At 39.4% G+C, this 57,671-nt stretch carries 48 protein-coding genes and 1 tRNA gene (2 of these 49 cut by a window edge); 15 read left to right on the top strand and 34 right to left on the bottom strand.

Annotation, left to right across the window (positions count from 1 at the left end; translation table 11 throughout):
- The 4 genes from DYH63_RS05775 to DYH63_RS21235 form a co-directional block, all read right to left on the bottom strand.
- Window positions 1-1,462 carry the 5' portion of a TolC family protein gene (locus tag DYH63_RS05775; RefSeq protein WP_116787910.1) on the bottom strand. Its footprint begins 8 nt before the window's first position, so the window shows 1,462 of its 1,470 coding nt (coding positions 1-1,462); its start codon is at window positions 1,460-1,462; its stop codon lies off the left edge, out of view.
- 2 nt (window positions 1,463-1,464) lie between these two features.
- On the bottom strand, window positions 1,465-4,578 hold the full coding sequence (locus DYH63_RS05780) for an efflux RND transporter permease subunit (RefSeq protein ID WP_116787911.1): 3,114 nt from the start codon (window positions 4,576-4,578) through the stop codon (window positions 1,465-1,467).
- 39 nt (window positions 4,579-4,617) lie between these two features.
- The gene (locus DYH63_RS05785; RefSeq protein ID WP_116787912.1) at window positions 4,618-5,724 is read right to left on the bottom strand and encodes an efflux RND transporter periplasmic adaptor subunit; all 1,107 of its coding nucleotides are present in this window, start codon (window positions 5,722-5,724) and stop codon (window positions 4,618-4,620) included.
- A gap of 166 nt (window positions 5,725-5,890) precedes the next feature.
- Window positions 5,891-6,052 carry a hypothetical protein gene (locus DYH63_RS21235; protein WP_162926939.1) on the bottom strand — a complete coding sequence of 54 codons (162 nt, stop codon included), beginning with the start codon at window positions 6,050-6,052 and terminating at the stop codon, window positions 5,891-5,893.
- Between the two features lie 477 nt (window positions 6,053-6,529).
- Between DYH63_RS21235 and DYH63_RS05795 the strand changes: the two genes are divergently transcribed.
- Window positions 6,530-7,105 (top strand): hypothetical protein, encoded by a 576-nt coding sequence (locus tag DYH63_RS05795; RefSeq protein WP_116787914.1) that lies wholly within the window; start codon window positions 6,530-6,532, stop codon window positions 7,103-7,105.
- Window positions 7,106-7,219: 114 nt separating this feature from the next.
- Window positions 7,220-9,229: a cation:proton antiporter gene (locus tag DYH63_RS05800; protein WP_240409065.1), complete on the top strand. Its 2,010-nt coding sequence runs from the start codon at window positions 7,220-7,222 to the stop codon at window positions 9,227-9,229.
- 234 nt (window positions 9,230-9,463) lie between these two features.
- Here the strand turns inward: DYH63_RS05800 and DYH63_RS05805 are convergent, their stop codons facing one another.
- From DYH63_RS05805 to DYH63_RS05825, 5 genes are all read right to left on the bottom strand, one after another.
- The gene (locus DYH63_RS05805; protein WP_116787916.1) at window positions 9,464-10,603 is read right to left on the bottom strand and encodes an efflux RND transporter periplasmic adaptor subunit; all 1,140 of its coding nucleotides are present in this window, start codon (window positions 10,601-10,603) and stop codon (window positions 9,464-9,466) included.
- 3 nt (window positions 10,604-10,606) lie between these two features.
- Window positions 10,607-14,986, bottom strand: coding sequence for a CusA/CzcA family heavy metal efflux RND transporter (locus DYH63_RS05810; protein ID WP_116790747.1), 4,380 nt, complete (start codon window positions 14,984-14,986; stop codon window positions 10,607-10,609).
- Window positions 14,987-15,068: 82 nt separating this feature from the next.
- Window positions 15,069-15,446, bottom strand: a complete 378-nt coding sequence (locus tag DYH63_RS05815) for a hypothetical protein (RefSeq protein WP_240409066.1) — start codon at window positions 15,444-15,446, stop codon at window positions 15,069-15,071.
- 293 nt (window positions 15,447-15,739) lie between these two features.
- The gene (locus tag DYH63_RS05820) at window positions 15,740-16,228 is read right to left on the bottom strand and encodes a hypothetical protein (RefSeq protein ID WP_116787918.1); all 489 of its coding nucleotides are present in this window, start codon (window positions 16,226-16,228) and stop codon (window positions 15,740-15,742) included.
- Entirely contained in the window at window positions 16,216-16,653 is a 438-nt protein-coding gene (locus tag DYH63_RS05825; RefSeq protein ID WP_116787919.1) for a DUF3990 domain-containing protein, read from the bottom strand. The genes DYH63_RS05820 and DYH63_RS05825 overlap by 13 nt, the downstream gene beginning before the upstream one ends.
- Before the next feature lie 407 nt (window positions 16,654-17,060).
- On the opposite strand from DYH63_RS05825, the gene DYH63_RS05830 reads away from it, so the two are divergent.
- From DYH63_RS05830 to DYH63_RS05840, 3 genes are all read left to right on the top strand, one after another.
- A complete protein-coding gene (locus DYH63_RS05830; RefSeq protein ID WP_116787920.1) occupies window positions 17,061-17,927 on the top strand; it encodes a helix-turn-helix domain-containing protein in 867 nt (288 codons plus the stop codon).
- A 131-nt stretch (window positions 17,928-18,058) separates the two neighbouring features.
- Window positions 18,059-19,192: an aldo/keto reductase gene (locus tag DYH63_RS05835; protein ID WP_240409067.1), complete on the top strand. Its 1,134-nt coding sequence runs from the start codon at window positions 18,059-18,061 to the stop codon at window positions 19,190-19,192.
- A 30-nt stretch (window positions 19,193-19,222) separates the two neighbouring features.
- Entirely contained in the window at window positions 19,223-19,816 is a 594-nt protein-coding gene (locus tag DYH63_RS05840) for an NAD(P)H-dependent oxidoreductase (RefSeq protein ID WP_116787921.1), read from the top strand.
- A gap of 869 nt (window positions 19,817-20,685) precedes the next feature.
- Here the strand turns inward: DYH63_RS05840 and DYH63_RS05845 are convergent.
- The 10 genes from DYH63_RS05845 to DYH63_RS05890 form a co-directional block, all read right to left on the bottom strand.
- A complete protein-coding gene (locus tag DYH63_RS05845) occupies window positions 20,686-21,453 on the bottom strand; it encodes a phosphatase PAP2 family protein (protein ID WP_439952033.1) in 768 nt (255 codons plus the stop codon).
- A gap of 113 nt (window positions 21,454-21,566) precedes the next feature.
- Window positions 21,567-22,460 carry a diacylglycerol/lipid kinase family protein gene (locus tag DYH63_RS05850; RefSeq protein ID WP_116787922.1) on the bottom strand — a complete coding sequence of 298 codons (894 nt, stop codon included), beginning with the start codon at window positions 22,458-22,460 and terminating at the stop codon, window positions 21,567-21,569.
- Window positions 22,460-24,364 (bottom strand): LTA synthase family protein, encoded by a 1,905-nt coding sequence (locus tag DYH63_RS05855; protein WP_369692823.1) that lies wholly within the window; start codon window positions 24,362-24,364, stop codon window positions 22,460-22,462. The genes DYH63_RS05850 and DYH63_RS05855 overlap by 1 nt, the downstream gene beginning before the upstream one ends.
- A 123-nt stretch (window positions 24,365-24,487) precedes the next feature.
- Window positions 24,488-26,920: a TonB-dependent receptor gene (locus DYH63_RS05860; protein ID WP_240409068.1), complete on the bottom strand. Its 2,433-nt coding sequence runs from the start codon at window positions 26,918-26,920 to the stop codon at window positions 24,488-24,490.
- A gap of 61 nt (window positions 26,921-26,981) precedes the next feature.
- Entirely contained in the window at window positions 26,982-28,274 is a 1,293-nt protein-coding gene (locus DYH63_RS05865) for a sensor histidine kinase (protein ID WP_240409069.1), read from the bottom strand.
- Window positions 28,243-28,920, bottom strand: a complete 678-nt coding sequence (locus DYH63_RS05870) for a response regulator transcription factor (protein WP_116787924.1) — start codon at window positions 28,918-28,920, stop codon at window positions 28,243-28,245. Before DYH63_RS05870 ends, DYH63_RS05865 begins: the two co-directional genes overlap by 32 nt.
- A 239-nt stretch (window positions 28,921-29,159) precedes the next feature.
- Window positions 29,160-30,350, bottom strand: coding sequence for a pyridoxal phosphate-dependent aminotransferase (locus DYH63_RS05875; RefSeq protein ID WP_116787925.1), 1,191 nt, complete (start codon window positions 30,348-30,350; stop codon window positions 29,160-29,162).
- A 153-nt stretch (window positions 30,351-30,503) separates the two neighbouring features.
- Window positions 30,504-31,340, bottom strand: coding sequence for an OmpA family protein (locus DYH63_RS05880; protein WP_116787926.1), 837 nt, complete (start codon window positions 31,338-31,340; stop codon window positions 30,504-30,506).
- An 80-nt stretch (window positions 31,341-31,420) separates the two neighbouring features.
- Window positions 31,421-32,410, bottom strand: a complete 990-nt coding sequence (locus DYH63_RS05885; protein ID WP_116787927.1) for a glycosyltransferase family 2 protein — start codon at window positions 32,408-32,410, stop codon at window positions 31,421-31,423.
- A complete protein-coding gene (locus DYH63_RS05890; RefSeq protein WP_116787928.1) occupies window positions 32,407-32,862 on the bottom strand; it encodes a type I restriction enzyme HsdR N-terminal domain-containing protein in 456 nt (151 codons plus the stop codon). Before DYH63_RS05890 ends, DYH63_RS05885 begins: the two co-directional genes overlap by 4 nt.
- A 46-nt stretch (window positions 32,863-32,908) precedes the next feature.
- On the opposite strand from DYH63_RS05890, the gene holA reads away from it, so the two are divergent.
- The 3 genes from holA (at window position 32,909) to DYH63_RS05905 (ending at window position 34,849) form a co-directional block, all read left to right on the top strand.
- Window positions 32,909-33,913: a DNA polymerase III subunit delta gene (gene holA / locus DYH63_RS05895; RefSeq protein ID WP_116787929.1), complete on the top strand. Its 1,005-nt coding sequence runs from the start codon at window positions 32,909-32,911 to the stop codon at window positions 33,911-33,913.
- Window positions 33,914-34,034: 121 nt separating this feature from the next.
- Complete coding sequence (locus DYH63_RS05900) at window positions 34,035-34,454, top strand: NUDIX domain-containing protein (RefSeq protein WP_116787930.1); 420 nt, start codon at window positions 34,035-34,037, stop codon at window positions 34,452-34,454.
- The gene (locus tag DYH63_RS05905) at window positions 34,451-34,849 is read left to right on the top strand and encodes an acyl-CoA thioesterase (RefSeq protein ID WP_116787931.1); all 399 of its coding nucleotides are present in this window, start codon (window positions 34,451-34,453) and stop codon (window positions 34,847-34,849) included. Before DYH63_RS05900 ends, DYH63_RS05905 begins: the two co-directional genes overlap by 4 nt.
- 175 nt (window positions 34,850-35,024) lie before the next feature.
- Here DYH63_RS05905 and DYH63_RS05910 read toward each other — a convergent pair whose 3' ends face one another.
- The 3 genes from DYH63_RS05910 to scpC all read right to left on the bottom strand — a co-directional run bounded on the left by DYH63_RS05910 (window position 35,025) and on the right by scpC (window position 38,465).
- Entirely contained in the window at window positions 35,025-35,957 is a 933-nt protein-coding gene (locus DYH63_RS05910; protein WP_116787932.1) for a transglutaminase-like domain-containing protein, read from the bottom strand.
- Window positions 35,958-35,975: 18 nt separating this feature from the next.
- On the bottom strand, window positions 35,976-36,821 hold the full coding sequence (locus DYH63_RS05915) for a substrate-binding domain-containing protein (RefSeq protein ID WP_116787933.1): 846 nt from the start codon (window positions 36,819-36,821) through the stop codon (window positions 35,976-35,978).
- A gap of 135 nt (window positions 36,822-36,956) precedes the next feature.
- Complete coding sequence (gene scpC / locus DYH63_RS05920) at window positions 36,957-38,465, bottom strand: succinyl-CoA:acetate CoA-transferase ScpC (RefSeq protein ID WP_116787934.1); 1,509 nt, start codon at window positions 38,463-38,465, stop codon at window positions 36,957-36,959.
- 151 nt (window positions 38,466-38,616) lie between these two features.
- Between scpC and DYH63_RS05925 the strand changes: the two genes are divergently transcribed.
- Window positions 38,617-39,420 carry a helix-turn-helix domain-containing protein gene (locus DYH63_RS05925; protein ID WP_116787935.1) on the top strand — a complete coding sequence of 268 codons (804 nt, stop codon included), beginning with the start codon at window positions 38,617-38,619 and terminating at the stop codon, window positions 39,418-39,420.
- A 289-nt stretch (window positions 39,421-39,709) separates the two neighbouring features.
- Here the strand turns inward: DYH63_RS05925 and DYH63_RS05930 are convergent, their stop codons facing one another.
- The 4 genes from DYH63_RS05930 to DYH63_RS05945 all read right to left on the bottom strand — a co-directional run bounded on the left by DYH63_RS05930 (window position 39,710) and on the right by DYH63_RS05945 (window position 43,983).
- A complete protein-coding gene (locus tag DYH63_RS05930) occupies window positions 39,710-40,381 on the bottom strand; it encodes a hypothetical protein (RefSeq protein ID WP_116787936.1) in 672 nt (223 codons plus the stop codon).
- A 237-nt stretch (window positions 40,382-40,618) separates the two neighbouring features.
- Complete coding sequence (gene smpB / locus DYH63_RS05935) at window positions 40,619-41,074, bottom strand: SsrA-binding protein SmpB (protein WP_116787937.1); 456 nt, start codon at window positions 41,072-41,074, stop codon at window positions 40,619-40,621.
- 158 nt (window positions 41,075-41,232) lie between these two features.
- On the bottom strand, window positions 41,233-43,602 hold the full coding sequence (locus tag DYH63_RS05940; RefSeq protein ID WP_116787938.1) for a glycosyltransferase: 2,370 nt from the start codon (window positions 43,600-43,602) through the stop codon (window positions 41,233-41,235).
- A gap of 117 nt (window positions 43,603-43,719) precedes the next feature.
- Window positions 43,720-43,983 (bottom strand): hypothetical protein, encoded by a 264-nt coding sequence (locus DYH63_RS05945; RefSeq protein WP_116787939.1) that lies wholly within the window; start codon window positions 43,981-43,983, stop codon window positions 43,720-43,722.
- 350 nt (window positions 43,984-44,333) lie between these two features.
- Between DYH63_RS05945 and DYH63_RS05950 the strand changes: the two genes are divergently transcribed.
- From DYH63_RS05950 to DYH63_RS05960, 3 genes are all read left to right on the top strand, one after another.
- On the top strand, window positions 44,334-46,523 hold the full coding sequence (locus DYH63_RS05950) for a glutamine synthetase III family protein (RefSeq protein WP_116787940.1): 2,190 nt from the start codon (window positions 44,334-44,336) through the stop codon (window positions 46,521-46,523).
- Window positions 46,524-46,646: 123 nt separating this feature from the next.
- On the top strand, window positions 46,647-47,432 hold the full coding sequence (locus DYH63_RS05955; RefSeq protein ID WP_116787941.1) for an OmpA family protein: 786 nt from the start codon (window positions 46,647-46,649) through the stop codon (window positions 47,430-47,432).
- Window positions 47,433-47,455: 23 nt separating this feature from the next.
- Complete coding sequence (locus DYH63_RS05960; RefSeq protein ID WP_162926940.1) at window positions 47,456-48,238, top strand: OmpA family protein; 783 nt, start codon at window positions 47,456-47,458, stop codon at window positions 48,236-48,238.
- Between the two features lie 6 nt (window positions 48,239-48,244).
- Here the strand turns inward: DYH63_RS05960 and ypfJ are convergent, their stop codons facing one another.
- The 5 genes from ypfJ to panB form a co-directional block, all read right to left on the bottom strand.
- Window positions 48,245-49,090 carry a KPN_02809 family neutral zinc metallopeptidase gene (ypfJ, locus tag DYH63_RS05965; protein WP_116787943.1) on the bottom strand — a complete coding sequence of 282 codons (846 nt, stop codon included), beginning with the start codon at window positions 49,088-49,090 and terminating at the stop codon, window positions 48,245-48,247.
- Window positions 49,091-49,166: 76 nt separating this feature from the next.
- Window positions 49,167-50,516, bottom strand: coding sequence for a hypothetical protein (locus DYH63_RS05970; protein ID WP_116787944.1), 1,350 nt, complete (start codon window positions 50,514-50,516; stop codon window positions 49,167-49,169).
- Between the two features lie 112 nt (window positions 50,517-50,628).
- The gene (locus DYH63_RS05975; RefSeq protein WP_116787945.1) at window positions 50,629-51,321 is read right to left on the bottom strand and encodes an RluA family pseudouridine synthase; all 693 of its coding nucleotides are present in this window, start codon (window positions 51,319-51,321) and stop codon (window positions 50,629-50,631) included.
- A 63-nt stretch (window positions 51,322-51,384) separates the two neighbouring features.
- Window positions 51,385-51,735, bottom strand: coding sequence for a four helix bundle protein (locus DYH63_RS05980; RefSeq protein ID WP_116787946.1), 351 nt, complete (start codon window positions 51,733-51,735; stop codon window positions 51,385-51,387).
- Window positions 51,736-51,833: 98 nt separating this feature from the next.
- Window positions 51,834-52,652: a 3-methyl-2-oxobutanoate hydroxymethyltransferase gene (gene panB, locus DYH63_RS05985; protein WP_116787947.1), complete on the bottom strand. Its 819-nt coding sequence runs from the start codon at window positions 52,650-52,652 to the stop codon at window positions 51,834-51,836.
- Window positions 52,653-52,778: 126 nt separating this feature from the next.
- Between panB and DYH63_RS05990 the strand changes: the two genes are divergently transcribed.
- The 3 genes from DYH63_RS05990 to DYH63_RS06000 all read left to right on the top strand — a co-directional run bounded on the left by DYH63_RS05990 (window position 52,779) and on the right by DYH63_RS06000 (window position 55,424).
- The gene (locus DYH63_RS05990; RefSeq protein WP_116787948.1) at window positions 52,779-53,210 is read left to right on the top strand and encodes a nuclear transport factor 2 family protein; all 432 of its coding nucleotides are present in this window, start codon (window positions 52,779-52,781) and stop codon (window positions 53,208-53,210) included.
- A gap of 65 nt (window positions 53,211-53,275) precedes the next feature.
- Window positions 53,276-54,370: a redox-regulated ATPase YchF gene (gene ychF / locus DYH63_RS05995; protein ID WP_116787949.1), complete on the top strand. Its 1,095-nt coding sequence runs from the start codon at window positions 53,276-53,278 to the stop codon at window positions 54,368-54,370.
- A 427-nt stretch (window positions 54,371-54,797) separates the two neighbouring features.
- On the top strand, window positions 54,798-55,424 hold the full coding sequence (locus DYH63_RS06000) for a porin family protein (protein WP_116787950.1): 627 nt from the start codon (window positions 54,798-54,800) through the stop codon (window positions 55,422-55,424).
- Between the two features lie 320 nt (window positions 55,425-55,744).
- Here the strand turns inward: DYH63_RS06000 and DYH63_RS06005 are convergent.
- The 3 genes from DYH63_RS06005 to DYH63_RS06015 form a co-directional block, all read right to left on the bottom strand.
- Window positions 55,745-55,825 (bottom strand) — tRNA-Tyr (locus DYH63_RS06005).
- A gap of 208 nt (window positions 55,826-56,033) precedes the next feature.
- Window positions 56,034-57,218 (bottom strand): TlpA disulfide reductase family protein, encoded by a 1,185-nt coding sequence (locus DYH63_RS06010; protein WP_116787951.1) that lies wholly within the window; start codon window positions 57,216-57,218, stop codon window positions 56,034-56,036.
- A gap of 52 nt (window positions 57,219-57,270) precedes the next feature.
- A protein-coding gene (locus DYH63_RS06015) for an MBL fold metallo-hydrolase (protein ID WP_116787952.1) crosses the window boundary here: on the bottom strand, window positions 57,271-57,671 show its 3' end. Its footprint extends 1,009 nt past the window's final position; the window shows 401 of its 1,410 coding nt (coding positions 1,010-1,410); its start codon lies beyond the right edge, outside the window — the gene reads right to left on this strand; it ends in the stop codon at window positions 57,271-57,273.

A 57,671-nucleotide genomic window follows, 5' to 3' on the forward strand; every position in this document is an offset into this window, starting at 1 on the left:
TTACACCTCCTAAAGCTTTGTACAACTGTACCTGTGCCCTTGCATTTGAGAGCTGTATATCCACATAATCGAGTTCCGCTTGTAGCTTGTTTTTCTGGGCGCTTATTATTTCGAGATAATTGGCATAACCGCTAAGATACAATTCATTGGCTACATCTACAGCTACTTCAAGGTGCTCAATTTCGTTGTTTTTGAAGTCAAGAACTTCTTCAAAAGCCGATGTACGGTACAGTAACGCGCTCAATTCATTAAAGGCAGTAGTGACCGAGTTTTGGTAATGGTAAAACGCTATCTGCTGCTGTTTTGTAGCCACGAGGAACTGCTGTTTTATCCGCCCTTTATTAAAAACCGGAGCTGTAATGCCTCCCAGAAGCTGCCAGGCCAATGAACCAGCATCAAACAAAGTAGGCAATGAAAAAGAGTTTACACCTGCATAACCGCCTAATGTGAGCTTCGGGAAAAATGCGGCGCGTGCCGATTTTGCATCGGCGTGTGTGGCAGAAAATTCAAAATAGGCTTCTCTTACATCGGGCCTTTTGTGGATAATGGTATCTACATTTACCTGCTGGTTCAGCACCTCTAAATGTCCCGATAAAAAGTCTGCACTTCGGTCCAATGTCCCCCCGTATTCACCTAAGAGAGTCAGTAGTGCTTTTTCTGTCTGGTTTATGTTAAGGTCTATTTGCCTGGCTTGGGCAAGTATGTTGCTATTCTGGGCTTCAAACTGTTGTACTGCAAGCTCCGTAGCCTTACCAACCGAACGTTGTGCGGAAACGATGTCAAGTGCATGCTGTTGGGTTTCCAGGTTTTGCTTATAGATAACGGCTTGCTTATCCAGTGCAATAAGCTTAAAATATAGATTGGCTACATCCGTCAGCAGTTTCGCCTGCAACAATTTCATCCCCGCTTCAGATGCCAAGTAGCGCTGCAAAGCGGCGCGTTTTTTATTACTGAGCCTTCCCCATAGATCGGCTTCCCACGATACCCTTCCGCCAAGAAAATAGTTTGGGGTTACATCAGTAGCAATCCGCTGGCTGGGTGAAATATTCTGCGAAAAGTTAGTATCGTAGTTCCCTACACCCTCCATGGTATATTTACCATAATGGCTACCTGATGCATCGGCAACAATATCAAGCGAGGGTAACAATGCCATTTTTGCTACTTTTAGGTGCGAATTGGCTATCAGTATACGTTCCTGCATAACCAGGTAGTCCGGGTTCTCGCTTAGCGCCTTTTGTAATAACGCCTCTAATTTAGGGTCTTTGAAATAGCCGGTAACCGTAACCGGTATATAATCCGGTTTATCCGCTACCTCATCAAAACGTGGTATATCCAGTTTTTCAGGCAAAGGTTTTACTTCCTGCTGTTGAGCAATTTTAGGTACAGAACAACCTGTAAATAATGCTATTAGCAGTATTAATGGGAAGTATTTAACAGTATATATATAGGGTGATTTTGTCATGGTTATTTTTTAAAGGTATTTTCCAATTTTGCAAAAACAATGTAAAGTCCGGGTATGATAATCAGCCCGAAGACAGTACCGATGAACATACCCCCGGCAGCCGCAGTACCGATAGAACGGTTACCTACAGCTCCGGCTCCCGATGCAATACAAAGCGGTATAAGCCCTGCAATAAAAGCAAAAGAAGTCATAAGTATAGGCCTGAAGCGCAGCTTAGCCCCTTCAATAGCCGATTCGGCTATACCAAAACCTTCTTTAGCACGGGCAATGGCAAATTCTACAATTAGTATGGCATTTTTTGCCAACAGGCCAATGAGCATTACCAGTGCCACCTGTGCATAAATATTATTATCGAGGCCTACAGCAATCAGGGCCAGGTATGAACCAAATATACCTACCGGAAGGCACAATAATACAGGGAATGGCAGGAGCAGGCTTTCATACTGGGCAGCCAGCAAGAGGTATACGAACAATACACACAAGCCAAAAATATAGGTAGTCTGGTTGCCCGAAAGGATTTCCTCACGTGTCATTCCGCTCCATTCCACACTAAAACCCCTTGGCAGTTTTTCTGCAGCGATACGCTCTACTGTGGCAATGGCATCGGCGTTACTAAAGCCTTCGGCAGGTTCACCGTTTATCATGGCCGATGTGTACATGTTATAGCGCGTAAGCACTTCGGGGCCATACACCCTTTCAAGGCTAATGAATGTAGAAAAAGGCACCATTTCTCCCTTGTCATTTTTTACATACATATCTAAAATGCTTTCCGGTGCGCTCCTGAACTGCGGGCTGGCCTGTACCATTACCTTATACATTTGTGAGAAACGGATAAAATTAGTCGCGTAATATGACCCCAGCATGGTTTGCAGTGTAGACATGGCATTGTCTACCGATACCCCTTTTTTAGCCGCCATATCATAATCAATATGGATAAGGTATTGTGGAAAGGTGGCATCAAAGCTGGTAAAGCTTTTTTCTATTTTAGGGGAAGCGCTTAGCTCGCGGATAAAGTTTTTGGTAACCAGGTCGGTATTTTCAATACTGCCTCCTGATTTATCAAGCAGCCTGAGTTCAAAACCACTGGCATTACCAAAACCCGGAACGGTAGGCGGTGCGAAAACTTCTATCTGCGCATCGGTTATGCTGCCTGTTTTATCATTAAGCTGCTGTATTAAATCAGTAACCGATATACTGCGCTCACTCCAGTCTTTAAGGTTTATCATGGCCATGCCGTAAGACGCTCCGGCTATCTCGGTTACTATACTATAGCCCGCCAGGGTGGTTACATTATCTACTCCCTGTATTTGCTGCGCTATGGCAGTAACCTCATCAAGCACCTTTTCGGTACGCTCTACCGTGGCGCCCTGCGGTGTGGTAACACTTACATACACCATGCCCTGGTCTTCCGCCGGTATAAAGCCCGACGGCAAAACCGAACCTACCCCCCAGGTAAGCAAACAAAATACTACAAGCAAGCCTATGGTTACTACAGTCCGTGTGGCAAATTTTGTTAGTAATGATGTGTATTCGTTGATAATGCGGTCGAACCCGTTATTAAACCCATTAAAAAAACGGCTTATTAACGATGTTTTCTTTGCATCAGGGTTATGTGGTTTTAATATTATAGCACAAAGAGCCGGTGTTAGTGTAAGCGCGTTAATACCCGATATTACAATGCTGATAGCAAGCGTTAAGGAAAACTGCCTGTAAAACACCCCAACCGGCCCGCTAAGGAATGCTACCGGTACAAATACCGCTGCCATAACTATTGTAATGGCCACAACGGCACCGGCTATTTCTTTCATGGCACTAATGGTTGCAGGTAACGGAGCCATGTGTTCTTCCGATATTTTTACGTGCACGGCTTCTACCACCACAATAGCGTTATCTACCACAATACCTATAGAAAGCACCAGTGCGAATAGCGTAAGCAGGTTGATACTAAAGCCAAGCATAGCCATAAAGGTAAAAGAACCTATAAGCGCTACCGGAACGGCAAGTACGGGTATGAGTGTGGAACGCCAGTCCTGTAAAAACAGGAATACCACAAAGCCTACAAGCAGGAAGGCTTCTACAAGTGTGTGCAGCACCTCATCTATAGAAGCATCAAGGAAGCGCGAAACATCATACGCTATATTGTAATCCATACCCGGAGGGAATGATGTTTGCTTCAGTTCGGCCATTTTAGATTTTATACTGGCAATAACGTCTGAGGCATTAGAACCCGGACGTTGTTTTATCATTATAGAGGCCGAAGGCTTACCGTCTGTTTTAGAAACCATGCCGTAGCTCATGGCACCAAACTCAATGTTAGAAATGTCTTTCAGTTTTAGTATAGTCCCATCGGCATTGGCCTTTATTGGTATCTCCTTATATTGTTCGGGCTCAAAAAACTTACCGCCGTATTTAATTACATACTGCAGTTCGTTGTTCATTTGCCCGGAACTTTCGCCCACTTTACCGGGCGCTGCCGATATGTTTTGTTTTTGTAGTGAGGTTATAACTTCATTAGCCGAAATACTATAGGCATGCATTTTTTGCGGGTCGAGCCATACCCGCATAGAGTATTCTTTCTGACCCATAATTTCAGCACGTCCCACACCGTCTATACGCTTTAGTTCCTGAAGTACATTTATATCGGTAAAATTGTAAATAAACTGCTCGTCCTGTATTTTATCTGTGCTGGTAACATTAAGGTACATCAACATGCTGTTTACCTCTTTTTCGGTGGTAACACCGGCACGTATAACTTCTTCGGGTAATTCATCCAGTATAGTGGTAACACGGTTTTGCACGTTAACAGCTGCAAGGTCAGGGTCGGTACCCACTTCAAAAAATACCTGTATCAGGGTAAGCCCGTCGTTACTGGTTACGGTAGACATATACGTCATACCCGGTACGCCGTTTATAGCCCTTTCAAGTGGCAGGGCAACGGCGTTAGCCGATACTTCGGCATTAGCGCCGGTATATTTTGCTGTTACTGTTACCGATGGCGGCACAATATCGGGGAACTGTGTTATGGGTAGCCCGGCTAATGCCAGTACGCCAAGGAGTACCAGTATTACCGAGATAACCAAAGACAATATCTTTCGTTTGATAAATAGTTCTATCATGTTGTTTTCTCTTTCTTCAGGTTGTGTAAATGGATAATTTTAAGATGCTTTTCGGGTGGCTGCGTCTTTGACGTTTACCTTATCGCCATCGCGAAGCGACTGCGTGCCTTCCTGTACAATACGGTCATTGGCTTTAAGGCCTTTGTCTACAATGTAAATACCGTCCAGCGTACCACCTATGGTAATGTTGGCCATCTTTACCGTATTGTCTTTGTTCAGAAGAAAAACAAATTGCTTATCCTGTATAGAGAAAACAGATTTTTGAGGAATTAATATAACATTCTTACGGGGTTCGGATATGATAAGTTTCCCCGAGGTACCATGTTTTATAAAGCCGTTGGGGTTACTAAACTTTGCTTTGTATTGTATAGAACCGGTCTGTCGGTCGATATCGCCATCGGCAGTACGCATTTCTCCTTTTTTCTCATACAGCATACCATTGGGCAGTATCAGCTGTATGTCGCGCTGCCTTGCTAGGCTGTTTTCCTTCATCATCTGGAAATAGATATTTTCAGGGATGGAAAAGTAAGCGTACACATCATCAAGCTGTGAAACATTGGTTAGCAATGCACCGTTTTCTATCAGGCTCCCTTCTTTGTAGGGTAAGCGGTCAATAATGCCGTCAAAAGGAGCTGTAATATTGGTAAAGCTTACCTGCTGGCTTATGGCTTTTCGCTCTGCTTCTGCCTGTGCAAGTTTTGCTGCGGCTGCATCATGCCTGGCTTTGGCAAGTTCAACTTCCTTATCAGCAATAACTTTTTTGTCAAACAGGGTTTGTGCCTGTTCCAGTTCTACTATTGCAATACGTTTATTAGCCAGCATGTTTTTGTATACCGCATCGGCTTTAAGCAACTGAATTTGCAGTTCAACATCGCTAATCTTAAAAAGAGGCTGCCCTTTTTTTACCTTTTGGCCTTCGCTCACTAAGACTTTCTCAAGCAGGCCGGAAACGCGGGCGTGTATTTCTACATTATTTCGCGCGTGTATATCGGCTACAAAGCGGTTAGATACTATGGTATCTTTTTGTATTACATTATAAACGGGTACTGTTTTAACTTCAGCTTTTTTTCTCTTTGCCTTATCCCCGCACGAAAGTAGCATAAACAGGGATAAAACACATATCAGGTGTTTTTTAATGAGGTTCATATAGTAGGTAATGACTGTAACCGCATAGTGTTGCGGTACAGAATTATAGTAAGTGAGAATGATTCGGTATTTGAGTTAAATAATCACCTAAAAACCTAACCGGTTATTAACAGGAAGGGTTATTAGATTTAACAACGCTATTGATTATTTACAAAAATCTCCTAACTCAAAACAACTGGTAAAGGTGAAGATGCGTATGGCGTGCAATATGATAAAGCACCGTAAGCCCATAGTTGCGGGTATCATGGTACTGCCTTACTAATATAAACTCGCTTTTATAGATATTTGGCTGTGCTGTTGTTTCTAACTGCGTTGCCTTTTTTTTCATTTCGACTTTACGAAATGATTTTATCTTTTGGTTCTTTTTAGATTTAAGAAATGAGAAACCGGAACTATTTTTTAAGGGAACAATACGTAAAACACTTGACGTAGGTTTTACAAAACGTTCGGGAGAGGCCTTTTTAAATATAGATACAGGCTTACCTGCAGATATCCCCGTAAAGGAAAGCAACAGCCCTAATATCAAATAAAAAAACCTTAAACCTCTCATTAGTAGTTTCTGTTATAAATAGATTTGAATGTTAGATAATAGTGGAATTTCCAAATATACAATATTGTCAAGCCTGAAATGAAACATTTTAACAAAAAACAACTTTTTAAAAACGAAAATGGCTGGTATCTGGAATGAGTAAAAATCATTTTAAAGCTGTGTACTTTGTTACATTTATGATTTATTTAGCCTAATGTCCTGAAGTTTTTGCGTAAATTGTAATCAATCACCAAATATTATACTATATATTATACTATGCTATTTAAAAAACTTTTCCCGCTACTAATCGTCTTTATCTTATTCTCCTGTGATAATAAAAAGGAACAAGAACTTATAAACCGGGAAAAGGCACTTTTGGAGCGTGAAAAGCAATTTTCAGATAAAGAGGCTGATTACCAGTCTCTTTTAAAAATAAGGGATAGCCTTTCAAGCATTACGGCAGTTAAAGATACTCTCGTAAAAAGTATTACTTGGCCGGACAGTCTTCAGGTATTCTGGAACAGTAAAATGGTTTGCAGGGAATCAAACTGCAATAATTATGTAATTGGCGACCAGCGCAATGAAGTGTGGCAATTTATATCTGATTCCACCGGAACGTATGCCAACGTCATCAACAATAACAAACTCATCCGTGTGTTTAAAGGACAATATGTGGACAACAAAATTATACTTGATTTTGCAACTGACAGTACAGCGAAAAGTAATATGAAGGTGAATATAGTGTTGGATGACCTAAAGAAAAATGTCATTAAAGGCATACAAACTATTAGCAGCCAAAACAACTGTAAAGCTACTTTTTCTGTTGAACTTACTCCATCCCCTAAAAAATAATTTATGCTGCTTAGTATACACCACGTCACTTTTCCAATTGAGGATCCACTACTCAAATTCTTAATAGAGCTTATCATCATACTCTGCATCCCCCTTTTGCTCAATAAGATTAAAGTGCCACATTTGCTTGGGCTTATTATTGCCGGGGCTGTAATCGGCCCCAACGGCTTCAATGTGCTTTCAAGAGACAGCAGTGTAGTGGTTACCGGTACCACAGGATTGTTGTATATCATGTTCCTTGCAGGCCTGGAAATTGATATGGGGGACTTCAAGAAGAATAAATGGAAGAGCTTAACGTTTTCAATCTATACTTTTGCTGCGCCATTCGTATTGGGCTTTTTGGGCGGCTACTACATCTTGCATTTTTCTATTTTAACCTCTGTGTTGTTTGCCAGCTTGTTCTCATCCCATACACTCATCGTATATCCTATGGTAAACAGTTTAGGTATAGCTAAAAACCTTTCGGTTAATATAACCGTGGGTGGCACTATGATTACCGATGTATTGTCGTTATTAGTTTTAGCCGTTGTGGTAGGAATGTCCCAAGGCGAAGTAGGTACTTCTTTTTGGGTACAGCTTTCAGCCTCTATGGCGGTGTTCACGTTGATTGTACTTCTGGTCTTCCCGATTATTGCACGCTGGTTCTTTAAAAATGTGGAGGACAAAATATCGCAGTATATTTTTGTTATAGTCATGATTTATATGGCAGCACTGCTGGCAGAGCTTGCCGGTATTGAAGCAATCATTGGGGCATTCTTTGCCGGGCTGGCACTTAACAGGCTTATCCCGCATACTTCTTCCCTTATGAATCGCGTGGAGTTTGTAGGTAATGCCATTTTTATCCCCTTTTTCCTGATAAGTGTTGGGATGCTGATTGATTTTAATGCATTTATACAAAGTTGGGAAACCCTGGGTGTTGCGGGCATAATGCTTGTGGCATCAATTGGGGGTAAGTATCTTGCTGCGATGCTAACCAAAAAAACTTTCCGACTGACAAACGATGAAGGGCAGCTGATTTTCGGGATGAGTGCCGCATCGGCAGCAGCCACACTGGCATCAGTGATGGTTGGGTATAATATCATCATATCGGAGAATGAAGCAGGGGAGCCCATCAGGTTGCTGAACGAGCATGTGTTGAATGGCAGCATTCTTCTAATACTTATATCCTGTACGGTTTCTTCATTTGTAGCTATGGCCAGCGCCCAACGTATCGCTGAAGCAGATAAGGACAATACGGTATCCGGAAAAAGCGAGGAAAAAGAAAAAATCCTACTGGCTATAAACCACACTACTACAGTTGAAAAATTAGTGAACTTGGGACTATTGGTTAAGACAATCACTAATAAAGACCGCCTTTTCGGTATTAACGTAATTAATGAAGAAGCCAATGAATCCTCTGCAAAAAATGCCGAAAAGATATTGGGCGCGGCCGTAAATATGGCCTCGGCCGCTGACGTAAAGCTAAATGCCATTACCCGCCATGATAATGATGTGGTCAGTGGCATTAACAATGTAATTAAAGAACAGGGCATTACCGACCTTATCATTGGGCTTGAGGATGAAAAAGGTTTTTCTACTGCTTTTACCGACAACCTCTATAACGGATATTTACGCAATAAAAATGCTAATGTAATTGTATATCACGCCGTGCAGCCGGTATCAACCATTAAAAAATACATAGTGCTTGTTCCTGCCAATGCCGAAAAAGATGCTGGTTTCTTCCACGCAATGCTCCGAATATGGAATATAGGGCGAAATTCAGGTGCTTCCATGATTTTTTATGGAAGTAGCAGTACCCTGGATATTTTAAAGCGCATTATAAAAAAGGCAAATATTGAAGCTAAATTCAACGCCGTTACAACATGGCAACAGGCTCAAGAAGCAGCTTATAATTTGGGAGATAATGAAGGTTTGATCGTAATGATGGCAGACAGGGGCATGTACTCTTATTTCCCACAGATGCGCGCAGTCCCCGAATTGCTGAATCAAAAATTAAATGGCCATAATTATATGCTTATTTACCCATTCTCCAAAACTTATAAAACTATAACAGAAAAAAGAGCTGTTAGTAATCATCATGATTTTGCCGAAATAGGAAAAGTTATTGGAAAGATATTTAAATAACCAAAGCCATTGTCTTCCAGTGGCTTTGGTTGACTTTGTGTGGAGTGTCATGGATCACAGTCGAACACCTTGCTCCAATTTTGACGTTTTTTGAAACTTTAAAATAAGTATAAATATGAACTCAATTACTCCATTGTCTTCCAATGACGTTGTTTGTCATCTATAAAGTGTTTGTATTACAATTGAACATTTAGTCCCAATTTTAAAGTCGATATAATTATAAAGTAAATCGCTTTATTCTTCCTCCCCACTATTCATAGCCTTCATAAGTAATGAATAGGCATTTTTAACTACAAGTTTAGATGAAACAGTAATTGTTTCCGACTCAAATTGTTTAAAGCCATCCTGTAAAATACCCGTTTTTACTGCTATCATGGTGTAGCTACCGTTACCCTTGTCCTCAAAAACATAGCTTTTGCCTTGCCAGTCTACAATGGCTTCTTGCGGTAAGGCCAATTGCTTTTTATTTTTTATGTGAATATTGGCGTTTACAAATAATCCCGGAATAAATACAACATCATAGCGGTAAAGTTTTGCAGTTACAACCGCTGCACGATCGGCATTCAGGCTATGGTTTATAAACTGAATTTTGGCAGTGTATTTCTTCTCCGGGTTATCGTTGCTGTATACGTCAAGCTGCTGTCCGGTTTTAAGATATTGCACGTCTTTCTCAAAAGCATTAAAAGTCAGCATCACATCATTCATATCAGTCAGCTCAAAAAGCATCTCTGTTGGCGCTACATACTTACCTACATTCACATTGACCTTAGAGACTAATCCGCTTACAGGAGATAAGATACTTATTGATTTACTTATATTGGCTGAAGTCAGCCTGCTAACATTTACACCCAATAGTTCAAGCTTTTGCTTTAAGGAAGCTGTGGCAATACGCTGGGTTTCACGCTCGGCGCTAATTTGCTCAAAAAGCTTATCGCTGCTGGCCTTTTTGGCATTCAGTTCCTTTTGGCGTGTGTACTCCATTTCTGCCACATTAAACAGCTCTTTAGCTGTAAGATAGTCTTGCTGTAGTTGAATGTACTGCATGTCTTCAATTATTGCTAAAACCTGTCCTTTCTGAACATGCATGCCGGGTTGAACATTCGTTTTTCGGATATATCCGCCTAAAGGAAAGGTTACATTTACCAAACTTTGCGGAGGTACAGTAACCTCTCCCTGCAACTGCACGGTACCGCTCAGTTCCTTTTCTTCTGGAGAACCAACAACTATTCCGGCATTCTTTGCCTGCTCTGGGGTTAGGGTTACAATATTGGGAGCCGAGGCTTGTGTTGTTTCTGCTTTAGTTTCCGTTTCTTCTTTTTTACCACACGATACCAAAGCCAGTATCGCAGCGGTTACTATTATATACTTTTTCATTTGTTACAGGTTTGTAAGGGTTTGCAGTGCTATCACTGCTTTGTTATAATTATTTACGGTGTCCAGGTATTCATTTTTTATGGTAATGGCCTGGTTTACCACCACTACCCATTGCAGGTAGTCTATATCACCATTGCCCAATTGGTCGTTTGCCGCATTGATAATGGTTTGCGCATTGGCAAGCCCCTCGTTTTCATAATAACTAAGGCTGGCATTATACTTTTCTACTTCTTTAACCGCATTGACCAATTGTGCAAACAGTTCTGTTTTTACGGCTGAAGCCTGTGCCTCATAATTTTGATACTCGGCTTTGGCAGCTTTATTTTTTGCCGACTGGCTCCCAAAAAATAGTGGTATGCTAATACCTGCCGTTATGTAACTGAAGCGGTTACCTGTGCCGTAGTAAGTATCCTGTCCGGCGGCATTGGTCTGGAAACCGGTTATGCTCAGGTTATTGTACCCCAGGTTAAAATCAGGCAACATACGGGCACGCTCGGTTTTCCAACGCCATTTTGCGGCTTCGGTTTCGTGTTGCCAAAGTTTTGATAAGGGGAAATCATCAGCGGATTGCATTTCTGAAAGCGGGCTAAAATCAATCTTTATGCTGTCAGTCTGTGGAACATAGCTTACACTGTCCTGCAACACAGCGTTAAACGAGCGGAGTGTAATATCAACATCCTGCTGTATCATATTCAGCTGGTTGGTATAGTATTGCCGTGCCGACTGCGAGGCACTTTTCTCTAACACATTGGTTTCGCCAACCTTAAAACGGAGTTGCGATTTATCTTCCATCAGGCGGTAAATACTATCTGCATACTTTAGTAATTCTCGTTTATTATTCAGCCATTGCAACTCATAATACAGCGTGCGCACACTGGCCTTAATCTGCTGTTGCGTGAGTTGGGTTTGTGCCTTAGCGGCCTCAACTCCGGCCATAAGGGCTTTCTTTTGCCTCGTGTACACCGTTGGGAAATTAAACGACTGGCTTATGCCAAAACGCGTGTCGTTCATGCGGCTGTTAAACTGCCCGTAATCAGCATCAATCACAGTTTTAGGCAAGTCATACGCTGACCTGGTCAGGTAGTTTTTAGATTGCTCGTTGTATTTTGCAGCGCTAACACGTTTGTTGTTTTTAAGGGCAATATCTATGGATTGCTGTAACGAGACTTTTTCAGGTTGCTGCGCAAACATACCGTTTATGCTAAAGATCAACAGTACTATGGTAGCAATATTACCCAAATTCTTCTTTTTCATTTTTCTTTTAAGGGGTTTGATGTGATAGCTCATAAGGTAAATGGCAGGCAGCACAAATAGCGTAAGCAATGTCGCTGTAACCAACCCACCAATAACCACAGTAGCTAAGGGACGCTGCACCTCGGCTCCTGCACCGTTGCTCAGTGCCATAGGTAAAAAGCCAAGCGATGCCACAGCAGCTGTCATCAGTACTGGGCGCAGCCTGTTTTTAGTACCGGTTAGGATAATTTGTAGCGGGTCGGTTTGTTCGCCATATTTCTGTATGCGGTTAAATTCTGATATCAGTACAATACCGTTAAGTACCGCTACGCCAAAGAGCGCAATAAAGCCAACTCCGGCTGAAATACTAAAAGGCATATCACGGAGGAACAACCCAAACACCCCTCCAATAGCCGATAGTGGTATGGCTGTAAAGATGATAATACCCTCTTTAAACGATCGGAACGCGAAATAAAGTAATGCGAATATCATGAGTAGCGCGGCAGGTACGGCAATACCTAGGCGGCTTTTTGCCTGCTGCAGGTTTTCAAAAGCACCGCCATAAGTAATATAATACCCCGGGTCGAATTTAATTTCGGCGTTTACTTTTTGCTGTAGCTCGTTCACAATGCTTTGTACATCGCGTCCACGCACGTTAAAACCAACAATGATACGCCTTTTGGCATCTTCACGCTGTATTTGGTTAGGACCTTCAATTTCCTTTACTGAAGCCACCTGGTACAACGGTATCTGCGCACCCGAAGGTGTTGCTACAAGTAAGTTGCGCACATCATCAATACCTTGCCTGCTATTGTTTTCTACACGCACCACAAGGTCGAACCGTTTTTCTCCTTCATAGATATTACCTGCTACTGCACCGGCAAAAGCGGCATTAACCGTACGGTTAATATCCTGCACGTACAGGCCGTATTTAGCCATTTCTGCCCAGTTGTAGTCAATAACAATCTGTGGCATACCGATAACTTTTTCTACATACAGGTCGGCTGTCCCTTTAACCGTGCGGCTTATGGTACCAAGTTTTTCAGAATATTCCGCCAGCTTATCAAGGTCTTCGCCATATATTTTACATACTACATCCTGTTTGGCACCGGTCATTAGTTCGTTAAAACGCATTTGTACCGGATACTGGAAACCCGTACTTACTCCCGGCGCAACATTCTGTACTGTCTTGGACATTTTTTCTGCCAGTTCGGGGAATGACGATGCGCTTGTCCATTCTGATTTGTCTTTCAGTACAATAATCATATCGCCACCTTCAATAGGCATGGGGTCGGTTGGGATTTCAGCACTACCTATACGCGATACCACTTTTTTAACCTCGGGATATTGCTTTTTCAGTTCCTTCGATATTTTAGTTATCGTTTCAGCTGTGGTAGTAAGGTTTGTACCTAACAACAGGCGGGTTTCTACGGCAAAATCACCTTCTTCAAGCTGAGGGATGAATTCGCCGCCCATTTGCATAAACAGAAACACTGCAATGGCAAATAAGGCAACTGCAATACCTACAAGGGCTTTACGAATTTTTAGCGCCTTATTTAATGCACTTTCATACCAGCCTTCCAACTTAGCCATTACACGGTCGGAAATATTAGACTTATGGCTTATCTTTTTACTGATGAACAGCGCGCTCACCATGGGTACATACGTCAGTGAAAGGATAAATGCCCCAAGTATAGCAAAGGCAACGGTTTGTGCCATAGGCTTAAACATTTTACCTTCAATACCCGAAAGCGAGAGTATGGGCAGGTATACGATAAGGATAATGATTTGCCCGAAAACAGCCGCATTCATCATCCGGGCAGCCGATCCGGACACCTCTTTATCCATTTCGTCCTGCGAAATAGTATTGATGCTCTTATATTTTTCGGACGAATGCAGGTGATGCAGAATGGCTTCCACAATAATCACCGCTCCGTCTACAATAAGGCCAAAGTCAAGCGCACCAAGGCTCATAAGGTTACCGCTTACGCCAAAGGTGTTCATCATGATAATGGCAAACAGCATGGCCAGTGGTATTACCGATGCCACTATAAAACCCGCCCTGAAATTCCCCAGAAACATAACCAATACCAATACTACGATGATGGCACCCTCCAGCAGGTTGTGCTCTACGGTGCCTATAGCATTATCTACCATCTTGGTACGGTCAAGGAACGGTTCTATCTTTAAGCCTTCCGGTAGAATTTTCTCTATCTCAGCGACTTTGGTTTTTACATTGCCTATAACGTTGTTGGCATTCTCGCCCTTAAGCATCATTACGATACCGCCTACGGCTTCGCCCATATCATCAGTAGTTAAAACTCCATAGCGTATTGCCGATGAATACTTTACCTCGGCAATGTTCTTAACCAGAACCGGCGTACCGGCCTGTGTGGTTTTTATAACAATGTTCTCTACATCTTCAATACTACGGGCAAGGCCTTCGCTGCGTATATACGACACTGTTGGTCCTTTCTCAATATAAGCACCACCCGTGTTCTGGTTGCTTCGATTCAGGGCCGTAAATACATCGCTTATAGTAAGGTTCTGCGCTTTAAGCCTTGCCGGGTTTACCGCCACCTCATACTGCTTGAGTTTTCCACCAAATGTGGAAACATCGGCAATGCCCGGGGTGCCTAAAAGCTGTCGGCGTATGGTCCAGTCCTGTATGGTGCGCAGCTCTTCGAGGGAATATTTGTTTTCATATCCCGGTTGCGGTTTTAATACATACTGGTAAATTTCGCCTAGGCCGGTAGTAACGGGTGCCATTTCCGGCAGGTTGGCATTTTCATTAATGTCTACTTTTTGAAGGCGCTCGGCCACTTGCTGGCGCGCCCAATACACATCAGTATCATCATCGAAGACTATAGACACTACCGACAGCCCGAAGCGTGAAATACTACGGCTTTCTTTTAGTTGGGGGATGTTGCTTACAGCCTGCTCTATAGGGAAGGTTATAAGGCGTTCTACATCTTCCGCACCCAGCGATGGCGCAGTGGTTATTATCTGTACCTGATTGTTAGTGATGTCAGGCACGGCATCAATGGGCAAGCGGCTTACTTCATACACGCCATAGACTATCCACAGCAGTGTAAAAATGCCTATTGCCAGTTTATTCTTTACTGAAAACTGGATTATCTTATTAAGCATATCTTCTTTTTTGGAATTAAAAATGCAATACATCAAGCTGCAACTTATGCAGCATGGTATCGATCAAAACCGGTAAAAAGAATTATGCGATAGGTGGCCTGAACAATGCCCCTAAGTGTGGGTTGTGGCGAAGATTATTCTTGTAATTAATTATGATATGCGAAGCAGTAGGTACAATACGCACATTTGAGGTATATATACGGTTAGGTATAAATACAAGATGCGACACGTGGTGGTCTATATTTTTAAACGGAAGCTGCCTGTCACGTTCATCATCGGTATCATTAATGTCTTTTCCCCAGTAGTGCATGGCAAGAAAATCAGTAAACGAAATATCGGCATTTCTATCCTGATGTTCTACATAATGTTCAATAAGTACGGGTACCTTAAACAACTGCTCAAACAGACAGTTATTAAAGTTAAGTACAAGGACAAGTATGTAGATACATATTTTTCGCACAATGCAAAGGTATCAAGTTGAAGCAATAACAGCAAATTATTTTCAATGGCATCAAAGTAAAAACTAAAATGTGGAAAGAATTGGGAGTAGAAGAAAAAAACAACGCCATTGTCTTCCAATGGCACTGTTTGTCTTTTGTGGAGTGTCAGGGATTACAGTCGAACACCTATTCCCAATTTTGACGTTTTTTGAATCTGTAATATAATGATTTAACGTAAGCGAAAAGTTAGGTGAAAACTGTTTAAAATTTTAAAAAAAACTGTCCCATTTAACCGAATATTTATTGTAAGAAGTTATTTCCAGTCTACAAAAAGAACTTTATGTTGTAAAAATAATTTATCTAATTGTTTCCAATTTGGTTCCAATAAAATTAGATTTTTGTTCATTAAATCCTCGTGGATATCTCCAGTATACCTTCTATTTATATCTAATTCAAGAAAGCCTTTTTTTAAATCAAAATTTGCTCTTGACAAGAAGAATTCTACATTGACACTCAAAATTGTGGCTGTGAATTTTGGAAAAGTTTCAGGTTGACTCCAATTAGTATTGAAATTCTTATTTTCAAATCTCAAGCTAATGATTTCTATTTTGTTGTCAATTATTATTTTTGTCGTAATACCATCTCTAAAGTTTTTGGAAAAATCACCTAATGTTTTAATTTGGTTTGCTTGGAACTTTTCTATTGGTATACAAAATATTACATTTTGTGGTGCGTTATCGTTAGCCTCTTGGATGCTAATAAGCCCTATAGGATTTTCTTTGGAACTTGTTAAGATACGCATGGATATATTATTTTATTTGATGAATTCAATTCATCTTCAGCTTTTTTACTCTCAAATTTAAATTGATTGCCGGTATGCTCAACTGTAGCAAATGGGGCAACGACATAGTCGATATCTTCAAATTTAAATTTTTTGGTTTTTTTAGCTAATTTTAATGTCTCCCAATGCGTTACAACTTCATGCTGAGTTTTAATCAGAAGGCCTTTTAATTGAACGAAATTAGCTTTTGGAATTTCGAATTCAATAACAACACCTTGATCTTCATATCTAGATCTTGCCCAAATTGCGGCAAGTGCTATTGATGAACCGGTATAAAACCCCTTGCCTAGCTCCCCTTTACCTAAAGTCAAATCGACATTTGAAGGGGGACCAACGATACTTTCTGCAAATTCTGATGATGTTCCGTGATAACTTATATTGTCCATAGTTAATTATATCTGCTACTACATAAAGCTTATATAATTATTTGTAGATATATAATTCGTTACGTAATTAAGCATAAAGTTTTTACAATACTACACAAAAAAAGAATACTGTGATTAATGTATTTTATAAATCTAAGCGCATCAAGAATATGTTAACTAAAAAAGCGACATTGTCTTCCAATGTCGCTTTTGTCTTTCTGTGGGCTGTCAGGGATCACAGTCGAACACCTTGTTCCAATTTTGACGTTTTTTAGTGACTTAAAATAGAATCAAATATCTGTAAATAGTTAATCAATTTAAAGGTATTGTTTTAAACCATAATGATCTGTCTCCTGATTGATTTGATTGTCTTGAGAAGTCACATCCTTTAGAATTGAAAACGCTAAAACAATTTGTAACTTCGTAAAATGAAAACTTTTAGCGACTTTAAATCTTACAACAATTATTTGGGGTTACCCGAACCTTTAGACAGTAATATAGATGTTGGATATTATAATCCATCGGTTATGTTGCTAAAGTCAGATGCAGTAATGGTTGATTTTTACAGGATCTCGTTTAAAATAAATTTTCAAAGTAAACAGTCTGCTAATCCCAACCCAATAACAGCAGTATTTTTCAACAGCCCTAATATAGTGTTGGTTGATGGCTGGGATGTAGAACCTACCTATACAGGAATGTACTTACAGCTCTCAAAAAAAATAATTGAAGAAAACCGTTTCCTTTTTAAGACCTATCTTGACTATGGGCAGCATGAGGCACTTTATCTTAAAGAGGATGAAGTTCAGGAAATCAGTTCGGTGTTTCAGTTAATGATGAAATATTATGAAAGCGGCACACATAATTTCAATGTGCTTATATCTTATGTAAATGTTCTGGTATCGCTGGTAGAAGCATATTACAAAAGGCAGTTTTCAACCGACCCAAAACAATATAATCGTATTGTATCAGACTTTCAGCAAAGTTTACTTGAGTATTATCAAAAACCGGTAACACAGCTTCCTTCTGTACAGTATTTTGCCGATAAATTAGGACTGACTCCTAACTATTTAGGAGATATCATTAAACACTTTACGCAAAAATCGCCTTTAGAGAATATTCATGAGTTTGTAATAAAAAAAGCAAAAGAATTGCTGGAACAAGACTGCATGATGAATAATGCTGAAATCGCTTATGAATTGGGATTTGAATACCCTAATTACTTCTCAAAATTCTTTAAAAAGCAGGTAGGACTCAGTCCTAAAGAGTATAGGGCTAAGCTTACTCCAAAACTTTAAGGTTTGTTAGTGCGACGCCCATAAAAGGCGTTTTATCATACCAGTAATTTGTTTCTTTTTTACCTGTAATCTGTCTCCGGGCTTTCATTTTCATCTGTTTAATTTTGAATAATCATTTAAACAGTAGTAAAATGGCAATTAACACGCAAAATGACAGTGGTAATTCAAGGCGGAAATTCATCCAGCAAACTACTCTTGCCGGGGTTGGGTTATTGCTTGCGCCTAACCTTATGTCAGCCGCTGCCCATCATTCAGACAACAAGCCAAAAAGCAGTAAAAAAGAAAATACTATGAATACACGAAAATTAGGAACATTAGAAGTCTCCGCATTAGGCGCCGGATGCATGAGTATCAGTGCTAATTATGGAGCAGCAGCAGATAAACAGCAGGGAATTGCAACGATTCGCACCGCTTTTGAGAAAGGCATCACATTTTTTGACACTGCAGAAGTATATGGCCCTTATACCAATGAGCAGCTTGTAGGCGAAGCACTCTTGCCAATCAGGAATAAGGTGGCTATTGCTACAAAATTTGGCTTCAATATAGAGAAGGGCGGACTGAACAGTAAGCCGGAACATATAAAAAAAGTAGTAGAAGAGTCGCTAAAGCGACTAAAAACAGATCGTATAGACCTGCTTTACCAGCACCGCGTAGACCCTAACGTACCTATTGAAGATGTTGCAGGAACTGTAAAAGATTTAATACACCAGGGGAAGGTTTTACATTTCGGGTTATCCGAGGCTAATGTAAATACCATTAGAAAAGCCCATGCGGTACAGCCTGTTTCGGCCATACAAACAGAATATTCGTTTATGGAGCGCAGTGTTGAGAAAAATGGTGTATTAGCTGTTTGCGAAGAATTAGGTATTGGCTTTGTACCGTGGGGTCCGGTAGGTATGGGCTATCTGACAGGCAAGCTGAATGCACAAACAACTTTTGACCAAAAGCTTGATCTGCGAACTACTTTTGATCGTTTTAGTGCTAAAAATTTGGCGGACAATATGACCATAGTAAACCTGCTAAACAATTTTGCATCAAAAAGAAATGCAACTGCTTCTCAAATTGCCCTTGCCTGGCTCATGGCGCAAAAACCATTCATAGTGTCAATCCCCGGTACGCGCAATATTCCGCATCTCACAGAAAATCTGGAAGCCACAGCTATTTCGCTAACACAATCTGATTTACAAGAACTTGAAGCTGAATTTTTAAAAATAAAAGTTTCCGGCGGAAGGATGAACGCAATGCAAATGGCACTTTGCGAATAAAATGACATATTCAATTATAGCATTAAACTGATGAAAAAGGTTTTACTTATCAATACACACTTAACATATCCAAACTGGTCTGAAGGAAGCCTCAATAACGCTTTTATTCAGGCAGCTAAAGACTACTTTAAAAGTAAAAACTATGAAATTTTAGAAACAAAAGTAGAGAGTGGCTATGATGCCATTGAAGAGGTTGAAAAACACCTGCTGGCTGATGTAATTATTTTGCAAACACCTGTAAACTGGTTTGGAGCACCATGGATTTATAAGAAATATGTAGATGAGGTTTTTAACTGTGGGCTGCAAACCCAAAAGTTTCTTACAGGCGATGGACGAACTAAGGAAGACAGTACCAGACAATATGGTACGGGTGGAAAACTCCATGGGAAAAAGTTTATGGTATGCGCTACCTGGAATGCCCCGGCACAAAGCTTTGATAATCCTTTGCAGGAACTGATGCACGGTAAAGGTACAGCTGATTTATTCCTGAATATAACCAGTAACTACCGTTTTTGTGGAGTAGAAATTTTGCAGGGCTATAACTCCTTCGACATTTTTAAAGACGGTGATATTATCATCGATTTAAAGAATTATCCAAAACATTTAGATCTCTTTTTTAGATAAAGAAATGTATCTTAAATATGTGCTTTGACACTATTCTGAAGGATTAAAAAACAAGGCCATTGGAATCCAATGGCCTTGTTTGTCTTTGTGTGGGCTGTCAAGGGTTCGAACACTTTATTTTTTTACTAATTTTGGGAACTTTTAAGTTTAAAATAGCTAAAATAATTTGTCAAGCGTTCTAAATCTTCCTTCAAAAAGTTCGACATTTGTTCAGGCAACGCTATAAACCGAGCAAATCGAAAATATCTTCGTTTTGTCCTTTTTTTAATCACGTAAATTTATTTAACAAAACGAGATTGTATGCTACTTTTGTTTCACGATAATCATCTGCATCAATACTTGATTAAACACTTTCGCAGATTTTAAATTGACCATATATATTGGTTTACAAGTAATACTGTCGTCATTAAATTGGGGGATAGGGGCAAAGTAATTAGTTTACCAATCTTATAAAGTAATAATAAGTTAAGCTTATTTTGTACCTTATTTGTACCATTGAATCGTAAGTTATTAATATTTAAGACCTGTTAGTTTTGAAGAAGTTAAATAAGCAGTACTAAATAGTATTGTATATTGAGAATAGAGAAGAGGTTGCCCTTTAGGGCAACCTCTTTTTGCTTTAAAAAAGGTTGTACTGTTTATGAATATAAATCAGTCTTAATTTCGATATATATTATGGTTGTTATAAATAGATAGTGCTTAAATAACACTGTGTTTATAGTTTGCAGATTTACAGAGCTTTAGATTTATTGACTCCTTGTCTATAAGTATGTTAATCTTTTTTAGATTCTCTAATATACTATTGTATACTAATAATTTGTATTACAATCTAAACAGGCTTTTAAAAAATATTTTTGACTGTCAGAGGGTCAAAAAATCCTCATAAAAGTTATACTCACAGTCTTCCCGTCATAACTTGGCATAAGTGCTGATGTGGCCGACTTCTCGTGCTTTTTTCCAAATAAGTTTTTTGTGATGAACGGATTGATCCAATAGGCAATCTTTGTGCTTAAAATGCCAATGCCCGCACCTGCAGCAACATCTGTAAGCCAGTGCTTATTATTGTAGATTCTGAACAAGCCAGTGCCTGTTGCTACTGCATAGCCAGCTATGCCATACCATATAGACTGATCTTTGTATTCTTGCCAAAGAAATTCTGCGCCCGCAAAGGCTGTAGCCGTATGGCCCGAAGGGAAAGAGTTGTTTGAACTACCATCCGGACGCTCAATTTTTGTGATAGATTTTCCGGCAAAAGTAGTAGCTCCCATAATTGCGTAGGAGGTTAATAATATTACAGACCTATCTCTAAAATTATGTTTTCCCTGCACACCAAATGCATTTAGGGCATATACGGTGGCAGCAGGTGCCCATTGGCTAAAATCGTCAATTGTAATTTTGTGGTCAATGTCTTCTTGTACCTCGTCGCGAATTTGTGTATTGAAACTTTTAAGCTGGTCGCTTTCAATACCAATGATACCATATCCAATAAGTGCCGAAGGTATAATTAGCTGTTTGTAGTTAAACTTCATAGAATGAGTGGTGTCCCTAATAATAGAGTCAGTACTCGTTACCTGCTGGCTAAAAACAGTAACGGCTACAAGGCTCATAGCCATACATAGAAAAACAGATCTTTTCATTTTTTTAAAACAATTAGGATTAGCGTAGTTCTATGTATAGCGGTGTTTTTTTAGCAAATTTTAAATTGAAATTTGAATTAATTTTGAAGATAGTAACACGTTTCTCTCTATTTTTAAATTTTTTTGCTTTTTACTATTACAGGTAATGCTTGTGGCAGTAATGAAATTTCAAAAATATTTGCTCTTGTACTGTGATGTTCACCGTCTAATTGAATATCTGTAAATATTTTTTCAGGTAATTCAATTACCAGCTTTTCTGCTACAAATCTTTGTGCCTTTTTAAACCTCATAATTTTTTTGCACAATACCAGATAGCCGAGCATAATTTTATTGAATACAGAAATTTCAGGTATCAGTACAATATCCAGCAGCCCATCGTTAAGTTTAGCATTTGGCGTAAGGCTCATTTTGTATCCCATTTCATTAGAGTTTGATATAAAAAGCATAAATGGTTTGCTCTTAATTTTTTCGTTACCTATAGTTAATATAGCTGTTGTAGCCTTATACTTTATATTAGCTGAAAGCGAAGAAATTATGTAAGCTAAGAGTGTTCTTTTACCACGTTTTTGATAATGGCTTATTATTGCTGCATCTATGCCTACACCGGCATTGCTAAAAAAATATTGTTTATTAAGTATGCCTACGTCAATTAGTGTTGCTGTACCGGCTCTTAAAATTTTTAATGCCTTTTCTATATTTTGTGGGATACCCAGGTTCGAAGCCAGTCCGTTACCTGAACCTAACGGTATAATGCCCAATTTTTTACCGGTTCCTATCAGGGCCGATGCCACTTCATTTATGGTGCCGTCGCCGCCACAGGCTACAACTACGTCGGCATTTAAAATAACAGCTTCGCGACTCAGCTCTTCAGCATGGTTCTTGTATTTTGTAAAATGCGTTTCTATCATATACTGACCACAAGCAAAAAAGCTATTGATGTAATCAGTGGTAAGCCCGTGTGTACCTTTGCCGGATATAGGGTTGATTATAAAATAAATAAAGATCATTACTTAAGCATTTTGTTGGTAAAAAGATAATCAGCTGTTTGGTACCATGATATTGCTTCTTCAAGAAAATGCTGTTCCATAGGTAAAGGCGCCAGGTTGTTATCCTGTTTATTCCACGAGTAAAATGCCTGCTTTTTTTGGTCAGATAATATCATAACCCTGTTATCTTTCATCAAGGTCAATTTTCGATATGTTCCCATCAGCGCTCGTTCTTCAAACCTGTTAGCTATTACATCTCTGCCAAAAAAATCAGAATCATAGCTCCAGTGCATCAGCCCGAATAAAGTAGGAAACAAGTCAATCTGCGAGCATAGCTTTTTAATTTTTATATTATTTTGCTTCGGAAGGTTTACAATAAAGGCAGGGATATGGTAGTTAGCCACATCAATGTCATCTTTACCGGCACTGCTGGCACAGTGATCTGCAATGATTACAAACACGGTACTGTTATACCATGGTTTTGTTTTAGCCGTTTCAAAAAGCTTACGCAGGGCAAAATCTGTGTATTTAACAGCGCCCTGGCGCCCTGTGCCCGAAGGGATATCGATTTTTCCTGACGGATAGGTGTAGGGCCTGTGGTTGGAGGTGGTCATTACAAAGTTGAAGAAAGGCTTTTTTGAAGCATATTGTTTGTCTGCTACATCGAGCATCTTATTAAAAATATCCTCATCGCATATTCCCCAGGCGTTTTCAAAAGTTACTTCATTATCCTCTATATTGTTGCGTTTAGCTTTTATGTTATCACTCAGTACACTGCCTCTGCCACGATCATAAATAGTAAATCCGTTACCGCCAAAATAAGCGTTCATGTTATCAAAATAACCATCTCCACCATAAAAGAAATTACTGTTATAGCCCCGCTTTTTAAACACGCTGTTTACAGTATAAAGGTTATCGTTTTCAGGCCTTTTTACAATGCTTTGTCCCGGGGTAGGCGGTATGCAAAGTGTTACTGCTTCCATGCCCCTTACCGTTCTGGTACCTGTGGCATAAAGATTTTCAAAAAAGACGCTTTTTTGTGCCAGGCTGTCAAGAAAAGGGCTAATACCTTCAGTGTTTCCAAATTCCTTCATAAAGCTGCCACTAAGGCTTTCTACCAGGATAAAGACTACATTTTTATTTTCTGTAGATGCGCTACTGTCTGTAACTGTTCTGTGTATGGCATAGCCGTTAGATGTATATTCAGAATTTTTATCACTTAATTTTTGCCTTATGATATTAAATGCCTTTTTATCTTTAATAGATGAATAAAATTCATCATAATCCATTCTGTTATTTCTGAATGCAGCAAAAAACGAATAGATGCCGGATTTTGAAATCTCAGAATTATAACGGTTAGTACTCCATTCGGCCTGACTATTTGTTATGAATAATGAAAAGATAAGAGTAGTTATTGATAGGCTAAGTAGCACTGCAGCCCTGTGTTTAAAAGATGCTTTTGTACCAAAGGTAAGGCCAAATGCGCCTTTTTTATAAAATAGAAGCAATACACATACTGTAATAAACAGCACTCCGCCAATGAGCAGCGGCAACGGATAAGATTCATTTATGTTTGCTACAACTTCGTGGGTATAAATAAGGTAATCTACTGCTATAAAATTAAAACGTGTCCTGAATTCCTCCCAAAATGTAATTTCAGCAAAAAATGTAAAGACCAGTATAAAAATAGTCAGGCTCGTAAAAAACCAGACCAGAATTTTGTCTGCCCAGGTTCCTATCCACTTATTGGGCATTAGCGAATAATAAATGGCGGCAGGCAAGCTTATACAAGCTATGGTACCTAAATCGAAGAACAGGCCGGTTAGCAATGTTTGTAATACGTTGACAGGGCCCCAGGAAACCTCGTCGTATTGCCAGATGAAGAAGCCTAATCTTAACAGTAGCGAAATTGCTAAAAACCACAACGTAAAATATATTAGAACAGAAAATCTGCCGAAAGGCTGCAACTTATTAAGCATAGTATTACAATTTTATGCTGCAAGTTTCAGATCCAATTTTGAATAAAATTAGAATTTCTAATCTTTGACCTAGAATTTGTAATTATATCCAAACCGTATTACCTGTGTTTCATAATAATCTTTACTAATAAAATTAAAACCATTACCTCTTACTTCTTTGCGTATAACAAGGGTATTAAACAAGTCGGTTGCATTTAAGAACAGTTCTCCTTTGCCTTGCTGGATTATTTTTTTAAGGCCAATATCTGTTGAAAAACGGCCTAATGTTTTTCCCTGCGGAATAATATCAGGAGCCAGGTAAGCGGCCATGAGCTGCGCTGTAAGCGTGGCCGAAAAGTTAAAGGTGTTGTTCAGCTTTACATTGCCCGATGTTAATTGCTGTTTTTCAGAAGAATAAACTGTTGACTCAGGATACAGTATATTAACCGTAAAAGCATCTATGGTATTGCGGTAGAGGGTAGCATTAAGGTTGTATGAATACCAGGAAACGGGCTTGTGATTAAAAAGCGCCTCTATTCCCATCATATTGCTTTTTCCGGCATTTTGAAAAACATTATAAATCAAGTTGCTGCCCGGTGTACTGGTGGCAATTCTTGTTATGGTGCCATCAACCTGTTTGTAGTAAGCCGAGGCAAAAAAATATCCTTTACTAATATCTGCTTTATAGCCCAGTTCTGCAGTATTGGTAAACTGGGGGCGTAGGCTGGGATTTCCAACTTTTATAATTTCGGCATCATCATATTTGGGAAATATCCTTATGTCTACTTCATTTGGCCTGTCTACCCTGCGGTTGTAAAATAATGATAACTTTTGGTTTTGGTTAAGTTTATAGGCAAAACGCAGCGAAGGAAAAGGCTCAAGATAATGGTAGCCATCTGTACGATAAACCGGATGGTTTGGGTCAACCTCATATTCAAGGTCAAGATATTCTACACGTAAGCCTGCCTCAGCTTCAATGCGGTTGTTTTCATATACATAGTTGCTATAAATTGCAGGTATAGATTCTTCGTAGGCTGCCTTGCCGCCCGCATTTGCATCTATAACAGAATTTTCTCCGGGATAGAAACGCATATTGGCAGGGATGAGCCTGTTGCGAAATCTAAATCCGGCCTCCAGCTTTCCGGATACCAAGGGTCTGCTATAGTCTATGTTCATATCCAGCACGCTTTCGTCTGATAATAATTTAAAGGCATCCCGGTCTGTAGAAGAGGGCAGGGTGTTATCAAAAAAATATTTTTCGTTTTCTCTGTGAAAGGTATAATTTACGCTGGTATTAAGCACGTGCCCAGGCTCTTTAAACTGGTGGCGGTAGCTGCCGGATATCATTACAGTGGTTTTTAGCTCATCTTCCAGGAACTGCCACAGGCGCAGTCGTTGAGAATAATCGGCATTAAAAAAGGGCTCGTCACCGTTATCAATAATCTTTTCACTACCATATAATGCTGAAAAAGCTAATGTATTATTATCATTATAATTCCAGTCTATGCCCGTCTTAATATTTGTAAAGTGTGTATTGCGGTTACGTTTGGTCTGCTGGTTAACAATCGTTCCGTCATCATAGGTACGGGTTACAAATTCATTTTTATTCAGGGTCTCAGTGTAAAGGTAATCAGCCTGAAAATAAATGTTTACTTTCTCTTTACGGTAATTAAGCGACATTGACGGATTTATTTTTGGGGTGAGCTGATACTGTGGCCGAATTGAAGGCAGGTTAGCTTTACGTTTCCATAACGCCCCATAGCCGGAAGACAACCCAACTTTACCATTAAATCCTTCATCCTTATTTTTCTTAAGGATAATATTTATAATACCCGCATTGCCATTAGCATCATATTTAGATGAGGGATTATTGATAATCTCAATTTTTTCTATGGCCGATGCGGGTAGGTTGTCCAGCCCGGACTGGCTGTTAAACCCGGTAATTGCAGTTTGCTTACCATCAATTAATACTGTTACCTTATCATTGCCACGTAGCTGTACTTTACCGTCTTGTGTGGTAACTCCCGGCAGGTTTTGCATTGCCTGCAGTACTGAGCCGCCACTTTGCGTAATATTGTCGCTAATGGCATAGCTTTTCTTATCCATATGGCTGTTTACTTCATTTTGCCGTGCCGTAATTATTACCTCACTGAGTTCCTGATTATCAGCAGTAAGCAGGAATACCCCAGTATTTAAAAAATCAGATAGCGAACCTACATATAATTCTTTACTAAAATTACTGTACCCTATCGAGCTTATATCAAGCGTGTAGTTTCCGGGCGTAACCCCGGGTAGTATAAAATTTCCTTCTTCGTCTGTTATTACAGAAATAACGGCCGTATTATTCTTAGATTGTTTTAAAATGATGTTTGCATAGCCCACAGGCAGTAGCGATACTGTTTCCTTTACCGATCCCGATATGGTTACTTGTTTTGACTGACCATATCCTAATACAGAGAAACAAAAAACTATAAAGGGTAATATCTCCTTTTTTTTTATTGATAGATGTTTGCTGTAATGCACTGCCCTTAATTTTAAAGTTATAGGGCGAAATTAGAAACTGAATTAGGAGGAAATCTGAATTTTAAAAGGTTATGGTAAAAGAATGGCTGCTCCCTGAAAAATGATAGGTGATGCTCCAGCCGTTAAGCTCTGTTATTTTTTTTACTATTGCGAGCCCCAGGCCATTGCCCTGTGCAGAAGGGTCAGATTTTGAAAATCGGTTAAAAAGTTTTTCATGATTCAGCGCCCTGGCAGTTCCGGTATTGGTAAACCGTATTGCATCTGGCAATATAACAATTTCGATACTGCCATTTTGTATGTTGTGCCTTATTGCATTAAGAAACAGGTTGTTTAACAGCACCTCAAACAATATTGGGTTTGCAAAAATAACACTGTTTTTATCTAACACCGTTTTAATGGTAACGTGCTTTGCTTTTGCCTGCTGTTCAAAAAAGTCAAGGTGCCTCTCAACATATTCTGCCACTTTTACCTGTAGTTTTTCAAAATAGCTGTCGTTATCTATTTTAGAGAGCATTAGCAGGTTTTTATTAAGCCTGTTTAGCCTCGATACATCTTTATTGAGGGCACTAACTATTTCAGACTGTTCTCTCGTTAATGCTTCAGACTGCGATAGTGTATCTATCCTTGCCTGAAAAAGCGCAAGTGGAGTCTGGAGTTCGTGTGCAGCATTCTCTACAAATTCCCTTTGGCTTTTATAAATGGCTGTATTCTTTTCTATAAGACGCTCAAGGCTTCTGTTAAGCCTGTCAAATTCGTCAATATCAGTAATGGCAAAATTTGGAGGCCTGTTTTTGTCTATCTCAAAGTTGCGTATTTGGTCGAGTGTATTGTAAAAAGGCTTCCATATTTTTGCGGCAGAAGCTTTAGAAATGTAAATAATACCTGCCAAAAGGATTATGATGATGCAAATAAACATGACTGCTATGCTCAGAACCATGCCTTCCATCTCAACCAGGTTACTTTTTTCTACATACGTAAACTGTTTTCCGTTGATGCTTACCGGTGCATAAAGCAGGCGAAAAGGCTCTTTTTCTTTAGCAATAGAGTCGTATATCGTTTTGCCAATAATAGAGTCTTGCTTAATGCCCATATCTGGCACAATCTCTACATCCCGGTTATATTTGTTCCAGTAGGCAATATCTTTCTCTGTAAAATTTTTACTGCTCTCCTTTACAAATGCCCCTTTATGAAACAACAGTACTTCATCTGTTTCATAAATATATAGCCATTGACAAATGAAGTAAAAGACCGGTGCAGCAGCCAAAAGTATGACTACCGCATAAACCATAAAGCTGTTTGTTGTTTTATTTAGGAGCTTCTTTTTATTCATCCTGCCATTTATAACCCAGTCCATATATGGTTTTTATATAATCGCCGCTTCCTGCCTGGTGTAGTTTTTTTTTAAGGTTTTTTATATGTGCGTAAACAAAGTCGTGGTTGTCCAGCATATCGGCCATATCTCCAGAAAGGTGTTCTGCTATAGCACCCTTTGATAGTACTTTGTTATTATTGCCTATGAGGTAAAGTAACAGGTCAATTTCCTTTTTAGTTATGTCAAGTTTTACGCCACTAACGCTTACATTTTTACTTAGGAGGTCAATCTCTATCTCATTAAATGTTATAATATTATGGCCGTTAAATTTTTTTCGCCTTATAAGTGCCTGTATTCTTACAAGCAACTCTGAAAGGTGGAAGGGTTTGGTAAGGTAATCGTCTGCACCAAGATTAAATCCTTCAAGCCTGGTTTCTAAGGTTTCTTTTGCTGATATTATTATAACTCCCTCTGTTTTGTTAAGCTGTTTAAGTTCTTTTAGTATTTCAAATCCGTCGCCATCGGGTAGCATCAGGTCCAGCAGGATACACTCATATTCGTAAACGCTAATTTTATATAAGGCCTCAGTAACATCAAAAGCTGTTTCGCACTGTATTCCGTTAGATGACAGATAACCTTTTATGGCAGATGAAATTTCGGACTCGTCTTCTATTACTAAAATTTTCATACTGCAAGTTAAAAAAAGGATTTTGAATAAATTCTGAATTGCGGCCGAAAGCATAATTCTAAAATTTTCGTATGATATTTATTGTACAATCAAGTGCTTATACCATTTATGAACCTAGCGCGTTGTTTAACAAAGCAACCGGCTTTTTAAAGCATAGACAATAATAAAATCTAGTATTTAAAAAGCCGGCTCAATACTAAATTGAGCCGGCTTCTGCTATAGTCCTTCGTGTTAAATATTTACTTGTTGTAAACCTCAATAGCATCTTTTAATATCGCTACAGATCGTACAAGGTCTTCTTTTTTCAATACGTATGCAATGCGTATTTCATCAAGGCCAACGCCTGGTGTAGAGTAAAAACCTGCTGCCGGTGCAACCATTACGGTTTCGCCATTGTTGTCATAGCTTTCCAGCAACCACTGTGCAAAATCGTCAGCACTTTTTACAGGCAGCTTTGCAATACAGTAAAATGCACCCTTAGGAACAGATACCTTTACACCATCAATTTTGTTTAGCTCTGCAATAAGCGTATCACGACGCTCTCTGTATTCAGCTATAACTTCATCAAAATAACTCTGCGGAGTGTCCAGCGCTGCTTCGCTCGCTATTTGCTCAAATGTAGGCGGGCTAAGGCGTGCTTGTGCAAATTTCATAGCCGTAGCCATTAATTGCTTGTTTTTAGAAACAATGCAGCCTATGCGTGCGCCACACATACTGTATCGCTTAGAAACAGAATCAATCATTACAGCATTTTCTTCAATGCCTTTTATATTCATAACCGAATAATGCTTGTCGCCGTCATAGGTAAACTCACGGTAAACCTCGTCAGCAATCAGGAACAGGTCGTGTTTTTTAACGAGTTCGGCAAGCTGGTTTATCTCATCTTCTGTGTAAAGGTAACCTGTAGGGTTACCAGGGTTACATATAAGTATGGCCTTAGTTTTTTCTGTGATAAGTTTTTCAAAATCAGCAATAGGAGGTAAGGCAAAGCCTTCGTCTATAGTAGATATAACAGGTACTACCGTAACACCAGATGCTACCGAGAAGCCATTGTAATTAGCATAAAAAGGCTCAGGAATAATAATTTCATCACCGGCATCAAGCGTACTGCCCAGTGCAAACAAAAGTGCTTCGCTGCCACCCGTGGTTATAATGATGTTTTCTGTATGTACATCCACACCGCTTTTTTGGTAGGAAGCCGCCAGTTTAGTCCTGTAGCTCTCAAAACCTGCCGAGTGGCTGTACTCAAGTATTTGTATATTGTTGTTCTTAATAGCTTCAAGTGCTACTTCGGGTGTTTTAATATCAGGCTGGCCTATATTAAGGTGGTATACTTTATGGCCTTTTTTCTTAGCAATTTCGGCGTAAGGAACCAGTTTCCTTATCGGAGATTCAGGCATTTGAAGCCCTTTTTGCGATACTTTCGGCATTGTTTCGTTTTATTTGTTTGAACCGCAAAGTTGCAATTTTTTTGCAGAATTATCAGAATCCGTGTTCTTAAATTTTATATGTGTAGAAAAGGTATTTGTTATAAACAAAAAGAGCCGCCTTTATGGCAGCTCTCTTAGTATTGTTACAGGTTATTATTTACCCTGTTGGTTTTTCATTTCTTTTTCGATCATGTCGTAAAACTGGTCGATTTTAGGTAGTACAAGTATTCTTGTCCTCCTGTTACGGGCACGTCCGTCTGCAGTAGTATTTTCAGCAAGAGGAATGAACTCTCCACGTCCTGAAGCTACAAGGCGCTTAGGGTCGATACCAAAATCATTTTGAAGTATCCTTACGATAGATGTAGCACGTTTAACAGAAAGGTCCCAGTTGTCTACAAGCACTGCATTTTTGATAGGCACATTATCTGTGTGGCCTTCTACCATACATTCAAAATCCGGTTTGTCCTGAACAATTTTAGCTACTTTACCTAAAACTTCTTTAGCTTTATCGGTTACATTATAGCTACCGCTTTTAAACAATAGTTTATCTGCAATAGAGATGTATACCACACCTTTTTCTACACTTACATCAATATCCGGGTCATTAACACCCACCGCACGTTTAATGCTTGTTACAAGCGCAAGTGTTACACTGTCTTTACGTGTAAGGGCATCTTGCAGCCTGTTTATTTTAAGGTCTTTTTCCCTAAGGCTTTCAAGAGACTTTTCAAGGTTCTCAGCACCCTTAGATGTCAGGGTTGTCATGTTAGACGTGGTATTGATCAGGTCAGAATTATTCTTCTTAAGATAATCAACTTGTCCTGTAAGCTGGTCTTTTTCTGCAAGGCAGGTATTAAGCTTAACGGTTGCAGTATTAAGCAAATCCTGGATTTCCTTGTTCTTTGCTTCCAGCTCGGCGATCTTCTTTTTAGAACCGCAAGACGTAAGCGTAAGCGCTACTAATGAAAGTGTTAGGATGGCTCTTTTCATAAATACTAGGTTTAAATTTTTAACAAAATTACTATTAATCTCTAAAATACTAACGAATATAGATATAAACTATTGTTAAATTAGAAATCAAACACCTTGCCGTTTTTCAGAAAATACTTAATAATTATACTCTTAGTCTTGTAGTAATTTTTGTACTGTTTTGATTTTCTTTTGTTTAAGAAGTGAAAAAATCTTAAATAAAAGTTAAAATGAGCTTTTAGTACTGCCCATAAATGTGCGGGCTGTCCTTGTAGTAAAAATCGTATACCTGCCATGCCGTCAAAACTCAGGCGGATAAAAAGAGTTGGGAATAATTGACCCGCCGGAACATTTTTTATCATCATCCATAGGGAGTTCCTAAAATTGAGGAATGTTTTGTGCGGATTACCAGCCTGTAGCGTAGCGCCCCCAACATGATACACCGTTGAATTGTAACAATAACGTGCTTTATAATTGGCATTAAAGGCTCTCCAGCAAAGATCGATCTCTTCCTGATGGGCAAAAAAGTCTTCGTCAAAACCTTCAAGTTCTCTGAATACGCTTTTCCTTATAAACAGGCATGCACCCGAAGCCCAGAATATTTCGGCGTTGTCATTATACTGTCCGTTGTCCGTTTCAAGGGTTTCAAAAATGCGCCCCCTGCAAAACGGAAAACCATATTTATCTAAAAAGCCACCGGCAGCACCGGCATATTCAAACAGGGCCTTATTTTTATAATCAAGTATCTTAGGCTGTATGATTGCTGTTTCGGCATCAGCTTCAAAAAGTTCTAAAACGGGTTCCAGCCAGCCATCGGTAACTTCTACATCGCTGTTGAGCAATACATAAATATCTTCTTCAACATCTTTTAAAGCAATGTTGTACCCTTTGGCATAACCGTAATTGCCATTGTTTTTTATGATTTTTACATCAGGATATTGTTGTTGTATAAAAGCAACCGAATCATCTGTACTTGCGTTATCTGCCACATAAAGTACTGCGCCGTCAGAATATTTTGTAACAGATGGCAAAAACTTTTCGAGCAATGCTTTACCGTTCCAGTTGAGTATTACAATGGCTATGCTATTCATATTGTTGCGGGTATATATGCGGGTATGTCTTTAAGAAAAATGTACTTTTCGGCTTCGCGGTCCATCTGGCAAAAGTAATGATTAAGCCCGTTTGTTACCATAAGGTGGGTAGCATTTAATGTCATGTTATAACGGGCTATCTGGTCAAAAGTGCTTTGCGATATTGGCACCGCCGGCGCTTTACATTCTACAATAAGGTAGATACTGCCATCGGGCCTGAATACTACTATGTCATAACGTTTGTTCATGCCGTTTACTTTTACAATCTTTTCAACGTTAACGTGCCCTTTCGGGAAGTTTTTGTCTTCCAGCAGGTAGCGCACCACATGCTGTCGTACCCATTCTTCGGGTGTAAGGATGATAAACTTTTTACGGATTTCATCAAAAATGGCTACCTTATTTTCACTATTTTTGAATCGGAAAGTATACTCCGGAAAGTTGAGCTTTTGCATGGTGCAAAGGTAGTATTTTTCAAAATATATTAATAAGCATAACAGGGTGGACGAGGTTACTAAAATTGTAAATGATATAAAGCAGGGCAACATTAAGCCCATTTATTTTTTAATGGGTGAGGAGCCTTATTATATTGACAGACTTACAGAATATATAGAAAACAACATACTTACCGAAGAAGAGAAGGGTTTTAACCAAATGGTACTTTATGGTAAAGATGTTACGGTAGAAGATGTAATAAGCAATGCCAAGCGCTACCCCATGATGGCAGACCGCCAGGTGGTTATTGTAAAAGAGGCTCAGGAGCTTGCCCGTACCATAGATAAGTTTGAAAGCTATGCCGAAAACCCGCAACCTACCACGGTTTTAGTTATTGCTTATAAATATAAAACACTGGATAAGCGTAAAAAGGTTACCAAGCTTATGGATAAGCACGGACTGGTTTTTGAAAGCAAAAAGCTTTATGAAAACCAGGTGGGCGACTGGATTAAGCGTGTATTATCTGGTAAAGGATATGGCATAGAGCCAAAAGCCGCTGCAATGCTTGTGGAGTTTTTAGGAACCGACCTGAGCAAGATTAATAACGAACTCGAAAAGCTGGCCATTATTTTACCCCAGGGCAGCATGATAACACCACACCATATAGAGGAGAACATAGGCATTAGTAAAGATTACAATGTGTTTGAGTTGCGTAAAGCCATTGGCGAAAGAGACCAGCTTAAAGCCTATAAGATAGCAGCCTATTTTGCCCAAAACCCTAAAGATAATCCGTTGGTAATGACTGTGGGGCTCGTATTTGGGTTCTTTACGCAGTTGTTGCAATACCACGGACTTAAGGACAAGAATCCGTCTAACGCGGCCAAGATGCTTAAGGTTAACCCTTATTTTTTAAAGGATTATGATATTGCCCTGCGCAATTATCCTATGCGAAAAGTAAGCGGTATTGTGGCAACCCTGCGCGATATTGACGTAAAAAGTAAAGGAGTAGGGGCAGCGGCACTATCTAACGATGATTTGCTGAAAGAAATGCTGGTAAAGATTTTTAATTGATTTTTTATAAGCCACGAATTACACTAATTTGCACTAATTTTAAGAGGGTAACTCATCTTAATTTTATCAATTTTATTGGAATTTGTGAAATTAGCGTAATTAGTGGCAAAAAATATATTTAATGAGAACATCAAAAATATTTGTTACTACTGATGCTGTTATCTTTAAAAAGATAGATGGTATAAATCATATACTTTTTATAAAACGTAAAAACGACCCTGGTAAAGGCAAATGGGCACTACCGGGTGGTTTTGTAGACGAGGGTGAAGACCTGCCCGATGCAGCTGCGCGTGAGTTGCAGGAAGAAACTGGGTTGGTAGTAAAAGACTTACAGCAGTTAGGTGCTTTTGGTAAACCGGGGCGCGACCCACGCCAACACACAGTGTCTGTTGTTTATGTAGGTTTTGCAGATGATAACGCCGAAGCAGTAGGTGCAGATGACGCTGAGGAAGCGCAATGGTTTTCGGTAAAATACTTGCCGAATCTGGCATTTGACCACACAGATATCGTAACTTTGGCATTGGAAAAATACAAGTTATGAGATTTCATACCAGAAAATGGGTTAAACCCGAAGACCTAAACCCTAATGCAACTTTATTTGGCGGTAAGCTCCTTGCATGGATAGATGAGGAAGCCGCTTTATATGCTATTATACAACTCGAAAACCAGCGTGTCGTAACAAAACACATGAGTGAGATCAACTTTATGGCTTCTGCAAAGCAGGGAGACATTGTAGAGATTGGTATAGATGTGGTAAAGTTTGGTAAAACATCTTTGGTGCTGCGCTCTGAAGTACGTAATAAAATGACCCAGGAAAAAATTATCACTGTAGATAATATTACTATGGTAGCGCTGGATAGTTTTGGCCGTCCATCTGCGCATGGCAAAACCCAGATAGAATATGTAGATGAACGATTAGGTAAAGCAAAACTATAGCATTTTACTATATTGAAAGGAGAGGTAAATACTCTAAATAATTTTGATTGCTTGTAAATACCAATTAGCACGTGTTTTGTCATTCTGAACGAAGCGAAAGCGTAGTGAAGAATCTCAAAATTAACAATTTAAATCTCTATTGGCCAAGTTGTAACAAATAGAGTCCGTTTCTGTTTCAATTAAAGGTAAGTGCACCCAGTATTTCTTCGCTCATAAACGGTCCACCGGGGTAGGTGGCAGTATAATCAAGGTTAAGCCATATCTGGCCATATTCATCTTCATGATAATGTACTTCGCGGCCCCGGCTTTCGTCAGGAAACAAGTGGTCTTTAATTAAAAAGTTGGCTATTTCAAGTTCAGCTTTAGTTCCTACAAGCATTTCAGGATACAAATGCCCACCGGTATGTATAATGCGCGGTGTACCACCAATGGCGCGAATACAGGCAGCCATAAGTATGGCATGATCATCACAATCGCCTGCAAAGTGCAGTAAAGACTCATCTGCACTGGCAATATATTCGGCATTACGAGGGTCGTTTACATACGTCCACCGGTTACGAATGTCTTTAAACACAGAGAAGCACTGTATCATACGGCGCTGTTTCTGGAAACCTTTTACATTCTTGAAATATTTTGTCGCAGCACCTACCGAATAATTTCTTACGTTACGATTATTGTAATCTACCGCATCAATAATTTTAGATTTGTTAGGGAAAGGCAGTAATTTAGAAATAATAACATCTTGTGGGTTAGGGTCGTAAGCCATTGTATAGACCATAGCCTGATAATCTTCATATACCGAAGCAAAGCCATAATTACCAAAAGCCGATCCGTATAGTAAGGCTAATATATATAGCGCAATACACACTAACAGCACTTTTTTCATGTAATGCAGCACAAGTTGTATGCCTGCCACCATGGTAATAAAAATCAGTACACGGTCTATGTGTAGCGGCCATTCGGGGTCTACAAGATTTTGGTGCAATATGATAAACAGCGGTACCGAAATAAGAATGTTCAGTAAAAAAATGATAATAGAATCCCAGGGCTTCTTTACCTGAAGCTTTTCTCGTAGTGTTTTTAATTCGGTACGGGTGGGAAGTTTCATTACCTAAACTTGCACGGTTTACGTTGCAAGGCTCTCAAATGGGATGGTGTTGTTAATTATCGAAAGGTCCAGTAACTGTTCCTGTATCTTGTCAAATGTAATTTTATCCGGTTTCGTTTGCGACCAGCGGGTTAAATTTAGCCATTCGTTAATATCGTCCTGCTTTTGGTTATAGCGTTCCGCAAGCTGGCTGTCAATACCCGGTATCTGCTTAAAGGTAGATGTTTTAGAGTTGATTATTTCAAGTACTTTTTCAATAGCTTCAGGATCGTTCTCAAGCACTTCATTACGCACGGCAATTACAAAACTGGGCCATGGTGTAGGGCAGTCGCCCACACGCCTAAAGATGCCTTTATCTACAATGGGCTTGGTCATAAAATGCTCCCACATAAAATAATCTGCAGTGCCGGCAGTAAGTGCATCTACAGCGCCATCAAGCGTATTAATAATTTCAAAGCGCAGGTTAGCGGTATCCCAGCCTTCGTTCTCAGCATTTACAAATGCCATAAGGTGCGAACCCGACCCATAGCGGCTAATAGCCACAATTTTATTTTCAAGGTCGTCAATGGTTTCAAACGGAGATTTTGCCCCTACGTGTATGCCCCATATAAGCGGTGACTGCACATATATCTGTGCTATTTTAGATGTGTTTCCGGCTACAATATCTTTTATTATGCCTTCGGTAAGTATTACGGCAATATCTGTTTCGCCATCGCGCAGCATCTGGCAAAGCTTGCCTGTACCTTCAGGAACGTCCGTCCATTCAAGTGCGATATCATGCTTTACAAAATCGCCATTTTCAATACATAAATGCCACGGAAGGTTAAAGTGTTCCGGTACGCCGGCTATTTTAAGGTTTTTCATTATTTGTTACTTATACTTGTTATGGTAAGTAAGACAAATTTAATACCTTAATCTATATTTTAGCCATAAAAAATCCCTAAACCGTACTATAGATTTAGGGATAAAAGCAATTAGGGCAAGAATTGGCTGATATGGTTATAAAACAGGGCAGGCCTGTTTCATACTGCCACTGTTTTGCAGGGCTGTATGCCATGAAAATGCTTCTTCCAGTATATGTGGTGTGTGGCCGCCGCGTTCGCAGGCACGTGTGTAATAATCTTGCAGTGCCTCTTTATAGTCAGGATGTACACAATTTTCTATAATAACCTGTGCGCGTTCGCGAGGTGCAAGTCCGCGAAGGTCGGCCAGGCCGTGATCTGTAACCAGTATGTCTACATCGTGCTCGGTATGGTCTGTGTGCGATACCATTGGTACCACGTGGCTAATGGCATTATCTTCTTTAGAAGCTGACTGCGTTACAAAAATGCTCAGGTAAGCGTTACGTGCAAAATCGCCAGATCCGCCTATGCCATTCATCATTTTTGTGCCTGATAAGTGTGTAGAGTTAACATTGCCGTAGATGTCAAATTCTATAGCTGTGTTAATGCCTATAACACCCAGCCTGCGAATCACCTCCGGTGCATTGCTTATATTTTGGGGGCGCAATACAATCTTGTCTTTATATTGGTCAAAATTGTTAAGGAGGTGATTATAACAGGTCTCTGAAACGGTTATAGAAGATGCTGATGCAAAATCCATCACACCGGCATCTATAAGATGAAAGGTGCTGTCCTGTAATACCTCACTATACATGGTAAGATTTTTAAAATTGCCTTTGGCGAAACCCATCATTACGGCATTGGCTACTTTACCTATTCCCGCCTGAAGCGGAAGTAAAGAAGGTGTAAGCCTGCCCGAAGCCACTTCATTTTCAAAAAAGTTGATAAGATGGCCGGCAATCGCAATTGTTTTTTCATCGGGTTCTGCAATGCTGGCAGGGCTGTCTATTATTTCGGTAAATACTATACCCACCACTTTTTCAGGGTCTACGGGTATGTAGTCTATACCTATTCTTGTATCGGCAGCTGTAACCGGCAGCACATTGCGGTGTGGATAAGCATCTGGTACTAAAATGTCGTGTATGCCTTTAAAAGATGTTGGTATTGCCGTGTTTATCTCAATGATTATTTTTTTAGCAAGCTTTGCAAAAGTAGCAGAGTTACCTACCGATGTTGTAGGGATAATGTTTCCATTTTCATCTACGCCCAGGGCTTCTATAACTGCAAAGTCTAATGCGGGTAAGTGGCCGTTGCTTAACTGCTCAGCTGTTTCACTTAGGTGCTGGTCAATAAATAACACGTCGCCTGAATTTATTTTTTTGCGCAACGCTGCATCTACCTGAAAAGGCATCCTTTTGTAAAGCGCATTGGCATTAGCCAGGTCGCTGTCTGTGGTGTGGCCTAGTGATGCCCCGGTTATTAATGTAATGCCTATTTGTTCTTCTGCGGCGCGCAATGCAAAAGCAGGTAATACTGCCTTGCTGTCTCCGGCTTTGGTAAAACCGCTGCTGCCTACAGTCATGTGGTCTTCAAACATTGCTGCGGCGGCTGTGGCCGATATTATTTTAGACTGGTAATTTTTAAAAAGTATCCGTTCGGTGTTCATGTTTGGATGGATTATTTTTTACAAAAAATAAAGAATTTTACCCCTGAATAGTCTGGGTTATAAAACTGTTAACTAATCTTATACAAAATTACTAAACCGTTTTCCTGACAGATTATCTATTTTTGCCAAATATTTATTCAAAAAAGACACTATGGGCCAGAAATATTATCTTACTGATGTAGACACCGACCCTGAAAGCATCTATGTACACCACGACCTGATGGGGGAGTTGCTTATACCGGAGCATGAACATGTTAAAGCACAGTTTTTATATACCGAGGGTGGGGTGGTATATGTGCGTACAGATTCGCATACTTACTTTTTACCGGCACGCCATTTTATGTGGATTCCGGCCGGGGTAAGGCACAGTATACACCCCAGTAGTGAAAATGTTATAATGAGAAACCTTTATTTCCCCGCAGATAAAGATGATGCCCTGTTTTTTGAGGTAGAGGGAATATACCCGGTAAATGATCTTATATTAAACCTGCTTTTATATACTAACCGCTGGAAAGGAGATCTTAAGAAAGGGAGTAAGCATTACATTATAGCTGTTGCGTTAAAAATACTATTGGGCGACACAGCCCGCGAAAGCCTTTCGCTGTCGCTACCTATGCCTAAAGATAAACGACTTGTAAAAGTTGTAGACTATGTAAACAAAAACCTGCATAAAACCCTTTTGTTTAGCCAGGTGGCTGCTAAGTATGGGTTTAGTACACGAACACTGCACCGGCTGTTTATAAAAGACCTTGGCATGCCCTTTATTCGGTTTTTTACTGTCAGCCGTATGCTTAAAGCTATTGAGCTTTTAAACGAAAAGCAATTGCCTGTAAGCGAAGTAGCGATTTCTGTAGGTTATAGCAGCCTGCCTACATTTAGCAATACATTTTATAAATTACTGGGTGTGCGGCCTACAGAATATGCCAATGGTAAAAACATATTGAGCAGAGAATAATGATGCGTATGGAGATGAGGTATCTTTAAAAAAGCAAGCCCCGCTATTCTTGGAACAGAATGAGCGGGACTTAACAAACCAACCAACCAATTATTAATAAATCTCAATGAGATTTAAATAATAAATTTTTAGCAACTTGCGTGCCAAAGTGCAAATATAAACCAATTTTGATTTCCTGCAAACCAAAACTTGCTAAATGTGTAAAAAGTATTAGCAGAAATAAAAAAGTCCCTGAATATGCGGGATATTAAGGAACTTTTTAACTAACTCAAATTCTAAACTCTCAAATTTATTTTTTCTGTTCTCCTGCACTGCGCGAACCTCCTGCAGGAGCAGCGGTACGGTAATATGTATTATTGTTATTATTATCATTACGGCCTCCGTTATTATAGTTACCACCATTACCATTGTAACCGTTGTTTGGGTTACCATTATAGGCATATACCGGTTCATACCCCCTGCCACGGTTAGCATTGTTTACATAGCCACGAGTATCTATAATACGGCCCTGGCGGTCATACATTATGTTTAAAAGACCTATTTGGGTAAGTGCGTAGTTATTATAGCTCATATAAACAGTACCTATACGTTTTACACGGCCGGCATAGTCATAGTTTATATAAACGTTGCCTACACGCCTTACAAGTCCGTTAACATCGTGGTCTATACGCACGCCGCGATTATCATTTGTACCGGGTGCACCATAAGTAGCGTTAGCACGGCTGCCTGTGCGGTAGTAGTTAGTACTTGTAGTTCCCGGTTGGGTATTAAAATCCATTTCACCATTAGGAAAAACCATAAACTCAATACCACGCTCTATAAACACTACGGGTTCTGCCTCACGGTAATCTACAGGGTTGTTATGATATGTTGCATTGCCAGAAAAAACACTAAGTTCTGACGCTGTGGCCAGGCTACCAGTCAATAGTAATCCGGCAACTAAAAGGGTAACTTTTTTCATGACATTAAAATTTAGAAATTTGTGCCTACTCTTTGCTTTTCGGCTTTCGCTGTAAACCTTTTTGTAAGGCTTGATTATCTAAATACAAGTTGCGTGCCAAAAATCAGGAAAACGATGTATTTTATTTTATTTCTTTTTAAAATAACTGATTATCAATATTTTGAGTTAGTGTAAAAAAACAAGCCTGATCAATTTAAATGATCAGGCTTAAAAATATTATGTAAGAATTATTAAAACTTACTTATAGATCTTTTTAATGCGGTCTATATCACGTTTTGAATCACGTTCTTTCATTGTTTCGCGTTTATCATAGTTCTTTTTACCACGGCATAAGGCTATTTCCAGCTTTGCCATACCTTTTTCGTTTGTAAAAAGCTTTAAGGGTATAATGGTAAGCCCCTGGTTCTGTATGCTTTTTTCAAGGCTTTTAAGTTCCTTACGGTTTAGCAATAGTTTACGTTCACTTTTTGGAGTGTGGTTAAAGTTTCTGCTATAAGCATATTCTTCAATATTGGTATTTATCGCAAACAATTCGCTATTCTGGAATTCGCAAAAACTCTCTGCAATAGAAGCCTTACCCAACCTGATAGATTTTATTTCGCTGCCGGCAAGAACAATTCCTGCTGTATAGCGATCTATAATCTCGTAATCAAAGCGTGCGCGCTTATTTAATATGTTGACTGTTTTTTGCATAAGGGTACAAATGTAATAACAATAGTTTAATACGGCAATAATGTTAAGAAAGGCTTTACAATATTGTGTGCTAAAGTTGATTAAAACTGAACTGAACTAAAAAAATAAGGCTGCCCTCATTAGGCAGCCTCAGTTGTTTGTATAGTGGAGCGCGAAATTTATTGCTCTATCCTCAGCGCGGCAACTTTAGCAGCCCTGTTTTTCCTGCGGAAGTATACGGTATCTGCATTGCCAAAGTACTTGGTAATGGTAAGCCTTGCCATAGCATAGCTTACGGTACTTTCTGCACCCTGGTTAAGGTTTACACTGTGTTCTTCAAGACCGTCAAAACATCCGCCTGTACATGGGTTGTAAATAACGTGTTGCAGGTGGTTGTTACCCAGGAACCAGTTAAAGGCAATTTCCATCTTGTTAAGATATTCTTCGCTCTTGTATATATCATGAAATTTACGAAGAGCAAGTATGGTATAAGCTACATCAATAGGCTGTTCGCCATAGCGCTCTCTTTTACCGCCCCTTACCAGCCAGCTCCTGTTAGATATAATGTTGATGCTCTCGTTATCAAAGGTCTGGGTTAACAGGAAGTCGAAAGATTCTTTTGCAACTTCGCCATATACTTCATTGCCTGTAATGGCGTAGCATAGTAGTAATGCTTCGGGCAGTACGCTGTTAGCATAAGTAAGGTAACCTTCAAACCACCTCCAGTTTTCATCGGCTTCATGGCGGTACATCTGTACCATCCTGTCTGCAAACATTTTCATGTAGATAAGCGTATCGCTATCTTTAACATGACGGTTGTAGTAATATAATCCTTTAATTACAAAACACATAGCACGTGTAGAGTACATGTTTTTAGTAAGCGGAAGGGTGTTCATAAAAATGTTTTCCGCTTGCCTTATCATGTGTGCAGGCAATATATTTCCAAGTGAAATTACATAACCAAGTGCCCACATAGCGCGGCCAGAGCTGTCTTCCAGATTTTCGTTGTTATTCTGGTCTGTAAAATTTTTATTTACATCAGTATAATTAAGGAATGTACCATCTGGCTGTTGGCAGTATTCTATATAATCAAGGTATATTTTAATATACTTCAGGTTATCTGCCTCCCTGTATTTTTTATAATGCTGGCATATGGCTATCATGGCGCGTGCATTATCATCAAGGGTATAACCACTGGCCAGGTCGGGCACGTTAAGCTTTGCAAACTGTACCATCCCAAAATCAGTGGTCATGTTTTTAATATGATTCAATTTTATTTTAGGATTGCGGTATTCCAACTTTATAGCGCCTTGGGCAGCTGTTTTTTGAAGCACTTTTGCATGGCTTACAGCAGAGTTTTCCCAGGCTGTATGCACTATCTTATGCAGGCCGTTAAGTATCATTTTTTCCCTTAGTACAGGGTCAAACAGTAATGTGTTGATGCGCTCTGCAAGCTGCTCGCTGTTACCAAAGTCAAAGGTAAAACCAGTATCTCCTGCCAAAACTTCTACAGCGTGAGGGATAGGAGTAGAGACTATAGGGCAGCCGCAGCTAAGTGCATAGCTAAAGGTACCACTTACAGCCTGGTTAGGGTCTTTAGAAGAGAATACATAAATATCTGTTAGTTGCAGATATTCTAAAAGCTCATCTAATGCTACATATTTATTGATAAACTGTACATTGTTTTGCAGGCCAAGGTCCTCAATTTTTTGAGTAAGGAACTCTCTGTAAACCTCACCTTCGTTAATTACTACGGTAGGGTGTGTTTTACCAATGATAAGAAAAAGTACATCCGGATTTTTGTCTACAATATTTGGCAGGGCATCCAGTGTAGTTTCTATTCCTTTACCAGAACTTAGTAGCCCGAAGGTACTAAGTACTGTACGGCCTTTAAAGCCATGTTTTTCTTTAAGCGCCGGGCCATTGCCGTGGCTTACAAGGTGTGTACCGTGTGCAATTACATTAATTTTTTCACGGTCTACTATATAGTCGCGTACCAGTATATCGGCGGCGTTGTTTGTCATTACAATAAGAGAGTCGGCGCTGTTTAGTATGTGCTGAACATTGGCCTTAAATACCTCATCAGGGTTAGGTAGTACCGTGTGGAAAACCACCGATACAGGTTTTTGTACATCTTCAAGAAAACGGTTAAAATCTTCAACCGTTTCATGTACAAGGCCAAACTCATGCTGCATCAAAACAATTTTGATGTTCTCATCTTCATTAATGGCCTGTGCAAGTTTTTTATAAGACTCCGGTTCGCTGGTATTAAGTATGTATTTTACAGCGGGGTCGGTATAGGTGTGCTGCTCCTTGTTAGTTTCAAGGGCGCATATTTTAATAGAGAATGAATCGACATAATGGTCGTTCATGGCTTTTATAAGATCCTGGCTGTAGGTGGCTATGCCACACTGCCTTGGGGGGAAAGTGGTAATTACAAGTATTTCGGGTAATGTTTCCGGTTGGCTGGTAATGTTTTGTGCTGCAAGCTGCTCAATGATTTGATTATAAGGTTGGAATTTATTTCCGGAGTTTTTTCTCGTTTTCATGGCGTGGTATGTGTATTGTATAAAGTAGAAATATTATGTCATTAGTGGTGTTTTGGTTAACAGATTTAAAAAACCGGCTGCAATAAACAACCGGCCTTTTATTTACTTATGCTGTGCTTATGCCTTAGCGGCATTATTAGCCCATTCCTGGGCTCTTTCTTTAGCGGCGTTTACAAGTTCTCCTGCTTCGCCGGCTGCATTTTTGTATTCTTTTTCAGCTTTACGCTTTAGTTCATGCAGTTTATGCTTAAAGTTTTCTTTAGCCTCCTCTACATGTTCACGGTAGATATTGTTTTTCCTTCTTTTTGCAATTAGCACTGCTGCTGTGGCAAGTACCGCTGCTCCCGCAGCAATACCTAAAACAAGTTTTTTATTAGTCATTTTATTTGGCTATTTTTATTACTATTTTAAATCTTTAGCCAAATTATGGAATACCTATAATATAGTCAATTTGCTTAATATATATTTAACTCAATTAACAAACCTTTGTGAATTTTGTATTTTTGATGCGGGTTGTAAGAATTTTATTCAATAAAATGTAATCCGAAGCAAAAAGCTATTAAATTTACGTAAAAGTTTTCAATCCCTTATATTGAAAGGGAAGTTTTGCGTTTTTGTCAGTAAACTAAAATTTAACCCCTATAAAATAGAGGGGTAGTCAAAGAAGTAAACATATTTTTGTACATTTGCACAGGTTTTAATCAGTCATTAACATTTAAAATTAAAGTTTCATGTCAACATTTCGTTTTGAGGCCATAAAAGAAACCGCAGGCAGAAAGCCGGTTAAGGTAGAAGAACTGGACAGAAAATCGATTATTTTTGGAAGTAACGTATTCAACGATAAGGCGATGCGTCAATTTTTAACAGGCGAAGCATACAAGGCCGTACAAGGCGCTGTGCAGCATGGTACAAAAATAGACCGTAAACTTGCCGATTATATAGCAATGGGTATGAAAGAGTGGGCACTTAGCAAAGGTGTTACACATTATACACACTGGTTTCAGCCCCTAACAGGTACTACTGCAGAAAAGCATGATGCCTTTTTTGAAACATCTATGGATGGCAGCGACCCGGTAGAAAAATTTGGAGGCACTCAGCTTGTACAACAAGAGCCGGATGCATCGAGTTTTCCTAACGGAGGTATAAGAAATACTTTTGAAGCCCGTGGCTACACAGCCTGGGATCCTACGTCTCCTGCCTTTATATATGGTACAACACTTTGTATCCCTACAGTATTTGTATCATACACCGGTGAGGCACTGGATTATAAAGTGCCATTGCTTCGTGCGCTTTCAGCCGTAGATGAAGCTGCTGTAGATGTATGCCAGTATTTTGATAAAAATGTAAAAAAAGTAACTGCAACCCTTGGTTGGGAGCAGGAATATTTCCTTATCGATTCTGCCCTTGCAGCATCAAGGCCGGACATAACACTTACAGGCCGTACGCTTCTTGGCCATTCATCGGCTAAAGGACAGCAGCTGGATGACCATTATTTTGGTTCTATATCTACACGTGTGCTTAACTATATGCGCGATCTTGAAAACGAATGTATGCTGCTTGGTATACCCGTTAAGACCCGCCACAATGAGGTAGCGCCTAACCAGTTTGAGCTTGCCCCGATATTTGAAGAGGCTAACCTTGCAGTAGACCACAACTCGCTGCTTATGGATGTAATGCAAAAAGTAGGCGAGCGCCATAACTTTAAAGTATTACTTCATGAAAAACCGTTTGCAGGTGTAAATGGTAGTGGTAAGCACAATAACTGGAGTATGGCTACAGATACCGGCGTTAACCTGCTTGGGCCTGGTAAAACGCCTATGAGCAACCTGCAATTCCTTACGTTCTTTATTAACACGATCAAAGCTGTATATAGCAATGAAGAGTTATTAAGGGCTGCTATTGCAACAGCATCTAACGATCACAGGCTTGGAGCTAATGAGGCACCACCTGCAATTATATCTGTTTTTGTAGGCCAACAGCTTACAAAAGTTCTTGCAGAGCTTGAAGGAGTATCTGCGGGTAAACTTTCTCCTGAAGAAAAAACAGACCTTAAACTTAATGTTGTAGGTAAAATTCCAGACCTGTTATTAGATAATACAGACAGGAACCGTACGTCTCCTTTTGCCTTTACGGGTAATAAGTTTGAGTTCCGTGCGGTAGGATCTTCTGCTAACTGTGCCAATGCGATGACTATTCTTAACGCAATCATGGCTAAGCAGCTTAAAGACTTCAAAAAAGAGGTTGATGCCCTTATTGAAGGTAAAGAGATGAAAAAGGATGACGCTATCTTTAACGTACTAAGGGAATACATCAAAGAAACTAAAACAATTCTTTTTGAAGGTGATGGTTACAGCGATGCGTGGGCTGAAGAAGCTGCAAAACGTGGCCTGAGCAACCATAAAACTACTCCTGAGGCACTTAAAGCTAAAGTAAGCGAAAAGACACTTTCTCTTTTCTCAGATCTTGGTATCATGAACCATGTTGAGGCTGAAGCCCGTTATGAGATAGAACTTGAAGAGTATACTAAAAAAATACAGATAGAAGGCCGCGTGCTGGGAGATATTGCCCGTAACCACGTAATTCCTACAGCTATACGTTACCAAAATGTACTTATTGAGAACGTAAAAGGTCTTAAAGAAATATTTGGTGCAGAATATGAAACGGTAGGTAAAGAGCAAATCTCTATCATCCGCGAAATTTCAGGACACATTACAGGCATCAACACTAAAGTTGAAGAAATGACCGAAGCCCGTAAAGCCGCTAACGCCCTGGCTAGTACGGAAGAGCAGGCAGCTGCTTACTGTAATAACGTAAAACCGTTGTTTGACGTTATCAGGAGGCATGCAGATAAGCTTGAACTTATTGTTGACGATGAAATATGGCCGCTTACTAAATACAGGGAGCTGTTATTTACACGCTAGTCTAAATACGATCACTATACCTGAACCTGCCACTTTCGTGGCAGGTTTTTTTATGGGTACAGGAAATAACATTCTGCTTTTTTCGTTGTATTTTTGAACTAAACCACAAACCAAATTTATATTATGAAAAAAGCCCTGTTAGTGCTTCTGTTTTTCAGTTCCCTTATTATACATGCTCAGCAACAGTTTACCGTTTATTTTGATTTTGATGTAGATGAAACATCATCGTTGTCATCTTTAAAACTTGATGACTGGATAAAAAATAATAAGGATGTCAGTGTGGTAAAAATTTATGGCTATGCCGACAAAACCGGCGATTCGCTTTATAATATAGACCTGTCTGAAAGGCGAGCGGCCTATACTTATAAAAAACTACAGGAGGGTAATGTTGATGTAACTGGTACAGAACAGAAAGGTTTTGGCGAAAGCCAGTCAACTGCTGTTCGTTCTGCTAAAGACCGTAAAGTTGTGGTATATTACACAATCCCCGAGCCCAAAGTGGTAGTTGTGCCAAAAAAGCCCGAGCCTACAGCCTTTGCTAAAAAAGTAACTACAGCCGTAAAAGGGGATAAGATAAAAATACCCAATCTTAATTTTTATAATAATTCAGATATAGTGTTGCCGCAATCGCGCCCTATACTCGAAGATTTGCTGAGCATTTTAAAAGATAATCCAAATCTTAAAATAGATATTCAGGGGCATATTTGCTGCCAAAAAGTAGAAGAAAACCAAATATCGCTGCGCAGGGCAAAAACCGTATATTTTTTCCTTGTGCAAAATGGTATCGATAAAGACCGATTAACTTATAAAAGCTTTGGCAGTAGTGTTCCTATTTATAAGCTTCCAGAAAAATCTGAAGAAGAAAAAGTTGCCAACCGCCGTGTAGAGATAGAGATCATTCAGAAATAGTTTGTTAAGTAATATAGATGTCTATGAAAAGTTTGTACATATATTTCTTCATTTTATTTGCATCTGTAGCTCAGGCGCAGCAACAGTTTACTATTTACTTTGCCAATAATGCTGATATACCCCTTTCTGATTCGGCCGAAAGTTTGAATACATGGATAGGTAATAATACTACATCAGTCATATCAAAAGTATACGGATATACCGATAAAGCCGGCGATTCCCTTTATAACATAGCCCTTTCTCAACGACGCGTTGCAAACATCTATGAAATACTCACAAAAGCAAAAATAGATGTCACCGGGACTGAGTTGAAGAGTTTAGGAGAAAGTGAGGCAATGGCTGAAAATTCTGCGGCAGACAGGAAAGTAACCATTTACTATACACAACCAAAACCGGTTGTGGCAATTGCAAAAAAATCTGAATCAGAAGATTTTGCTAATGAGGTACGAAATGCAGAACGCGGTACCAAATTAAGGATACCAAATCTTAACTTCTACGGAGGTACATATACACCGCTGAAAGAGTCTGAACCGGCTTTAGAAGAACTGGCTAAAATAATGAAGGCTAATCCGAAGTTAAGGATTGAAATCCAGGGGCATATTTGCTGCTATGCAGGCGATTCAGGAAATCTGTCAGCTTTGAGGGCGAGGGCTGTGTATTGGTTTCTTTTAGATAAAAAAATTGCCGAAGACAGAATGACCTATAAAGGTTTTGGTGGAAGCAGGCCTATTTATGCCATGCCCGAAAAATCTGAAGAAGAGCGCATAACCAACCGTCGTGTAGAAATTGAAATTGTTGAGAATTAAACATCTTTACAATCCTGAAAAAGTATCTCCCTGATTGATGTCTCCGGTTTCAAAACCTTTCTTAAACCATTGCATGCGCTGTGCCGAAGTACCGTGTGTAAAAGAGTCAGGAACTACCTGTCCCTGAGCCTTTTTTTGTATGGCATCATCGCCCACGGCATTAGCGGCGCTAAGCGCTTCTTCAATATCGCCTTCTTCAAGCACATTGTTCATTTTTTGGTCATAATGCGCCCACACACCGGCATAAAAGTCTGCCTGTAGTTCTAACGCAACCGATAGCTTGTTGGCATCACGTTCGCTGCTTTGTTGTTGCAGGCTGCGTACTTTTGCAGATGTGCCCATAAGGTTTTGTACATGGTGGCCTATTTCGTGTGCTATAACATAGGCTATAGCAAAGTCGCCACCTTTAGCGCCGAAGCGTGTTTGAAGTTCATCAAAAAAAGCCATGTCCATATATACCTTACGGTCTTGAGGGCAGTAAAATGGGCCCACAGAAGATGAAGCACCGCCACAGGCAGTTTGCACACCATCGCGAAACAACACTAGCTTTGGATTTTCGTAAGTCAGGCCGTTCTCCGTAAAAACTTTAGCCCATACATCTTCTGTATCCGCTAAAACGGTACGCACAAATTCACCTTCTTTTTTATCTTCTTCGGTTAGTTCAGTTGTTTGCGACTGGGGCTGTATGGTGTTTTGAAGGTCATTAATAACACTTCCTGCATCGCCACCCATAAACATATTTATAAGTAGCACTATAACACCTATTATACCACCGCCTATAGCAACCTGTCCGCCAGATACGCCACGGCGGTCTTCCATATTATCACTTTGTCTTCTGCCTGACCATTTCATAGTAATGCGATTTTTAGTACACTGAAATTATATATTACAATTGTAAACCCATTATATTTTACCACCATTTTAGCATTTACAGGCTAAAACGGAAACCTAAATAAGCATCTGCCTGATGTGTGTCGCTACTATTAAATATAGCAGTAAGAAAAGAGCCTGAACCTATGTAAAAACCGCGATATCGTGCGCCAATGCCTGCTGCAAATCCGGATATTTCGGTAGTAGAAAGCGGTAAATAAACTTCAAAATTATCTGTAGCATAGCGTGGTGTTATAGTAAGTATGTTTTGTACCGCTATTTGTGTTTCCTCATAATCCTGGCTAAGTTTCTGCTGGGTAAAGGCTCCTAAAAACCAATTGTTGTAAATCCTTACATCGGCATATAATGCAAATGTGCCGGGAGACTTTATTTTAAAGTCTTTACTTTCCTTAGTAATTTGAGCAAAACCACTCTGTATAAGCTTTTGTTCTATGTTCTGGATATTCGTATCTCCGCTAAATTGTTCCAGATCCAGGTATTGGCCCTCGGGTACATTTAATATGTAGCTGTTGCTCTGGTTGTTATCATCTTTAAAAGTCATGGTACCAATGTTACGGAAAGCCACTCCTGCATTTATAAGTTTACGATTATCATCAGCAGATTTCCAGTTGTAATTAGCACCAAAGTCTACAGAGAAACCTTGCGGTCCGTTGCCAAAGTAATCTGCAAAATTGCCTGCATCGCTAAAGTTATCTGCAAGCGCACCTGAGTAAGCAAAATTTACATTTGTAAAAGCATCTGTAAGTACGATGTTGCCACCTTGTGTTGTTATAGTACCGTCAAAATTGCTGGCACTCATACGTGCGTAAGTACCCGGGAATAATACCTTAAAAGTAGCACCGGCATTTATGGTATGCCCATCAAAACTTATAATTTCTCTTGCCACACTCAGCCCAATTTCGCCCCATGTTGTGGCAGTTGCCTTTTGGTTATAATCTACCAATACTGCTGTTGCGGTTTCTAAAGATTCTGGAGTATTGCCATTTACAATAGCATTACCCAGGTCGTTATTAATATCGATTATATTAGCTTTTGTTTTTCCGGCGGTAGTAATTGCAAATGTCCACTTATCCATTTTATAAGCAAAAGAAGGACCCAGAATTTCGATGTCGGCACGAAGGCTTGCCGGCTTGTCGCCTGAAAATATTTTATCTTCAAAATTTGTTGAAGATAAAATATCGCTAAAACCAATCTTGTTGTTAGATACATAAGCACTAACAGAAAGAACATTAAAAGAGTAGGTGTTTTGAAGGTTAGCTAACTCAGACGGATTTATAGCACCGCTAAGAATTCCTGTACTTTGCGATGTCGCAATTCCTGTAAAATGTTCCTGCGCCTGTATGTATCCCACACACAGTATTGCTAAAATTGATAAGGGTGTTTTCATGGTTTTGGCTTTTTCATACTAATTTACTTAATAAATTAAGTAATTGATTGCCAAATACCTGTTATTCTTTTGTGAAATTAAGTGCTTAATTTTAACAAAATTTAACCATAGATTACGCTATACTTTGCCAAAGTGCATCGGCAGGTACAGGAGCTGTAATTTCAATGGGGGTTTTTGCCACGGGGTGTGTAAAAGTAAGCTTACGTGCATGAAGGCAAATTCCGCCGTCAGGATTACTTCGGTCTGCACCATATTTAAGGTCGCCTTTAATAGGAGATCCAATAGCCGATAGCTGCGACCGTATCTGGTGATGGCGGCCGGTATGCAGGTCTATTTCCAGCGCGGTGTAGTTTGTAAGCTGTTTTATTATTTTATAATCCAGTACCGCAATTTTGCTCTCTGGCACTTCTTTAGCAAAGGCTTTGCTGGTATTACTTTTTTCGTTGCGCTTAAGGTAATGGGTTAGGGTAGAAGTTTCTTTTTCAGGCCTGTTCTTTACTATAGCCCAATACGTTTTTTGTGTTTCACGATTTTTAAACATTTCATTAAGGCGGGTAAGTGCCTTGGTGGTACGCGCAAAAACCACAATTCCGGTTGTAGGCCTGTCAAGCCTGTGTACTACACCCAGAAAAACTTCTCCCGGCTTTTCGTACTTGTCTTTAATATATTCTTTTACAACTTCGCTAAGAGGCTTATCACCGGTTTTATCGCCCTGCACAATATCGCCCACACGCTTGTTAACCACTATAATGTGGTTGTCTTCAAAAAGTACCTGAAGGTTGGTTTTATCCGAAAGTATCTTCAAAATGGAATTTTAGTATTTTAGAATATGAGTATTTTAGAGAGCACGCATAAAATACGTTAAGTATTATGAGAGTGTCGACCTTAGGCGGGAAGCCATCTTTACAATACTATCAAGCTTAAGTAGTAGTGGATTCAAATAATTTAAATTTATAAAGCCTAAATCGCATGCAATTAATAGTTGGGTTTCAATTTCATTTGCAGAGCCAATTGCTATTTCCAAAAATCGTAAGAAATCTTTATTACAACTTCTTGAAGCACCTTCGGCAATGTTACAGGGAATTGATACTGCTGCCCTGCGTAGCTGGTTAGTTAATCCAAATTTTTCAGATTCAGGAAACGATGAAGTTACAGTGTATATATCAGTACAGAATAACCTACTTTGTTTCCAAACTTCTAAATCTTTAAACCTATGCATAAAGTTCTAACTTCTTATTTAACCAAAATACTAAAGATCTAATACGTCAATTTCAGAAAGTCTAAAATTCTAATATACCAAAATACTAAAATTCCAAATTAATATTGTTCCTTCTCGTTAGGGAAATCGCTAGATTTTACATCCTTAGAGTATTGTGCAATAGCTTCGGTCATTTGCTCGTACAAATTAAGGTACCTGCGTAAAAAACGCGGACTGAATTCATTATTCATGCCCAGCATATCGTGTATTACCAAAACCTGCCCGTCTACACCACCACCGGCACCAATGCCAATAACCGGGATAGAAATACTTTCGGCAACTTTTTGTGCAAGTGCAGCCGGTATCTTTTCGAGTACCACGGCAAAACATCCCAGGCGCTCCAGTAGTTTGGCATCTTCAATTAACTTGTCTGCTTCCTGTTCTTCTTTAGCACGTACTGTGTAAGAGCCAAATTTATATATAGACTGTGGCGTAAGGCCAAGGTGCCCCATAACAGGTATACCTGCATGCAACAGTTTTTTTACAGAGTCTTTTATCTCGCTGCCACCTTCAAGTTTAAGGGCGTGGGCGCCGCTTTCTTTCATAATACGGATAGCAGAACGCAAGGCTTCTTTAGGGTCGCTCTGATAGGTACCAAACGGAAGGTCTACTACCACTAAAGCGCGGTCTACACCACGCACTACAGATGACGCATGGTACACCATTTGGTCTAGTGTAATAGGCAGTGTGGTTTCATGGCCTGCCATAACATTACTTGCTGAATCGCCTACTAATATTACATCGACACCGGCAGAGTCTACAATTTTTGCCATGGTAAAATCGTATGCAGTAAGCATAGAGATTTTTTCGCCATTGGCTTTCATTTCTATTAGCGACTTGGTGGTTATTCTTTTATAATCTTTTTTAGCGACAGACATAATTTTCAAAAATTTTGAACGTAAAAGTACTAAATTGCGTTTATAATAAGCCGCTTACTGCGATTTTATTAATAAACGTACAAACAAATTAAAGTATAACAGTAACTTATAAAATTTAAAAATACTATGAAAAAAATATTTATCCTGTTTTTTGCAGGTATTGTGCAGCTTACAATGGCTCAGGAAGCCCAGGTTAAAAAAACGGTGGAGACTTTTTTTGCGGGCCTGAACGCTACTGATGTGGCCAAAATAAAAACGGTTTGCGCCGACGATATGATACTGCAATCTGTAGCGGTACATACGGCTGCAAATAAATTTACACAAGAAACAGCTGCAAAGTTTTATGAAGGTATAGAGAAGAATGCCGGTAAAGCAAAATTTGAAGAACGTGTAAAAGAATATAAGATAGCCACAGATGGCAACATAGCACATGTATGGGTACCATATGAGTTTTATATCAATAACGAGTTTAGTCATAAAGGGGCTAATTCTTTTGAACTTGTAAAATTTAAAGAAGGCTGGAAAATAGTATATGTTATTGATAGCCGTGAACCTTAAAAACTAAGTTGGCAGGCAAGTATAAATACGCTATATTTGCACCCTGAAAAAAACAAGTTTCTAAAATGAAAGCAGGTATAGTAGGATTGCCAAATGTGGGCAAATCAACCCTTTTTAATTGTTTGTCTAATGCTAAGGCACAAAGTGCTAACTTCCCTTTTTGTACGATAGAGCCAAACATAGGTGTGGTAAACGTACCGGATCCAAGGCTTGAAAAGCTTGAGCAACTGGTAAACCCGGAGCGCGTAGTACCTGCAACAGTAGATATTGTAGATATTGCAGGCCTTGTAAAAGGTGCCAGTAAAGGTGAAGGCCTTGGTAACCAGTTTTTGGGTAACATAAGAGAGTGTAACGCTATTATACACGTGCTGCGTTGTTTTGATAACGATAACATTATTCACGTAGATGGTAATGTAAACCCTATTCGCGATAAAGAAACTATTGATATAGAACTACAGCTTAAAGACCTTGAGACAGTTGAGAAACGTCTTGAAAAGGCTAAAAAAGCTGCTAAAGTAGGTAGTAAAGAAGCGCAGGCAGAAGTAGCCTTATTAGACAGGATTCGTGAAGCATTGCTTCAGGCAAAATCTGCGCGTACTGTTATACCTCAAAGCCAGGATGAGGCAGAGCTTATCGAAGATTTTCAACTGATAACAACTAAGCCTGTACTATATGTATGTAATGTAGATGAAGGTAGTGCTGTTAACGGTAATGCTTATGTAGAGCAGGTTCGCGAACTGGTAAAAGATGAAAATGCAGAAGTAATGTTTCTTGCAGTAGGTACAGAAGCGGATATTACAGAACTTGAAACTTATGAAGAGCGCCAGATGTTTCTTGAAGACCTGGGTCTTAAAGAGCCGGGAGCTTCGTCGCTTATAAGATCTGCATATAAATTGCTTACCCTGCAAACTTACTTTACGGCAGGTGTAAAAGAGGTTAGGGCATGGACTATAAACATTGGTAATACAGCGCCACAGGCGGCCGGTGTTATCCACTCTGATTTTGAAAAAGGTTTTATACGTGCAGAGGTTATTGCTTTTGATGATTATGTAACATATGGCACAGAGGCTAAAGTTAAAGAAGCAGGAAAGCTTAAAGTAGAAGGTAAAGAATATATTGTAAAGGATGGTGATGTAATGCACTTCCGTTTCAACGTATAATTATATAGGATAACAGGTTAATCCTGATTTTTAAAACGGCAGATTCTAAATAAAGAATCTGCCGTTTTTTATTGATATATATATTAGTCGAATTTTATTAGTGAGTTTTTGATAAATTTTAGTTGTTATTTTTTAAGTAAAAACAAAATAACGGCACTTAATTGCTATTCATCGCAACAAAGTAGGGTATTGGTCTAAATTCAGCTTTTTCATCATTCAGCCTTTTATACATTTGTAGTGTAATTAAAAGGTACTTCATGCCTTTGATTATTGAAAAGTGAATATTTTTCATTAGATTGGTTTTGATTGGTTTAGTAAAAATGTCCCGTAAGCAAGAGTGCCTGCGGGACATTTGTTTTATATTACTTTTTAATTAACATCATTATTGTTAACTGTTTTTAATTATGTTTGCAAAAAAAATCAACCAATGAAAAAACTTCTTTTAACAACCCTGTTTGCCGGGTTGTGTTCTATTACTGCCGGTGCACAGGCAAAAGGTAATATAGAGTTTGGCCTTAATGTGGGTTACAACTCATCAAGTATCAGTACAACAGAATACAGAAATTATTTTGATTCGCATTCGTCTTTCAACGTGGGTATGGGAGCAGATTTTTTCTTTAACGACCGTTGGAGTATAAAGGTAAAAGCAATATATGACCGTAAAGGTTATGATAATGTATATTTTACTGATTCCGGAACTATGGTAACATTTAATGCTAATTTAAAACTAGATTATATAACTGTACCAGTAATGGCTAACTGGCATTTTGGACGTAAAAGAAACTGGTACCTTAATTTTGGCCCTTATGTGGGTTTCTTGGTAAATGCCAAGGAAACAAGGTTTGACCAGGACCTGAAAGAAGGCTTTAATAGCACAGATGCAGGGCTTGCCTTTGGGATAGGTGTTAAGATACCGCTTAATGATAAATTGAAAATATTTTTTGAGTACGACGGGCAGTCAGGTTTTAGTGATATTGCTAAAAATAATTATTATAGTAATTCTTATATAAACCGGGGTGCGGTAAATGTGGGTTTAAATTTTCTACTTAAATAGTTTAGGTAATAACTATGTCACATGGTTTATGCAAAAAAAAGCAGGAGTAACTTTAGTTGCTCCTGTTTTTTTGTTTAGAAACGCTTTAAAAGTTTATCGGGATACTATTTTAAAGGCTTGATAAGAAGTTTTGGGTGTTTTAGCTGTAATCACTAAAATCCCTTCCAAATTTTGATTACAGCGCTCTATAGAGTGATTCGATGACTTTTACATTGATATTGTAAGCGCCACAATTTTTGGTATTGATCCGAAAAATCCTCATACTCCGTTTTGCAGATTTTTCTAAAATAAAAAAGCCTGTAGTTTTCTACAGGCTTTAGTGGGGAGAGCAGGATTCGAACCTGCGAAGATTGCTCAACGGATTTACAGTCCGTCCTCGTTGGCCGCTTGAGTATCTCCCCATAGAGGTACCTTTTAACGGGTCATCTTATCGCTATTGCGTTGCAAATATAAGGCTGTTTTTTAATTGTACAAATATATATTCGCTTAATTTTCGCACTATTTTTTAAGGAATTGAGAGTTAATGTTATAGCTCTTTAATTTTTTTCAAAATAAAAGTCCGCCTTTATAAAAGCGGACTCTAAATGCTGTTTTGTATACTTTAAAGTGTTATAAAAGCTCTTTTATCTTAGCATCAAGTTGCGCGCCACGCAGGTCTTTAGCTATTATTTTACCGTCTTTATCTAAAATAAATGTAGTGGGTACCTGCTCTACACCATATAGTTTGGCAATGGGCTCGTTCCAGTACTTAAGGTTAGAGATGTGGTTCCAGGCAAGTTTATCGTCAGAAATGGCTTTTTTCCAGGCGTCGGCTTTTTTATCAAGCGAAACTCCAATGATGTTTAAACCTTTTGTGTGGTATTTATTATATACTTCTACTACATGCGGATTTTCTGCACGGCAAGGAGGGCACCATGAAGCCCAAAAGTCTATAATGGTAACTTTTCCCATAGCCTGTTTTAAAGATAGTTGTTTACCATCTGGCGTAGGTGCTGAAAACTGTGGTGCAAGCTCGCCCACTTTGGCGCCTGTGGCTTCTGGGGCAGCTTCTGGTTCAGGTTGTGGCTGTGGTGCAGCCTCAGCCTTCTTCATCTCATCCATCTTTTTAAAATAGTCTGCTATTTGCTTACCACCCGGAGTTTTTTTAATTGACTCATCAAAGCCGTCAAAAAGTGCTTTTACCTCTTCCGGTTTTTTTATGGCCATCTGGTTTACAAAGCCTAATACATTTATGTTTACAAAAGCTTTAGGATTAGCTTTAATAAAATCGGTATATACTTTGTCTGCTTCAGTTATTATAACTTTTTGCTCCTTTATTATTTTGTTTGTAGCTACGGTATCGCCTTTTTGCATGGCAGCCATATACTTATCTTTGTTGGCCTTACCGAATTTTTGGAATTTAACATCAAAGCCTTTTTTGATTTCTTTAAAATCTTCAAGCTTATCATTGTTATAAGTTCCTCCTACTTTAGATTTTTGAAGGGTGTCTTTGTCTATCTCCAGTTCAATCTCTCCGGGTTCTAATACAAAATCAAGCTTTTGTTCAGCTAATCCCTGTACGCTTATATAATATATTTCAGGAGAAGATACGGTGTCTTTAAATATAAACTTAGCGTCTTTTATTTTTGCGGTATCTACAGGTGCTACGCCCATCATACCTTGTTTTTCTAATATAACAGTTTTTCCTTCCCAGCTCGGGTCTACATTTCCTGTTATTTCATATTCGTTGTCTGCCAGGTTTTTACATGATGCCATAAGTGCGGCAACTGCCAGAAACAATGCTATTTTTTTCATTTAACTATTTGTTTTTAAGATAAGGTTTTATTGTTAGTTATACCTGCTGCATTTAAAATGCGGCGGGCTGGTTAAGGGTTGTTTTTACAGATGTATTTTTAATGCCACCAAAGCCCTTTTCAATGTTTATCATGTTGTGGTAACCCCGTGCTTTAAGGATAGATGCCATGATAACAGACCGGTAACCACCTGCACAATGAAGGTAGAAATCAGACTCTTTAGGCACTTCGGCCAGTTGTTCGTTTACAAAGTCAAGCGGTATGTTTAAAGCTCCTATTACATGTCCACCTTCAAATTCTGATGGCTTGCGCGAATCAACTACTATCGTACTGTTTTCATTTGCTGCAGCTTCAAATGCTTCAGGCGTTATAGAACGAATACTGTCGGTGTCAAAACCGGCATTTTTCCAGGCCGAAATAGCACCACTCAGGTAGCCCAATGAATTATCAAAGC

This window comes from Flavobacterium psychrotrophum (assembly GCF_003403075.1).
Taxonomy (GTDB): domain Bacteria; phylum Bacteroidota; class Bacteroidia; order Flavobacteriales; family Flavobacteriaceae; genus Flavobacterium; species Flavobacterium psychrotrophum.

Excerpts from the sequence above, each read along its gene's own strand:
- DYH63_RS05890 (WP_116787928.1), bottom strand. The coding sequence starts at position 32,862 with ATGCAAAAGCTCAACTTTCCGGAGTATACTTTCCGATTCAAAAATAGT.
- DYH63_RS05870 (WP_116787924.1), bottom strand. The coding sequence starts at position 28,920 with ATGAAAATTTTAGTAATAGAAGACGAGTCCGAAATTTCATCTGCCATA.
- DYH63_RS05915 (WP_116787933.1), bottom strand. The coding sequence starts at position 36,821 with ATGAAAAACCTTAAAATAGCCGGCGTACCGGAACACTTTAACCTTCCG.
- DYH63_RS05955 (WP_116787941.1), top strand. The coding sequence starts at position 46,647 with ATGAAAAAAGCCCTGTTAGTGCTTCTGTTTTTCAGTTCCCTTATTATA.
- DYH63_RS05825 (WP_116787919.1), bottom strand. The coding sequence starts at position 16,653 with ATGGACAATATAAGTTATCACGGAACATCATCAGAATTTGCAGAAAGT.
- DYH63_RS05795 (WP_116787914.1), top strand. The coding sequence starts at position 6,530 with ATGCTATTTAAAAAACTTTTCCCGCTACTAATCGTCTTTATCTTATTC.
- DYH63_RS21235 (WP_162926939.1), bottom strand. The coding sequence starts at position 6,052 with ATGAAAAAAAAGGCAACGCAGTTAGAAACAACAGCACAGCCAAATATC.
- DYH63_RS05785 (WP_116787912.1), bottom strand. The coding sequence starts at position 5,724 with ATGAACCTCATTAAAAAACACCTGATATGTGTTTTATCCCTGTTTATG.
- DYH63_RS05880 (WP_116787926.1), bottom strand. The coding sequence starts at position 31,340 with ATGAAAAGAGCCATCCTAACACTTTCATTAGTAGCGCTTACGCTTACG.
- DYH63_RS05980 (WP_116787946.1), bottom strand. The coding sequence starts at position 51,735 with ATGCATAGGTTTAAAGATTTAGAAGTTTGGAAACAAAGTAGGTTATTC.
- DYH63_RS05950 (WP_116787940.1), top strand. The coding sequence starts at position 44,334 with ATGTCAACATTTCGTTTTGAGGCCATAAAAGAAACCGCAGGCAGAAAG.
- DYH63_RS05885 (WP_116787927.1), bottom strand. The coding sequence starts at position 32,410 with ATGAATAGCATAGCCATTGTAATACTCAACTGGAACGGTAAAGCATTG.
- DYH63_RS05830 (WP_116787920.1), top strand. The coding sequence starts at position 17,061 with ATGAAAACTTTTAGCGACTTTAAATCTTACAACAATTATTTGGGGTTA.
- smpB (WP_116787937.1), bottom strand. The coding sequence starts at position 41,074 with ATGCAAAAAACAGTCAACATATTAAATAAGCGCGCACGCTTTGATTAC.
- DYH63_RS06010 (WP_116787951.1), bottom strand. The coding sequence starts at position 57,218 with ATGAAAAAAATAGCATTGTTTCTGGCAGTTGCCGCACTTATGGCATCA.
- DYH63_RS05840 (WP_116787921.1), top strand. The coding sequence starts at position 19,223 with ATGAAAAAGGTTTTACTTATCAATACACACTTAACATATCCAAACTGG.
- DYH63_RS05905 (WP_116787931.1), top strand. The coding sequence starts at position 34,451 with ATGAGATTTCATACCAGAAAATGGGTTAAACCCGAAGACCTAAACCCT.
- DYH63_RS05960 (WP_162926940.1), top strand. The coding sequence starts at position 47,456 with ATGAAAAGTTTGTACATATATTTCTTCATTTTATTTGCATCTGTAGCT.
- DYH63_RS06000 (WP_116787950.1), top strand. The coding sequence starts at position 54,798 with ATGAAAAAACTTCTTTTAACAACCCTGTTTGCCGGGTTGTGTTCTATT.
- DYH63_RS05820 (WP_116787918.1), bottom strand. The coding sequence starts at position 16,228 with ATGCGTATCTTAACAAGTTCCAAAGAAAATCCTATAGGGCTTATTAGC.
- DYH63_RS05900 (WP_116787930.1), top strand. The coding sequence starts at position 34,035 with ATGAGAACATCAAAAATATTTGTTACTACTGATGCTGTTATCTTTAAA.
- DYH63_RS05945 (WP_116787939.1), bottom strand. The coding sequence starts at position 43,983 with ATGACTAATAAAAAACTTGTTTTAGGTATTGCTGCGGGAGCAGCGGTA.
- DYH63_RS05910 (WP_116787932.1), bottom strand. The coding sequence starts at position 35,957 with ATGAAACTTCCCACCCGTACCGAATTAAAAACACTACGAGAAAAGCTT.
- DYH63_RS05875 (WP_116787925.1), bottom strand. The coding sequence starts at position 30,350 with ATGCCGAAAGTATCGCAAAAAGGGCTTCAAATGCCTGAATCTCCGATA.
- DYH63_RS05940 (WP_116787938.1), bottom strand. The coding sequence starts at position 43,602 with ATGAAAACGAGAAAAAACTCCGGAAATAAATTCCAACCTTATAATCAA.
- ychF (WP_116787949.1), top strand. The coding sequence starts at position 53,276 with ATGAAAGCAGGTATAGTAGGATTGCCAAATGTGGGCAAATCAACCCTT.
- DYH63_RS05805 (WP_116787916.1), bottom strand. The coding sequence starts at position 10,603 with ATGAAAAAGTATATAATAGTAACCGCTGCGATACTGGCTTTGGTATCG.
- DYH63_RS05780 (WP_116787911.1), bottom strand. The coding sequence starts at position 4,578 with ATGATAGAACTATTTATCAAACGAAAGATATTGTCTTTGGTTATCTCG.
- DYH63_RS05850 (WP_116787922.1), bottom strand. The coding sequence starts at position 22,460 with ATGATCTTTATTTATTTTATAATCAACCCTATATCCGGCAAAGGTACA.
- DYH63_RS05970 (WP_116787944.1), bottom strand. The coding sequence starts at position 50,516 with ATGAAAACACCCTTATCAATTTTAGCAATACTGTGTGTGGGATACATA.
- DYH63_RS05990 (WP_116787948.1), top strand. The coding sequence starts at position 52,779 with ATGAAAAAAATATTTATCCTGTTTTTTGCAGGTATTGTGCAGCTTACA.
- DYH63_RS05925 (WP_116787935.1), top strand. The coding sequence starts at position 38,617 with ATGGGCCAGAAATATTATCTTACTGATGTAGACACCGACCCTGAAAGC.
- DYH63_RS05845 (WP_439952033.1), bottom strand. The coding sequence starts at position 21,453 with ATGAAAAGATCTGTTTTTCTATGTATGGCTATGAGCCTTGTAGCCGTT.
- scpC (WP_116787934.1), bottom strand. The coding sequence starts at position 38,465 with ATGAACACCGAACGGATACTTTTTAAAAATTACCAGTCTAAAATAATA.
- DYH63_RS05835 (WP_240409067.1), top strand. The coding sequence starts at position 18,059 with ATGGCAATTAACACGCAAAATGACAGTGGTAATTCAAGGCGGAAATTC.
- DYH63_RS05930 (WP_116787936.1), bottom strand. The coding sequence starts at position 40,381 with ATGAAAAAAGTTACCCTTTTAGTTGCCGGATTACTATTGACTGGTAGC.
- DYH63_RS05865 (WP_240409069.1), bottom strand. The coding sequence starts at position 28,274 with ATGGACTGGGTTATAAATGGCAGGATGAATAAAAAGAAGCTCCTAAAT.
- ypfJ (WP_116787943.1), bottom strand. The coding sequence starts at position 49,090 with ATGAAATGGTCAGGCAGAAGACAAAGTGATAATATGGAAGACCGCCGT.
- panB (WP_116787947.1), bottom strand. The coding sequence starts at position 52,652 with ATGTCTGTCGCTAAAAAAGATTATAAAAGAATAACCACCAAGTCGCTA.
- DYH63_RS05810 (WP_116790747.1), bottom strand. The coding sequence starts at position 14,986 with ATGCTTAATAAGATAATCCAGTTTTCAGTAAAGAATAAACTGGCAATA.